General features: G+C 47.0%; 51 protein-coding genes, 1 tRNA gene, 1 rRNA gene and 1 riboswitch (1 of these 54 running past the window's edge). Of the genes, 22 read left to right on the top strand and 31 right to left on the bottom strand.

Annotation, left to right across the window (positions count from 1 at the left end; genetic code table 11):
- The 4 genes from coaBC to lpxM form a co-directional block, all read left to right on the top strand.
- A protein-coding gene (gene coaBC, locus L1D31_RS15110) for a bifunctional phosphopantothenoylcysteine decarboxylase/phosphopantothenate--cysteine ligase CoaBC (RefSeq protein WP_239837910.1) crosses the window boundary here: on the top strand, positions 1-1,107 show its 3' portion. Its footprint begins 99 nt before the window's first position; 1,107 of the gene's 1,206 nt are visible here — the last part of the coding sequence; the start codon falls outside the window, past its left edge; the stop codon is at positions 1,105-1,107.
- A gap of 111 nt (positions 1,108-1,218) precedes the next feature.
- Positions 1,219-1,809, top strand: a complete 591-nt coding sequence (slmA, locus tag L1D31_RS15105) for a nucleoid occlusion factor SlmA (protein ID WP_239837909.1) — start codon at positions 1,219-1,221, stop codon at positions 1,807-1,809.
- Positions 1,810-1,814: 5 nt separating this feature from the next.
- The gene (locus L1D31_RS15100) at positions 1,815-2,765 is read left to right on the top strand and encodes a Kdo(2)-lipid IV(A) acyltransferase (protein ID WP_239837908.1); all 951 of its coding nucleotides are present in this window, start codon (positions 1,815-1,817) and stop codon (positions 2,763-2,765) included.
- Between the two features lie 17 nt (positions 2,766-2,782).
- Complete coding sequence (gene lpxM, locus L1D31_RS15095; RefSeq protein WP_239837907.1) at positions 2,783-3,763, top strand: lauroyl-Kdo(2)-lipid IV(A) myristoyltransferase; 981 nt, start codon at positions 2,783-2,785, stop codon at positions 3,761-3,763.
- 49 nt (positions 3,764-3,812) lie between these two features.
- On the opposite strand, the gene recG is transcribed toward lpxM, so the two are convergent.
- From recG to gmk, 5 genes are all read right to left on the bottom strand, one after another.
- The gene (gene recG / locus L1D31_RS15090) at positions 3,813-5,891 is read right to left on the bottom strand and encodes an ATP-dependent DNA helicase RecG (RefSeq protein WP_239837906.1); all 2,079 of its coding nucleotides are present in this window, start codon (positions 5,889-5,891) and stop codon (positions 3,813-3,815) included.
- Positions 5,892-6,084: 193 nt separating this feature from the next.
- Entirely contained in the window at positions 6,085-6,768 is a 684-nt protein-coding gene (gene trmH, locus L1D31_RS15085) for a tRNA (guanosine(18)-2'-O)-methyltransferase TrmH (protein WP_239837905.1), read from the bottom strand.
- A 66-nt stretch (positions 6,769-6,834) separates the two neighbouring features.
- Entirely contained in the window at positions 6,835-8,958 is a 2,124-nt protein-coding gene (spoT, locus tag L1D31_RS15080) for a bifunctional GTP diphosphokinase/guanosine-3',5'-bis pyrophosphate 3'-pyrophosphohydrolase (protein WP_239837904.1), read from the bottom strand.
- Between the two features lie 40 nt (positions 8,959-8,998).
- Positions 8,999-9,271 carry a DNA-directed RNA polymerase subunit omega gene (gene rpoZ, locus L1D31_RS15075; protein WP_006957184.1) on the bottom strand — a complete coding sequence of 91 codons (273 nt, stop codon included), beginning with the start codon at positions 9,269-9,271 and terminating at the stop codon, positions 8,999-9,001.
- A gap of 127 nt (positions 9,272-9,398) precedes the next feature.
- The gene (gene gmk, locus L1D31_RS15070; RefSeq protein WP_239837903.1) at positions 9,399-10,022 is read right to left on the bottom strand and encodes a guanylate kinase; all 624 of its coding nucleotides are present in this window, start codon (positions 10,020-10,022) and stop codon (positions 9,399-9,401) included.
- A 413-nt stretch (positions 10,023-10,435) separates the two neighbouring features.
- Positions 10,436-10,535, top strand: a riboswitch (purine riboswitch).
- A 56-nt stretch (positions 10,536-10,591) separates the two neighbouring features.
- Here gmk and L1D31_RS15065 point away from each other — a divergent pair.
- Complete coding sequence (locus tag L1D31_RS15065) at positions 10,592-11,962, top strand: NCS2 family permease (RefSeq protein ID WP_239837902.1); 1,371 nt, start codon at positions 10,592-10,594, stop codon at positions 11,960-11,962.
- A 63-nt stretch (positions 11,963-12,025) separates the two neighbouring features.
- On the opposite strand, the gene L1D31_RS15060 is transcribed toward L1D31_RS15065, so the two are convergent.
- Entirely contained in the window at positions 12,026-12,892 is an 867-nt protein-coding gene (locus tag L1D31_RS15060; protein WP_239837901.1) for a YicC/YloC family endoribonuclease, read from the bottom strand.
- Positions 12,893-13,062: 170 nt separating this feature from the next.
- Here L1D31_RS15060 and rph point away from each other — a divergent pair, with 170 nt between their 5' ends.
- Together rph and pyrE are read left to right on the top strand one after the other, a co-directional pair.
- Positions 13,063-13,779, top strand: a complete 717-nt coding sequence (gene rph / locus L1D31_RS15055) for a ribonuclease PH (protein WP_239837900.1) — start codon at positions 13,063-13,065, stop codon at positions 13,777-13,779.
- 118 nt (positions 13,780-13,897) lie between these two features.
- Positions 13,898-14,539 (top strand): orotate phosphoribosyltransferase, encoded by a 642-nt coding sequence (gene pyrE, locus L1D31_RS15050; RefSeq protein WP_239837899.1) that lies wholly within the window; start codon positions 13,898-13,900, stop codon positions 14,537-14,539.
- A gap of 130 nt (positions 14,540-14,669) precedes the next feature.
- Here pyrE and cysQ read toward each other — a convergent pair whose 3' ends face one another.
- From cysQ to L1D31_RS15030, 4 genes are all read right to left on the bottom strand, one after another.
- On the bottom strand, positions 14,670-15,497 hold the full coding sequence (cysQ, locus tag L1D31_RS15045) for a 3'(2'),5'-bisphosphate nucleotidase CysQ (RefSeq protein WP_239837898.1): 828 nt from the start codon (positions 15,495-15,497) through the stop codon (positions 14,670-14,672).
- A 26-nt stretch (positions 15,498-15,523) separates the two neighbouring features.
- Entirely contained in the window at positions 15,524-16,072 is a 549-nt protein-coding gene (gene nudE / locus L1D31_RS15040; protein WP_239837897.1) for an ADP compounds hydrolase NudE, read from the bottom strand.
- A gap of 132 nt (positions 16,073-16,204) precedes the next feature.
- Positions 16,205-16,792, bottom strand: coding sequence for a Fe-S biogenesis protein NfuA (nfuA, locus tag L1D31_RS15035; RefSeq protein ID WP_239837896.1), 588 nt, complete (start codon positions 16,790-16,792; stop codon positions 16,205-16,207).
- A 93-nt stretch (positions 16,793-16,885) separates the two neighbouring features.
- Entirely contained in the window at positions 16,886-17,590 is a 705-nt protein-coding gene (locus L1D31_RS15030; RefSeq protein WP_239837895.1) for a ComF family protein, read from the bottom strand.
- Positions 17,591-17,649: 59 nt separating this feature from the next.
- Between L1D31_RS15030 and bioH the strand changes: the two genes are divergently transcribed.
- Positions 17,650-18,447, top strand: coding sequence for a pimeloyl-ACP methyl ester esterase BioH (gene bioH, locus L1D31_RS15025; protein WP_239837894.1), 798 nt, complete (start codon positions 17,650-17,652; stop codon positions 18,445-18,447).
- A 109-nt stretch (positions 18,448-18,556) separates the two neighbouring features.
- Positions 18,557-19,027, top strand: a complete 471-nt coding sequence (locus L1D31_RS15020) for an ATP-dependent Lon protease (protein WP_239837893.1) — start codon at positions 18,557-18,559, stop codon at positions 19,025-19,027.
- A 69-nt stretch (positions 19,028-19,096) separates the two neighbouring features.
- On the opposite strand, the gene L1D31_RS15015 is transcribed toward L1D31_RS15020, so the two are convergent.
- Positions 19,097-21,424, bottom strand: coding sequence for a Tex family protein (locus L1D31_RS15015; RefSeq protein WP_239837892.1), 2,328 nt, complete (start codon positions 21,422-21,424; stop codon positions 19,097-19,099).
- A 243-nt stretch (positions 21,425-21,667) separates the two neighbouring features.
- On the opposite strand from L1D31_RS15015, the gene L1D31_RS15010 reads away from it, so the two are divergent.
- Complete coding sequence (locus tag L1D31_RS15010) at positions 21,668-23,548, top strand: RimK/LysX family protein (protein WP_239837891.1); 1,881 nt, start codon at positions 21,668-21,670, stop codon at positions 23,546-23,548.
- Positions 23,549-23,584: 36 nt separating this feature from the next.
- Here L1D31_RS15010 and greB read toward each other — a convergent pair whose 3' ends face one another.
- Entirely contained in the window at positions 23,585-24,061 is a 477-nt protein-coding gene (gene greB / locus L1D31_RS15005) for a transcription elongation factor GreB (protein WP_239837890.1), read from the bottom strand.
- Positions 24,062-24,245: 184 nt separating this feature from the next.
- Between greB and ompR the strand changes: the two genes are divergently transcribed.
- Together ompR and envZ are read left to right on the top strand one after the other, a co-directional pair.
- A complete protein-coding gene (gene ompR, locus L1D31_RS15000; protein WP_239837889.1) occupies positions 24,246-24,965 on the top strand; it encodes a two-component system response regulator OmpR in 720 nt (239 codons plus the stop codon).
- Between the two features lie 70 nt (positions 24,966-25,035).
- Positions 25,036-26,346, top strand: a complete 1,311-nt coding sequence (envZ, locus tag L1D31_RS14995; protein ID WP_239837888.1) for a two-component system sensor histidine kinase EnvZ — start codon at positions 25,036-25,038, stop codon at positions 26,344-26,346.
- A gap of 50 nt (positions 26,347-26,396) precedes the next feature.
- On the opposite strand, the gene L1D31_RS14990 is transcribed toward envZ, so the two are convergent.
- The 12 genes from L1D31_RS14990 to gspC are packed head-to-tail and all read right to left on the bottom strand — an operon-like array spanning position 26,397 to position 37,621.
- Entirely contained in the window at positions 26,397-27,158 is a 762-nt protein-coding gene (locus L1D31_RS14990) for a type II secretion system protein N (RefSeq protein WP_239837887.1), read from the bottom strand.
- 6 nt (positions 27,159-27,164) lie between these two features.
- Positions 27,165-27,656 carry a type II secretion system protein M gene (locus tag L1D31_RS14985; RefSeq protein ID WP_239837886.1) on the bottom strand — a complete coding sequence of 164 codons (492 nt, stop codon included), beginning with the start codon at positions 27,654-27,656 and terminating at the stop codon, positions 27,165-27,167.
- Between the two features lie 10 nt (positions 27,657-27,666).
- Complete coding sequence (gene gspL / locus L1D31_RS14980) at positions 27,667-28,881, bottom strand: type II secretion system protein GspL (RefSeq protein WP_239837885.1); 1,215 nt, start codon at positions 28,879-28,881, stop codon at positions 27,667-27,669.
- Entirely contained in the window at positions 28,844-29,869 is a 1,026-nt protein-coding gene (gspK, locus tag L1D31_RS14975) for a type II secretion system minor pseudopilin GspK (RefSeq protein WP_239837884.1), read from the bottom strand. Before gspK ends, gspL begins: the two co-directional genes overlap by 38 nt.
- Entirely contained in the window at positions 29,859-30,512 is a 654-nt protein-coding gene (gspJ, locus tag L1D31_RS14970; protein WP_239837883.1) for a type II secretion system minor pseudopilin GspJ, read from the bottom strand. Before gspJ ends, gspK begins: the two co-directional genes overlap by 11 nt.
- Positions 30,499-30,852, bottom strand: a complete 354-nt coding sequence (gspI, locus tag L1D31_RS14965; RefSeq protein ID WP_239837882.1) for a type II secretion system minor pseudopilin GspI — start codon at positions 30,850-30,852, stop codon at positions 30,499-30,501. Before gspI ends, gspJ begins: the two co-directional genes overlap by 14 nt.
- Positions 30,842-31,444 (bottom strand): type II secretion system minor pseudopilin GspH, encoded by a 603-nt coding sequence (gene gspH, locus L1D31_RS14960; RefSeq protein ID WP_239837881.1) that lies wholly within the window; start codon positions 31,442-31,444, stop codon positions 30,842-30,844. The genes gspI and gspH overlap by 11 nt, the downstream gene beginning before the upstream one ends.
- 33 nt (positions 31,445-31,477) lie before the next feature.
- Positions 31,478-31,921 (bottom strand): type II secretion system major pseudopilin GspG, encoded by a 444-nt coding sequence (gspG, locus tag L1D31_RS14955; protein WP_239837880.1) that lies wholly within the window; start codon positions 31,919-31,921, stop codon positions 31,478-31,480.
- A 53-nt stretch (positions 31,922-31,974) separates the two neighbouring features.
- Complete coding sequence (gspF, locus tag L1D31_RS14950) at positions 31,975-33,198, bottom strand: type II secretion system inner membrane protein GspF (protein ID WP_239837879.1); 1,224 nt, start codon at positions 33,196-33,198, stop codon at positions 31,975-31,977.
- Complete coding sequence (gspE, locus tag L1D31_RS14945; protein WP_239837878.1) at positions 33,198-34,682, bottom strand: type II secretion system ATPase GspE; 1,485 nt, start codon at positions 34,680-34,682, stop codon at positions 33,198-33,200. The genes gspF and gspE overlap by 1 nt, the downstream gene beginning before the upstream one ends.
- Positions 34,682-36,712 (bottom strand): type II secretion system secretin GspD, encoded by a 2,031-nt coding sequence (gspD, locus tag L1D31_RS14940; RefSeq protein WP_239837877.1) that lies wholly within the window; start codon positions 36,710-36,712, stop codon positions 34,682-34,684. The genes gspE and gspD overlap by 1 nt, the downstream gene beginning before the upstream one ends.
- A 39-nt stretch (positions 36,713-36,751) precedes the next feature.
- A complete protein-coding gene (gene gspC / locus L1D31_RS14935) occupies positions 36,752-37,621 on the bottom strand; it encodes a type II secretion system protein GspC (RefSeq protein WP_239837876.1) in 870 nt (289 codons plus the stop codon).
- 254 nt (positions 37,622-37,875) lie between these two features.
- Here gspC and hslR point away from each other — a divergent pair, with 254 nt between their 5' ends.
- The 4 genes from hslR (at position 37,876) to L1D31_RS14915 (ending at position 43,233) form a co-directional block, all read left to right on the top strand.
- Complete coding sequence (gene hslR, locus L1D31_RS14930) at positions 37,876-38,262, top strand: ribosome-associated heat shock protein Hsp15 (protein WP_239837875.1); 387 nt, start codon at positions 37,876-37,878, stop codon at positions 38,260-38,262.
- Between the two features lie 54 nt (positions 38,263-38,316).
- Positions 38,317-39,192 carry an Hsp33 family molecular chaperone HslO gene (gene hslO, locus L1D31_RS14925; protein ID WP_239837874.1) on the top strand — a complete coding sequence of 292 codons (876 nt, stop codon included), beginning with the start codon at positions 38,317-38,319 and terminating at the stop codon, positions 39,190-39,192.
- A gap of 339 nt (positions 39,193-39,531) precedes the next feature.
- Positions 39,532-41,163, top strand: coding sequence for a phosphoenolpyruvate carboxykinase (ATP) (pckA, locus tag L1D31_RS14920; protein ID WP_239837873.1), 1,632 nt, complete (start codon positions 39,532-39,534; stop codon positions 41,161-41,163).
- Between the two features lie 111 nt (positions 41,164-41,274).
- Positions 41,275-43,233 carry an AsmA family protein gene (locus tag L1D31_RS14915; RefSeq protein WP_239837872.1) on the top strand — a complete coding sequence of 653 codons (1,959 nt, stop codon included), beginning with the start codon at positions 41,275-41,277 and terminating at the stop codon, positions 43,231-43,233.
- On the opposite strand, the gene L1D31_RS14910 is transcribed toward L1D31_RS14915, so the two are convergent.
- Genes L1D31_RS14910 through L1D31_RS14900 form a run of 3 tightly spaced genes read right to left on the bottom strand, consistent with a single transcriptional unit; the run spans position 43,185 to position 45,504 of the window.
- Positions 43,185-44,126: a bifunctional GNAT family N-acetyltransferase/hotdog fold thioesterase gene (locus tag L1D31_RS14910; RefSeq protein ID WP_239837871.1), complete on the bottom strand. Its 942-nt coding sequence runs from the start codon at positions 44,124-44,126 to the stop codon at positions 43,185-43,187. The genes L1D31_RS14915 and L1D31_RS14910 overlap by 49 nt on opposite strands.
- A gap of 57 nt (positions 44,127-44,183) precedes the next feature.
- Positions 44,184-44,618, bottom strand: a complete 435-nt coding sequence (dtd, locus tag L1D31_RS14905) for a D-aminoacyl-tRNA deacylase (RefSeq protein WP_006957227.1) — start codon at positions 44,616-44,618, stop codon at positions 44,184-44,186.
- Complete coding sequence (locus L1D31_RS14900) at positions 44,590-45,504, bottom strand: virulence factor BrkB family protein (RefSeq protein ID WP_239837870.1); 915 nt, start codon at positions 45,502-45,504, stop codon at positions 44,590-44,592. The genes dtd and L1D31_RS14900 overlap by 29 nt, the downstream gene beginning before the upstream one ends.
- A gap of 62 nt (positions 45,505-45,566) precedes the next feature.
- Here L1D31_RS14900 and L1D31_RS14895 point away from each other — a divergent pair, with 62 nt between their 5' ends.
- A complete protein-coding gene (locus L1D31_RS14895; protein ID WP_239837869.1) occupies positions 45,567-46,208 on the top strand; it encodes a DUF2959 domain-containing protein in 642 nt (213 codons plus the stop codon).
- 31 nt (positions 46,209-46,239) lie between these two features.
- Here the strand turns inward: L1D31_RS14895 and L1D31_RS14890 are convergent, their stop codons facing one another.
- Both L1D31_RS14890 and typA read right to left on the bottom strand, forming a co-directional pair.
- On the bottom strand, positions 46,240-46,782 hold the full coding sequence (locus L1D31_RS14890) for an AAA family ATPase (protein WP_239837868.1): 543 nt from the start codon (positions 46,780-46,782) through the stop codon (positions 46,240-46,242).
- Between the two features lie 80 nt (positions 46,783-46,862).
- Entirely contained in the window at positions 46,863-48,692 is a 1,830-nt protein-coding gene (typA, locus tag L1D31_RS14885; RefSeq protein ID WP_239837867.1) for a translational GTPase TypA, read from the bottom strand.
- A 489-nt stretch (positions 48,693-49,181) separates the two neighbouring features.
- Between typA and glnA the strand changes: the two genes are divergently transcribed.
- From glnA to add, 5 genes are all read left to right on the top strand, one after another.
- On the top strand, positions 49,182-50,591 hold the full coding sequence (gene glnA, locus L1D31_RS14880; RefSeq protein ID WP_006957232.1) for a glutamate--ammonia ligase: 1,410 nt from the start codon (positions 49,182-49,184) through the stop codon (positions 50,589-50,591).
- Positions 50,592-50,880: 289 nt separating this feature from the next.
- The gene (gene glnL, locus L1D31_RS14875) at positions 50,881-51,927 is read left to right on the top strand and encodes a nitrogen regulation protein NR(II) (protein ID WP_019276616.1); all 1,047 of its coding nucleotides are present in this window, start codon (positions 50,881-50,883) and stop codon (positions 51,925-51,927) included.
- A gap of 39 nt (positions 51,928-51,966) precedes the next feature.
- Entirely contained in the window at positions 51,967-53,370 is a 1,404-nt protein-coding gene (gene glnG, locus L1D31_RS14870; RefSeq protein ID WP_239837866.1) for a nitrogen regulation protein NR(I), read from the top strand.
- A 155-nt stretch (positions 53,371-53,525) separates the two neighbouring features.
- Positions 53,526-56,066 carry an EAL domain-containing protein gene (locus L1D31_RS14865; RefSeq protein WP_239837865.1) on the top strand — a complete coding sequence of 847 codons (2,541 nt, stop codon included), beginning with the start codon at positions 53,526-53,528 and terminating at the stop codon, positions 56,064-56,066.
- 98 nt (positions 56,067-56,164) lie between these two features.
- A complete protein-coding gene (add, locus tag L1D31_RS14860; RefSeq protein WP_239837864.1) occupies positions 56,165-57,169 on the top strand; it encodes an adenosine deaminase in 1,005 nt (334 codons plus the stop codon).
- A 200-nt stretch (positions 57,170-57,369) separates the two neighbouring features.
- Here add and L1D31_RS14855 read toward each other — a convergent pair.
- Together L1D31_RS14855 and rrf are read right to left on the bottom strand one after the other, a co-directional pair.
- A tRNA-Ser gene (locus L1D31_RS14855) sits at positions 57,370-57,460 on the bottom strand.
- A gap of 70 nt (positions 57,461-57,530) precedes the next feature.
- Positions 57,531-57,646 (bottom strand): 5S ribosomal RNA (gene rrf, locus L1D31_RS14850).
- Positions 57,647-57,671: the final 25 nt, after the last annotated feature.

The following is a 57,671-nucleotide window of genomic DNA, read 5'->3' as shown; positions in this document are numbered from 1 at the left end:
GCTGAAGTTCAGGTTGTTATGACCAAAGCAGCAAAAGAGTTCATTACCCCCTTAACGATGCAGGCAGTCTCTGGTCGCCCAGTATCCGACAGCTTATTAGATCCAGCGGCAGAAGCCTCTATGGGCCATATTGAGCTGGCAAAATGGGCGGATTTGGTCTTACTCGCTCCCGCAACGGCAGATCTGATCGCACGAATGGCTGCGGGCATGGGCAATGATTTGCTGACCACACTGGTCCTTGCAACCGATGCTCCAATTGCAGTCTCTCCGGCCATGAACCAGCAGATGTATCGCAATCCAGCCACACAAGAAAATATCGCGACGTTAAAAAGGCGTGGCATGCATATTTGGGGGCCCGCTGCTGGTGAGCAAGCTTGTGGTGATATTGGCCCTGGCCGCATGTTAGAGCCGATGCAGTTAGTTGACTTATGTGAACGTTTTTGGGGCGACAAACCTCTTAGCGGTAAATCGATATTGATTTCTGCCGGTCCAACCCGCGAAGCTATTGATCCGGTACGCTACATTACCAATCATAGCTCAGGGAAAATGGGCTTTTCATTAGCAGAAGCGGCAGCTCAGCTCGGTGCGACGGTCACGTTAGTCGCTGGCCCAGTGACTCTTCCAACGCCAGTCGGGTCACAACGCATTGATGTTTCCAGCGCAGAAGACATGTACAACGCTGTCATGGATAAAGCTTGTGAACATGATGTTTTCATTAGCTGTGCCGCTGTAGCGGATTATCGCCCACAAACAGTGGCTGAGCAGAAAATTAAGAAGACGGATGACAGCGATCAAATGACCATCGCTATGGTTAAAAACCCAGATATTGTCGCGTCCGTTGCCAGTATGACTCAGCAGCGTCCCTTTACCGTCGGTTTCGCTGCAGAAACGCAAGATGTGGAACATTACGCGCGAACTAAGCTGACCAAGAAAAATCTCGATATGATTTGTGCCAACGATGTCTCAGTAGAAGGACAAGGCTTCAACAGCAACGACAATGCGATTAACCTATACTGGAAAGATGGTGAGCAATCACTTACCCTTGCATCAAAACAACAAATTGCGAAGCAGATACTTACAATTATCGCCGCAAAGTTAGACAATTAAGTCGCTATTCTAACAATCAGAAATTCGTCTATTCCGTCCACCTTAGCTTAGTAAGGTGGACGAATGCCTGTGTTTATGGGCATCAACAGTGGTAACAAAAGGAACTCGTTCATGGCCGGAACAAGAAAAAGTAATCGCCGGGAAGAAATCTTACAAGCACTTGCTCAAATGTTGGAATCCAACGATGGTGGCTCTCGTATCACCACCGCCAAACTTGCCAAGCATGTTGGAGTCTCGGAGGCGGCGTTATATCGTCATTTCCCCAGTAAAGCTCGCATGTTTGAAGGCCTGATCGAGTTCATTGAAGAGTCCTTAATGTCACGTATTAACCGTATTCTGGATGAAGAAAAAGACACGCTGACACGTATACGATTAGTTCTCCAGTTGATTCTAGCGTTTGCTGAGCGTAACCCTGGCCTAACCCGTATTCTTTCAGGACACGCATTGATGTTCGAGAATGAACGCCTACGTGATCGCATCAATCAATTGTTTGAACGCATTGAAACGTCCATCCGTCAGATCTTGCGTGAGCGCAAGCTGAGAGAAGGCAAATCCTTCCCTGTCGACGAGACCATTCTGGCAACGCAGTTACTCGGTCAGGTGGAAGGTAGCTTGAACCGTTTTGTGCGTTCAGACTTTAAATATCAACCAACAGCCAATTTTGAACAATACTGGTCACTCTTAAGTGCACAGATCAAGTAATCACTATGAGCAAAAAAAATAGCGTCGAAAAGCCTCAATTTACACTAGCCCTGCTCCACCCCAAATATTGGGGGGTTTGGTTTGGGTTTGGTTTGTTGGCTCTGACAGTCAACCTTCTACCTTATGCGGTACTGCTTAAAATAGGCCGAGGCATCGGAGCGATCGGTATGAAGCTGGGTAAATCCCGGGTAAAGATCGCTAAGCGTAATCTTGAACTGGCCTTTCCGGAGATGGAAGAGACAGAAGTCGAGCGCATGGTCGTAGAAAACTTCAAAAATACTGGTATGGCTTTGATTGAGACAGGCATCACTTGGTTTTGGCCGACGTGGCGTTTCAAACGTATTTTGATTGCGAAAGATATCGAAGAGCTAAAGAGACTCAATGACGAAGGTAAAGGTGTACTACTTTGCTGCGTGCATGCCCTCAATTTGGAAATTACCGCGCGAGCTTTTGGTGTACTTGGCCTACCGGGTTATGGCGCTTACCGCCCCCACACAAACCCGGCTTACGAGTTCATCCAATATAGAGGACGCACACGTAACGGCAACCAACTCATTTATCGTCGTGATCTTAAACAGATGGTACGCGTGTTGCGCCAAGGCCATCGCCTGTTCTACCTACCAGATCAGGACTACGGCCATAACAAATCTGTGTTCGTGCCTTTCTTTGCCGTCGAAGAAGCCTGTACAACGACAGGAACCAGCATCCTTGCTTACACTAGTAAGAGTGCCATCGTTCCAGGTTCTGGATTCCGTAACCGAAACGGCAAGTACGAAATCATGGCCGATAAGTCTATCGACCAAGATTTTCCACAAAAAGATGAAACGGCGGCCGCAGCCTACATGAATAAATTCGTCGAAGAGATTATCATGCGCGCTCCGGAACAGTGGATGTGGCTACACAAGCGTTTTAAGTCGATGCCAGACCACTCTCTCACTAACTCAAGATATCAATAACATAGGTGCTGCTTTCAATGAGCAACAACGATAAAAATAGCATCGATAAACACTTGCATAACCCTACCTTCGAGTGGGCATTTTTACATCCTAAACACTGGGGGACATGGCTGGGCATTTTATTTGCCGCCCTGTTTGCTTTTATTCCGTACCGCTGGCGCGATAACTTGGCACGCAAACTGTCCGTCTTTGCGGTGCGAAAAAACGGACGAGTGGTACGCCGAGCGCGTGTCAATCTTGAGTATTGCTTTCCTGAAAAATCAGACCAAGAACGCCAAGATATTCTGGAAGAGACCTTTGTTAAGGCTGCACAGTATCTGTTAGGTTATTCGGAGTTTTTGGTTCGTTCAACCAAACATAACCAAGAGCGTGGCGTCATGATTGGCGAAGAAAACATCCTACCGCTGCTTGATGCCGGAGAGAAAGTCATCATCTTAGCGCCACATGCTTGGGCGGTCGATTACCCTGCGGTCATGTTGGCTGCAAAGGGCTACAAAGTCACCACCATCATGAAGCCGCAACGTAACCCTATCGGGGACTGGTTGATGCAAGTGCAACGCATGCAATATGGCGGTCGTATTTTTGCTCGTGAAGCTGGGGTGAAGCCTTTCGTGCGTTCAATTAAAGATGGTTACCTTGGTTACTGGCTACCAGATGAAGATTTTGGCCCGGCCAACTCAGTATTTGTGCCTTTCTTTGGTACAGAAAAAGCAACGCTAAAAGGCTTTGGTAAAATGGCCCGCCTATCGAAAGCCAAAGTGATCCCAGTGTTACCTGCATACAACGACAAATCAGGCAAGTATGAAGTACATATTCTGCCTGCGCTCGAAAACTTTCCAACTGGCGATGAAGAAGCCGATGCCCGCGCAATGAACCAAGCCATTGAAGACTTAGTCAGACCGCATCCAGAACAATACATGTGGAACCTATCGCTACTCAAAACTCAGCGCGATGGAAGTGAGATTTACGATAACTCTCACAAAGGTACTAATAGCTAGCGAGCGATAAGGGTCGGTATTGTCACTCCAACCCTACAAGCCTTTCTTTCTATGCCTTCGAATACATGTCTCTATCCCCCAGCCAACGTTCAATTATCGCCGCGGCGCTGTCTGGGAAGTGATCATGAATATGACGCGCAACTCGCTGAACTTCTGGAATCAAATGCTGATCTCGAATCAGATCAGCAATTTTAAAATCAGCCATGCCCGTTTGCTTAGCGCCTAGTAGCTCACCTGGACCACGAATTTCCAGATCGCGCTGAGCAATAACAAACCCATCATTACTTTCACGCAGCACACCTAAACGCTTTTGTGCGGTTTTAGACAATGGGGAATGGTAAAGCAGCACACAGTGACTAGCAACACTCCCTCGTCCAACTCGTCCTCGTAACTGGTGCAGCTGAGCCAACCCTAAGCGCTCAGGATTCTCGATGATCATTAAGCTTGAATTGGGGACATCAACACCGACTTCGATCACGGTAGTAGCCACCAGCAAGTGAAGTTTGTTGTCTTTAAAATCCTGCATTACGGCCTGTTTTTCTGCAGGCTTCATCCGGCCATGCACTAAACCGATTTTGACATCAGGCAGCTTTCTTTGCAGTTCTTCTGCGGTGTCAGCTGCAGCTTGAGCTTCTAATACTTCTGATTCATCAATCAATGTACACACCCAATAAGCCTGCTTTCCTTCATTGAGGCAGGCATTGCGTACACGTTCAACAATATCATCTCGTTTGGTATCTGGAATAGCGACCGTCTGGATAGGCGTTCGCCCTGGGGGCAACTCATCAATAATGGAAGTCTCAAGATCCGCATAGGCGGTCATCGCCAATGTACGCGGGATCGGGGTAGCCGTCATAATCAGTTGATGAGGAAATGCGCCCTGTTTCGCGCCTTTTTCTCTTAGTTCGAGGCGCTGGTGTACACCGAATCTGTGTTGCTCATCAATAATGACTAACGCAAGATGATGAAAAGCAACGTGCTCCTGAAACAAAGCGTGAGTACCAACCACCATTTGCGCTTCGCCACTGGCTATCTTGGCTAACTCAGCATCTTTGGCTTTACCTTTCAGTTTACCTGCTAGCCAGCCTACATGTATCCCCATAGGTTCCAGCCACTGTGCAAAGTTGATCGCATGTTGCTCTGCCAGCAGTTCAGTCGGGGCCATTAAAGCCACCTGATAGCCATGTTCTAGTGCTCGAAGCGCTACTAAAGCGGCAACCAAAGTCTTTCCTGAGCCGACATCTCCCTGAACAAGACGCATCATCGGGTGAGGTTTCGCAAGATCTTGTTCAATTTCCGCAACAACTCGAGATTGCGCTTTGGTTGGGGAGAAAGGCAACTGACTGAGCAGCTTTTGTTTCAGTTCATTGCGTTCAGCCAGTGGTAGAGCAATGTCTTGCTGACCTTTGCTCCGCACTGAGAGCATCGAAAGGTTCTGAGCCAGCAGCTCTTCCATAATCAGGCGTATTTGCGCTGGGTGCTTACCTTCATCAAAGGCGTGTAAATCGATATCGGGTGTTGGCCTGTGAATCGTGTGCAGCGCCTGAGCAAGCGAGATTTGCTGATCATACAGGCCGGCAGGCAAGAGCTCTTGCACTGCCGACTTATCAAGTAATTCTAACGCTTGATCAGTCAAGTTACGTAAAGTGATTTGACGTAGGCCATCTGTGGTCGGATAGACCGGTGTCAGGCTCTGTTCTACCTCAGCAGGCTGATTCGGCGCATAGAATTTGTAGTCTGGGTGGACAATTTCTAAACCATAGCTGCCCCGTTTAACTTCACCATAGGCATGGACAGTTTTGCCCTCAGCAAAGTTGTTTTTCACCCCTGCGGTAAAATTGAAAAAGCGCAAGGTGATGGTGCCATTACCATCACTGATTTTGACCGTCAGCATCTTACGTTTACCAAACAAAGTATCGACGCTCATGACCTTTCCCTGCACTGCCGCCCATAAACCAGCATGTAACTTCACAATAGGGTAGATACGTGTTCGATCCTCGTAACGCAGTGGGAGATGAAATAAGAGATCTTGTACTGAATGTAGCCCGACTTTTGCTAGCTTTTCTGCCACTTTGGCACCAACACCAGTCAGAGAAGTCAAAGGAATAGCAGATAGCAATTGGGACATAACAGAGCTCGGTAAGTTATTCAGTAAGTTACATAGGTGTCTGAACCTAATAGTTAACCATTGAGCTGTGTTTTTGTACAGGGAAATTTAGTCTGGTAACAAGAGTATAGCGCCTTCAAGCTGTCGGCATTGGTGATGAGCAGAAAATCAAAAGGGTTGACGCATTCGCCTCAACCTCTAACGTTCATTGACATTACTTCTTCTGCATTTCCTGCCACCAAGCTTCATCAGCAATGATCTGACCTTCTTCATCAAGCGGTGGATAAGGTAGCCCCTTGCGTTTTGCAACTTTCGCAAGCACAGGGTGACCTCGCTCAAACAGAATACGATGAATCGTTTCTTCAGGTAGCTTGCTAACCTGATTGTTATACATGCCAGCCGCTTCGCGCTGACGCTGAGCTTCGTACATGATGACAGCACTGGCAACCGAGACATTAAGCGACTGGACCATGCCCATCATAGGAATGATGATATCTTGATCGGCCAGTTGCTTTGCTTCTTCAGAAGCACCAATTTTTTCGCTCCCTAGAATGATCGCCGTCGGCTGAGTGTAGTCAATCTCACGAAAGTCAACCGCGTTGTCAGACAGGTTCGTCACTAGAACCTGCATACCTTGCTCTTTAAGCGTTTTGACGGCTTTGCTAATCGTATCGTGAGTGTCGACTTCAACCCAGTTTCGTGCTCCCGCAGAAGTATGGCTAAGCGTGCGCATATCATTGGGCCACACAGCATGAATCTTATGAATTCCCGTCGCATCAGCGGTACGGATAACTGCGGAAACATTATTAGGTTTGTGCACTTCTTCAAGACAGAAAGTCAGATCAGCCTGCCGAGACTTGAGGACTTGTTGAATTCGGTTGTAACGTTCTAAGTTCATAATGATAGTAAAATAAAAGCCCCTGAAACCGTAATTTCAAGGGCGTTTTGCTCGATGAATATACCGTTAGTTTTTACGGCGACGTACTTTTAGTGCGTTCGGCATTGCCTTGATCTTACGCATGATACCCGCAAGATGAACACGATCTTTGGTCGTCAGTAATACCGTCACCGTATACAATCGACCATCTTTCTCTTCCGTCGAAAGACCATGGATATTCGAACCTGTTTTGGAGATCACATTGGTCAGCTCGGCCAACACCCCCTGACGGTTTTGGACATCGACATATAGCTCAGTGATAAACTCTTGGTCATAATCTTCTGACCATTCCACTGCCATATACTTATCTGGCTCTTTCTGGTAGCCGCGCACATTTGGACACGTTTCACGGTGAACAACCAGCCCTCGCCCAGGAGAAACATGAGCAATGATGTGATCGTCAGGAATTGGATGGCAACAGTTAGCAAATGTCAGTAGCAGGCCTTCCGCACCACGAATTGGCAGCTTCTTCTTCGGTTTATTACTGTCAGCCTGCTCAACTTGAGTCAGCTCCTCAACATCACCAAGTAGACGACGGGCAATAACAATACTCATCAATTCGCCAAGGCCAATATCGGCTAGCAAGTCCTCAACACTATCGACTTTCAGTTCTGACAGGACGTGGTTGATGTTCTCTTCATCAATATCCGAAAGAGACAGGTCACCCAAGGCATGATTGAGCAGACGTCGGCCAAGTGTCACCGACTCTTCACGGCGCATGGTTTTCAGCACTTGGCGGATCTTCGTGCGAGCACGTGAAGTCACCACGTAGTTGAGCCAAGCCGCATTCGGACGCGCTCCTGGCGCACTAATGATTTCGATCGTCTGACCATTTTTCAGCGATTTGCTGAGTGGATAAGGGTTACGGTCAACACGAGCACCTACACAAGTATTACCCACATCAGTGTGGACGGCATAAGCAAAATCAACCGCAGTTGCGCCAACAGGCAGCTCGACAATGCGTCCTTTCGGTGTGAAGACGTAGATTTCATCCGGGAACAGATCCGATTTCACATTTTCGATGAACTCAAACGAGTTACCCGCACTTTGCTGAAGCTCAAGCAGGCTTTGCATCCAACGCTGAGCCTTCACCTGCGCCGTAGTACCAGTACGATCACCATTCCCTTTGTAAGACCAGTGTGCCGCCACCCCTTTATCTGCCATCTGGTCCATGTCTTCGGTGCGGATCTGCACCTCGACAGGTACCCCATGCGGGCCAACCATCGAAGTATGAATGGACTGATAACCATTAGCCTTGGGTACCGCGATGTAGTCTTTTACACGCCCCGGACGCGGCTTGTACAAGCTATGAACCTGTCCGAGTACCCGATAACAAGTATCGGCATCTTCAACCACAATACGAAAAGCGTAAATATCCATGATGGTGTGGAAGCGTTGCTCTTTGGTCTTCATCTTGTTGTAGATGGAGAACAGGTTTTTTTCTCGACCAAATACGCGTGCTTTCAGCCCAACCTCTTCAAGACGTCCTTCAATCTCACTATGGATATTTTGGATCATCTCTTTACGATTACCACGCGCCGATTTGACCACGGCTTTAAGAACACGGTAGCGGTTCGGGTAAAGGGCTTCAAAACCTAACTCTTCGAGTTCCGTTTTGATGTTATGGATACCGAGACGATGCGCAAGCGGAGAATAAATCTCCAGGGTTTCACGAGCGATACGGCGTTTTTTGTCCGCGCGTAATGCACCGAGCGTGCGCATGTTGTGCGTACGGTCAGCAAGCTTGATCAGAATAACGCGAATGTCCTGCACCATGGCAAGAACCATTTTGCGGAAGTTTTCAGCCTGAGCTTCTTTGCGATCACGAAATTTAAGCTTATCCAGCTTAGATACACCATCAACCAACTCAGCCACTGTGGTGCCAAATTGAGTTTCTAACTCTTCTTTAGTGACTTCTGTGTCTTCAATAACATCATGAAGTAGAGCGGCTTGCAGTGTTTCGACATCAAGGCGCATTTCGGCCAAGATTCGAGCAACAGCAACAGGATGGATGATATAAGGTTCACCGCTGGAGCGGGTTTGCCCTTCATGAGCGTCTTTCGCTACCACATAAGATTGACGCAGAGCCTCAACTTGAGGCTCTGATAGGTATTCTTGGGCAACGTCTTTTAGGCTATCGAATAGATACAAACTTTAGGCCCGGAAGATAGTTGATGAGAAGGAAGTCAGATTAACGACTGTGAGCAATGCTGCTTACGGCTGCTAGCTCTGCTGCTTCTTGTTCCTGCTGCTCCTGACGCTCACGAGCATCAAGGATTTCTTTCGTGATCAGGCCTTCTTCGATTTCGCGAAGGGCGATAACCGTTGCCTTATCGTTCTCTTCTGGCACTAGTGAATCTTTACCGCCAGTTTGCATTTGACGAGCGCGGCGAGCCGCAATGAGAACTAGGTCGAAACGGTTGCCAACTTTTTCAACAGCGTCTTGAACAGTTACGCGTGCCATGAGGACTCCAAATTAGTTAACTAAAATTTTGTATGACGAGAAATTATACAGTCTCTGTGTTCCCAGTGTCTAGATCAGAGTAGGCAGAGACAGTATTTCTTGATAAACAGCTTGTTAACAAGCCGGTTTATTCTGCTAAAAGCGCGTCAAGCATGCCTTTATATTTAGCAGCTTGCTTATCTTGCTTCAATCTTTCTGCACGTATGATGGCTTTAAAGTCCATCAGTGCGCTATCGAAATCGTCATTGACGATCACATAGTCGTATTCGCTGTAGTGTGAAATCTCTGATTTTGCCTCAGCCATGCGTTTAGCGATCACAGCATCGCTGTCTTGGCCGCGAGCATTGAGGCGACGCTCAAGTTCACCATTCGATGGCGGCAAAATAAAGATACTTTGTGCCTGTGGCATTTGTTCACGGATCTGGCGTGCACCCTGCCAGTCAATATCAAGGAAAACATCGATACCTTTATCGAGGTTTTCTTCGATCCATGGACGCGATGTACCGTAGTAATTACCAAACACCTCGGCGTATTCCAAGAATGCGCCTTGCTCGATCAACTCTTCAAAGGACTCTTTCTGGACAAAATGGTAATGGACACCATCTTGTTCACCCGGACGCATGCCACGTGTAGTGTGTGAAACAGACACCTTCATTGCGTAAGTCGGGTTGGTCTCCAGCATGGCGGAAATCAAGCTCGATTTACCAGCGCCACTTGGTGCAGATACAATATAAAGAGTGCCTTTGCCCATAGGTACAATTCCACGTTTGGTTTGATCTTGCCAGCTTAACAAGCCGACATGTTAAAGATAGCACCGACCTTGCAGGATCACCGAAGTGGTGAAAATTAGGTCAGAAAAATGGAGGCGAAGAGTAGCATGATCCTAAGGATCTTCACAAGTATTTGAGTGCGTGGTTGTGCCATTTTCGTGGTGCCAATTGATGTTGATGCGGGACTGAAAAAACCAGTGGAAGCGCTCAAACAAGAGTTCACTACATAAACCACGCCGCTAAAGGAAGCCAGCCGCAAGAATCTTCATCGGGAAGTTATACTCAAGGGGTTACTCTCAAGTACCTGCGTGAGCTTAGCGAGCTCTTCTCGCCAAAAGCAAACGTTTGCTAAACTTTTATAAAAGCATTGAGATTTCACTCAAGATCCTTACAATCCGCGCAAACGATTAAATGCTGTATATGTCTGATGAAATGGATTAGACGTTTCTACCATTGAGCCTATCTCTGTGACTACAGTCGCTATACTACTTTTCTTCTGCTACAGCATTGAACCCGTTGCCTGTTTATCCCCACTTTTAAAGGTTTCATTGTGAGTGTCGAATCAACCCTGAAAAGCCAGAATCAATCCGGTGTGCTGGAATCAGTATTTAAAATTACTCAACGTAAAACGACCCTAGGTACTGAGTTGTACGCGGGTTTCATTACTTTTTTGGCGATGAGCTATATTCTGGCGGTGAACCCCGCCATTCTAGGTAGTATTCCTGGTATGGATAAAGGCGCAGTCTTTACCGCGACAGCCATTGCAGCCGCAGCAGCCACGTTAATTATGGGCATTTGGGGCAATTACCCTGTGATGTTGGCACCGGGAATGAGCATGAATGGCTTTTTCAAAGGTATGTTGCTGAGTAGCTCGGTGGCATTGGTATGGCACGAAGCCCTGTTTGGCATTTTTCTCTCCGGTGTACTGTACCTGATTTTGTCGATGACCAATATCCGCAAAGCGATGATTGAGTCGATACCAGAGGATCTGAAACTGGCGATCACCGTTTCGCTTGGTTTATTCATTGCCTTTCTCGGCCTAAAAAACGCTGGCATTATTGTTTCTAACCCCATCATTCTCGTCAGTATGGGCAAGGTGACAGATCCACAAGTCATCATTGCGTACATCAGTATTTTTGTCGCTCTGGGATGCATGGTCCGTGATATCAAATTAGCGACCTTTATTTCGTTCATTACAGCCATAGTGTTAACAGTCTTTGCAGACATGATAATGGGTACCAATAACGCGCCAATTCCAGAACAATTTGTCTCTGCCCCGCCAAGCTTAGCGAGTAGTTTTGGTGCCGCCTTTGACTTTTCTGGACTGACCGCAGACAAAATGTTCGATCTGCTGTTTATTGTGATTATTTTCCTCATCGTCGATTTCTTTGATGGTCTGAGCACGATTGTTGGTGTTGGGCGTGATGCAGGGATCATTGATAAGGATGGTAAAGTACCGAATGCACGCTCTGCTTTGGTCGCAGATGCGGGTGGGACAGTGATTGGTTCCGTTTTAGGCACCACCTCCATCACGGCATTTTCAGAGTCAGGCATCGCCTCTTCTCAGGGAGCAAAAACCGGATTAGCCGCTGTGATGGTCGCAGGGCTATTCCTGCTTTCATTATTCCTATACCCGCTGTTTTCTATTTTCTCAGCCGCGATGGTAGCACCAGCAATGGTTGTGGTTGGCATCTACATGATTGGACGGTTAGGACAAATCAGTTGGGAGCAAAAAGAGTCTCGCATTGCGGCATTCTTTACCATCATGTTCACTGTACTGAGTTTCTCACCAGCCAACGGCATGGCGATGGGCTTCATCAGCTACGCATTTACTATGGTCGTCGCCGGCAAAGGTAAGCAAGTTCATCCGGTGATTTACGCCCTATCCGCGCTCTTCTTGATGTATTTGATCCTGCTTTAATCAGATTTAGATTAAAAAAAAAGCCCCCACTCCAAGAGTGGGGGCTGCATAGCATAGGTCAACCTATTCAATATTCTGGATCTGTTCACGCATTTGCTCGATGAGCACTTTCAGCTCAACACCAGACGCAGTGATGTCCGTACTAATAGACTTAGAGGCTAAGGTATTGGACTCACGGTTGAACTCTTGCATCATAAAATCGAGACGACGTCCGACTGCGCCCCCTTTCTTCATGATGTTAGTGGTTTCTTTTACGTGTGAATCTAGGCGGTCAAGCTCTTCGGCTACGTCTGATTTTTGCGCCAGCAGGATAAGCTCTTGCTCTACTCGTGATGGGTCGAGTTCTACCTTTGCATCTTCAAACTTGGAGAACAGGCGCTCACGTTGCCATTCTAGAATTTCCGGCATACGCGCGCGTACTTTCACGACTTCTTCAGAAATAGTCGTTAAGCGCTGCTCAATAAGCGCCTTCATGTTGTCGCCTTCACGACCACGGGCTTCGATAAAGTCGCTCAATGCGGCATCGAAAGCCGCAAGCAGGTCTTTATTGACGGCGTCCATATCTTGCTCTGGTGTTTCCATCACTCCAGGCCAGTTCATGATCTGGAAAGGATTTAAACGGCTCTCATCGCCAGATAAAGCCATCACTTGGTTAGCGGCACTGATCACTTGCTTCGCCAGATCTTCGTTGATGGTCAACTCACCTTTTGCTGCGGGGTTGGCTTCAAATCGAAGTGCACACTCGACTTTACCGCGTGCAAGGCGCTTACGAAAACGCTCGCGCAATACAGGTTCCAAGCCGCGGAACTGCTCGGGCAGACGGAAGTAGGTCTCAAGGTAACGCTGGTTTACCGAGCGAATCTCCCATACTGCTGTACCCCAATCACCTTTCGCCTCTTTACGCGCATAGGCTGTCATACTGTAGATCATCGAATTTTCCTGTTTATTATCTGTGAAAATAACGCGAGCCAATAGTAGCACATGCACTGGTGCTTAGCTGAAGGAATCCACATAGCTTTGTCTACTAAACTTCGCTATAATCCTGCTCCAACCAAATTCGTCTCCCCCTATCAGCAGATAGATAACTAAGGTAGATGCCCATGCGTCCAAACGATCGCAAGGCGGATCAAGTTCGCCCAATCAAAATTACTCGTAACTACACTGCGTATGCAGAAGGCTCTGTGTTGGTTGAATTCGGCAATACTAAAGTGCTGTGTAATGCGACCGTTGAAGAAAACGTCCCTCGCTGGCTAAAAGGTCAAGGTAAAGGCTGGGTAACCGCTGAATACGGCATGCTACCTCGTTCAACGCATTCACGTATGCGCCGTGAAGCCGCAAGCGGTAAACAAGGCGGCCGTACGATGGAAATCCAACGCCTGATTGCTCGCAGTCTTCGTGCTGTCGTAGACCTAGAAGCGATGGGTGAAATCATGGTGACGGTTGACTGTGACGTGATTCAGGCTGATGGCGGTACACGTACTGCGTCTATCTCTGGCGCGAGTGTCGCAATGGCGGATGCTTTCCAACACCTAGTTGAGAAAGGCAAATTAAAAGCTAATCCGATGAAGGGCCATGTGGCTGCTGTATCTGTGGGCATCTTAGGTGAAGACATTCTGTGTGACCTTGAATACACCGAAGACTCCGCAGCCGATACTGATATGAATGTGGTGATGACGGAAGATGGTCGTATGATCGAAGTTCAAGGCACAGCAGAAGGCGAACCCTTTACTCATGCTGAGCTGATGACGCTGCTGGAGTCGGCGACCAAAGGCATTAGCGAAATTGTAGCGGCGCAGAAAGCGGCGTTAGAAAATTGATTGTTATTAAATAGCTTCCATTTGGAAGCTATTTTTTTATCTCCATTTCCTTGGGAGATAGTTCATTAGTGTTTATAAACCGTCTAGACAACTAGACCTTTTATTTAGAGAGAAAGTGATGAAAGCATACCAGCGTGAATTTATTGAGTTTGCATTAGAGAAAGAAGTCCTAAAATTTGGCGAATTTACTTTAAAATCTGGCCGTAAGAGCCCGTACTTCTTTAACGCTGGTCTTTTCAATACTGGTCGTGACCTAGCGCGTCTCGGTCGTTTTTACGCAGCGGCACTGGCGGATTCTGCAATTGAGTTCGATGTGCTATTTGGCCCAGCGTACAAAGGCATCCCAATTGCGACGACAACAGCCGTAGCCTTGGCCGATCATCATGATATCGACACGCCATACTGCTTCAACCGTAAAGAAGCGAAAGACCATGGCGAAGGCGGTAACTTAGTCGGTAGCGCACTTGAGGGGCGCATCATGCTGGTAGATGATGTGATCACTGCTGGCACAGCTATCCGTGAGTCAATGGAAATCATTAAAGCCAATGGTGCTGACCTAGCGGGTGTTTTAGTGGCAATCGACCGCCAAGAGAAGGGCAAGGGTGAGCTGTCTGCGATTCAAGAAGTCGAGCGTGACTTTGGTTGTGCTGTGATTTCGATTGTTAGCCTAGGTGACTTGGTGACTTACCTTGAAGAAAAAGGTAATGCGACGGAACACCTTGAAGCTGTTAAAGCTTATCGCGCTGAATATGGTATCTAAAATATCGCTAGAGAGCTGGTTGTGCCGCAGTGACCCGAGTCGCTAACTGCCACCAAACTGGCTCTTTTTCTGCACGTACAAAGAAGGGCTGATGTATTCACACCAGCCCTTCTTTCATAAAGCACGGACGCTAATCTTTAACTTGAAGAATTTCATCCCAAGGTAACACTTCATCACCAAGCACGATGAAATTAGGGTTTTCCAACGTTTCGCGCTCATTGTAAGACAATGGTTCAAGCTGCGTACTCAAAATACGGCCACCCGCTTCTTCAACGATACATTGCGTTGCCGCAGTGTCCCACTCACCAGTCGGGCCAAGGCGAAGGTAACAGTCCACCGCACCTTCTGCCACTAAGCAAGCTTTCAGTGCCGCTGAACCCAGTGGTACTAAATCATAGTTCCAACCACTGCTCATGCGACTGGTAATACGGTTGATATCTTGACGGCGGCTAATGGCAATCGCAATCGGATGCGCTCGGCCATCATGGTTGTGGGATGTGATCCGAACGCTTTCATCCATGTCAGGTATTTTCCACGCGCCTTTGTTCTTGTATGCGTAGTAAGTCACACCAGACACTGGACCGTACACCACTCCCATAATAGGTTGGTTACTCTCGACCAAGGCGATAATCGTCGCAAAGTCACCGCTACGAGCGATAAATTCTTGTGTCCCATCTAACGGGTCAACCAACCAATAACGGTCCCATTGAGAGCGTTTATCAAGGCTTATCTCCGCGTCTTCTTCGGACAGGATGGGAATATCAGGGGTAAGCTCAGAAAGCTTTTCCATGATCAGCTTATGTGCGGCTATATCAGCACTGGTTACTGGTGTTTCGTCACTTTTGGTATAGGCTTGATATTCTTTTTTCTCGTAGATATCGAGAATTAACTGACCTGCCGAGCGGGCAATGGCAATCACGGCAGGCAAATGGTGAGAAAGGTCGTCTGTCATTGGCATAGTCAATCCTTCACGCTCTACATTGATTATGGTTTTAAGATACGTAGAGCCAGCATCAGCGCGGTAATACTGCGCGCCTCACAAAAATCGAGGTGAGTCAGAAGCTCTTCAGCTTGAGCAAGTGGCCAGCGAATCACTTCTAGAGGTTCTGGTTCATCCCCTTCTAATTGTTCTGAGTATAGTTCTTCTGCGATAAACAGAGTCATTTTGCTTGAGAAATAAGAAGGGGCAAGCACAACCTCTTTCAAGGGTGTCAGCTTATGAGTACCTAAACCAATTTCTTCCTTCAACTCACGATCTGCCGCTTCAACTGGCGACTCTCCAGCATCAATCAAACCTTTAGGAAAACCCAGCTCATAACGCTCTGTGCCCGCCGCATATTCACGAACCAGTAATATGTCTCCTTCCGCTGTCACAGGTACCATCATTACTGCATTGCGCCCACTCGGCTTCATGCGTTCATAGGTACGTTCGACGCCATTGCTAAAGCGTAAGTCGAGTGCCTCAACAGCAAATAACTTGGATCGAGCTACTGTTTGTTTTGCCAGAATTTCTGGTGGATTCCGTTTAGCCACTTGCTGACTCCTTAGCCATGGGGGAAGCCATTAATATATGAGAAAATTACTATGTTTGAAAACAAAAAAAGGGCTGACTCTCTCGTCAACCCCTTGTATTGCATATGGTTAAATCAAAGGCTTAAGTCATGATCAGTAATAAGAGTGCTCACCACGGTCGTGCTCTGTTGCATCACGAACCGCAGACAATTCACCTTCAAACTGTTGTAGCAGCTCTTTTTCAATCCCTTCTTTTAGCGTCACATCGACCATTGAGCAACCATTACAACCACCACCAAAGGCAACAATCGCAACGCCGTCATCGGTAATTTCTACCAGATTGACATGGCCACCGTGACCCGCCAACTGAGGATTTACCTGTGTTTGAATCGCATATTCAACACGCTCGACTAAAGGCGCATCGTCAGACACTTTACGCATTTTTGCATTAGGCGCTTTCAGCGTCAGTTGAGAGCCCATTTTATCCGTCACGAAGTCGATTTCAGCATCTTCTAGAAATGGCAAACTTAGCTCATCAACATAAGCCGAAAATCCCTCGTACTGAAACTCCGTATCTGTAGCTTCAATAGCTTCAGGAGGACAGTAAGAAACGCCACACTCTGCATTTTGCGTTCCTGGGTTCACAACGAATACGCGGATGTTTGTCTCTTCTGGCTGCTGGCTCAAAAGGTTCGCAAAGTGTTTTTGAGCATTTTCTGTAATAGTAATAGGATTTGACACGACGAATACCTGAGTAAATTTGTAGGCTATTTAAGCACCATTTTACTCCTGATTTCCTCAAGATCTAGCCTTTTAGATCAAATCACCGTCACTTTAACGGTTCGACGGTTCAGGAGTGCGGCAAATACAATAAATATCAACGGTTTTTACCCCAGTACCAAGCAATAATTTACATAATTGATGTACGGTGCTCCCTGTGGTTAACACATCATCGACAATAGCAATATGCTCTACCTCGATTGCCTTAGTTAGGCAAAAAGCCTGACGCACATTGTTCCTACGTTGCTTCTTATCCATCCCTTGCTGTCTTGGTGTTGAACGCACTTTTTTAAACACCGCATCACAAGGAATAGCTAACTCTCGGCTGATCTGCCACGCCAAATGCTGGCTTTGGTTGTAACCTCGATAGCAATAACGGCGCCAATGCACAGGCACAAAAGTGATCAAGTCTGGTCGGGTGTCGATTCGTGGAGCCAAGAGCCCAGACAAAGTTTTAGCCTGCCAATACTGCCCTTCATATTTAAGGCGATGAACATAACTCGACAAAGGGGGCTGATAGTCTCCAACACAATACAAGCGCGTCCATAATGGCGGTGAAACTAAACACTCTCCGCACATCTCAGTCACTTCTGGCGTCACTAAGCCGCAACGACGACAACGTGTTGTTGGCGCAAACCTCAGCTGACAAGTGACACAAAATTGAGGATGAGAGGCATCAGGCTCTATCACCATATGGCACAGTTCACAATGACTCGGAAACAGGTAGGTTGTGTGTTTCTTAATCCAATCAGTTAACATAGGGGCCAAGTATCAACGAATTTAGCAATCAGCTTATCGCTTTAGCTCGGGTGTAAAGGATGAAAAACGTGGCACACAATGAGATCAAACCAGAAACGCCTTACTGGCACTCCACCGGTCAGGGTGAGGATTTGGTCTTGGTTCATGGCTGGGGTATGAATGGTGCGGTCTGGCATCAAGCCGTTGAGCAATTAAGCCAGCATTTTCGTGTGCACGTCGTTGACCTACCGGGCTTTGGCCATAGCCATCAATTACACTTCGACACGATGGAAGAGCTCGCGCAGCAAGTGTTGCAAAACGCACCGGACAAGGCGATTTGGCTAGGCTGGTCTTTGGGCGGCTTGGTGGCAACGCATATCGCGATTCATCACCCAGAACGGATCGCCAAACTGATCACCGTGGCCAGTTCACCAAAGTTTTCCGCTGAAAGACGCTGGCGCGGCATACAGCCTCAAGTCCTGAGTGCATTCACCGAGCAATTGGTCGAAGACTTTCGCGTGACGGTTGAACGCTTTATGGCCTTGCAAGCTATGGGGAGCCCCTCTGCACGTCAGGATGTCAAAAGTCTCAAGCAAGCGGTATTATCTCGCCCTGAACCGAACCCTCAATCTTTGCTGTCAGGTCTGCAATTACTGGCCGATATCGATTACCGCCAAGCACTCACGGAGATTTCTACACCGACTCTGCGCCTCTACGGACGCCTTGATGGCTTAGTTCCAGCTAAAGTCGCCGCTGAAGTCGATAACCTCATGCCCGGCAGTGAAAGCTATATGTTTGACGCCTCTTCTCACGCCCCTTTCATGACCGAATTTAGCGATTTTTGTCAGCAAGTTATTCGCTTTTCAGTCAGCAAATAGAAATTATTTTGCCTAATACGCTAAAATTTTGACTATCAAGGCCGATAAATAATCGAGCCAAGAAAACGCTGTTTTATTGCATTTTCTGGCTGGGCGTGAGGAGGTTTAAATGCTCGTATCACCTACCAATGTAAGTGTACCGCTGATCGCCCCATCGGTTAATGTGCAAACGGAGCAGGCAGCTCGAGACAATAAAGTTCGCGAACCCGTCACTCCAACAGTGGCATTAACCAAAAGTAACGCTGAACGTAAAGTTAAAGCCGATGATAAAAGGCGAAGGCAATCCTCTTGGGATCCGGCAGAGCATCCAAGCTATGAAACCGGTGAACAAGAAGAAGTCAAAGCTACTTATCAGGAAGATCCTAAAGATACACTCGAACGGATTTTCCAGCTGATTGCTCTGGATAGCTACAGCGAAGATCAGGGCAAAGGCTACGCAATGCGCTTTCGGTTACCTAGGCACATAATCGATGCGGCGATAACTGAAGGCAAAATGGCCAAACGCAGAACTGTGATTAAGTTTCACTATGGTGATGCGGTTGCACCCAATACACCTTCAGATGTCATTGCGGTGTTGTAGTTCCTAAGCCAAATGATTAGGAAATGCCAAAAAAATCCCCGCGATTGCGGGGATTTGTCTTTCTAGGGGTTATTTTTTCGCTTTGGCAAAGGCAGCAGCAAATGCCCCGCCCATCGCCCCATTAGCAGGTTCATCACGACGTCGTTGAGCACCTTTGCTACCGTGGCTTTGACGCTGATGAGCGCGAGTATCTGAAGAGCGTTGCGAACGATTATCCTGACCTGGCTCATCGGTAAGGCGCATCGACAAACCGATACGTTTACGCTGGATATCCACTTCCATCACTTTCACTTTCACGATATCACCGGCTTTCACTACTTCGCGAGGATCCGATACAAAGCGATCCGTCAATGCTGAAATATGCACTAAGCCATCCTGATGCACACCAATGTCAACGAAAGCGCCAAAGTTGGCCACGTTAGAAACCACTCCTTCCAATACCATCCCTGGCTCAAGATCTGACACTTGATTCACCCCATCGGCAAATGTCGCGGTTTTGAATTCTGGACGAGGATCCCGCCCCGGTTTATCTAGCTCTTTAATAATGTCACTGACCGTCGGAACACCGAAGTTATCATCAGTATAATCGACCGCATGAAGCCCGCGTAAGAACTGAGTATCACCAATCAAAGCACGAACGTCTTTGCTGTTTTTCTCCGCTATCGCTTTTACCACTGGGTAAGCTTCTGGGTGAACGGATGACGCATCTAGCGGGTTTTTACCATCCATGATACGTAGGAATCCGGCACACTGTTCGAATGCCTTAGGCCCAAGGCGCGCCACCTTCTTCAATGTGGCTCGTGCTTCAAAGCGGCCATGTTCATCGCGGTAATCAACGATATTTTGAGCAAGGGTACTCGATAAGCCAGCAACACGAGTCAGCAAAGCAGGGGATGCCGTGTTCACATCCACACCCACGGCGTTTACACAATCTTCAACCACGGCATCCAAACGCTTAGCCAACATTGACTGGCTGACATCATGTTGATATTGGCCAACACCAATCGATTTAGGGTCAATTTTCACTAGCTCCGCGAGTGGGTCTTGCAGACGACGAGCAATCGACACTGCGCCGCGCAATGACACGTCAAGATGTGGAAACTCTTTCGCGGCCAATTCAGAAGCGGAATAAACCGATGCCCCCGCTTCACTCACCATGATCTTCTGCACTTTTAGGTTGTTACGCTTTATCAGATCGGCAACGAAGCTGTCGGTTTCACGCGAGGCGGTACCATTACCAATAGCAATAAGGTCAACATTGAACTGTTGCACCAGTTTCGCCACCACTTGTGCCGACTTATCGTACTGATTCTGTGGTGGGTGAGGATAAATTGTCTCGGTTGCCAGTACCTTACCTGTTGAGTCTACAACCGCGATCTTTGAGCCTGTTCTCAGACCAGGATCGAGCCCCAATGTGGCACGAGGGCCAGCCGGTGCTGCCATCAACAAATCTTTCAAGTTCGTGGCAAACACCTCAATCGCTTCAATTTCAGCCCGCTCTTTCATCGCGCCCATCAACTCGGTTTCCATGTGCATCGAAACTTTGATGCGCCATGCCCAACTGATCACCTGTTTGCGCCAACCATCGGCAGGCGCCTGACTCAACGAGATACCGTAATGGTCCGCGATCAGGGTTTCGCAATACGATTGACGTGCCCCCTCTTCTTGATCAGGGTCAGCATTCATCGCCAATGTCAGAAAGCCTTCATTTCGCCCACGCAACATTGCAAGTGCGCGGTGTGATGGCACCTTGCTCAGTGCTTCATTATGCTCAAAATAGTCTTTGAACTTTTCACCCTCTCGCTCCTTACCTTCCACAACACGAGACACAATCTCTGCATTACGGTTCAGATGAAGACGAATTTTCTCTAGCAAGTTAGCGTCTTCAGCAATCCGCTCCATGACAATGGCACGCGCACCATCAAGGGCCGCTTTTACATCAGCAACCCCTTTTTCAGCATCAATGTAATGCGTTGCTTCCTGTTCAGGATCCGTTTGCGGTTCGTTCCACAGTTTGTCCGCCAGCGGCTCCAAGCCAGCTTCAATCGCAATCTGGCCTTTGGTGCGACGCTTAGGTTTGTATGGCAGATACAAGTCTTCAAGGCGAGTTTTGCTATCCGCTTGATTGATTTCCGTTTCAAGCTCAGCCGTCAGTTTGCCTTGTTCCTGAATGGATTTCAGAATCGTCTTACGACGATCATCTAGTTCACGCAGATACGCTAAACGGCTGTCGAGATTACGTAATTGGGTATCGTCCAGACCACCTGTCACTTCTTTACGGTAACGGGCAATGAATGGCACCGTATTACCATCATCGATCAGATTAACAGCAGCGGTAACTTGCTCAGTTCGAACATTCAGTTCTTGAGCAATCATTTGACAGATAGCTTGGCTCATCCGTGGATTCTCTTAATTCTATAATGTGAAGGAGTATTTCAGCCCTAGACATTGGGGCAATTCATCGATTTTGCAATGTTTTTAATCTTACCCTGAAAAAATCACCGTTCCTTGATAGACACGGTGCACATTTGTGTCAAAACTGCAGTCGCATTGTGCATTTATTCATTATATTTAAGTCAGTTATATTTACGTGAAATCGTTTACTTATATCGATACCTTGATTTGTTTGGAAACCATTGCATGAAAAAGCTCTCTTTATTTTTGACGTTAACCAGCGTTCTGTTGACCACTCCACACGCTTGGTCAGAGTCCCTTTCAGCCACCACACAGCAACCAGCTTATCAGGTGGATAACGATCTGATTCTAGGCCGCATAGAAAACGTCTACTACAACGATATTCCAGAGCTAAAAGATGTTCCTTTTATGGGTAAGATCGATACTGGTGCCGATACCACCTCGATTCACGCCGAAAACATTCATCTATCCAGCACACACCCTGACTTTAAACACCTGACCGACAACGATCTGCTGTGGGCGGTAGTTAACGACCGACGTAAGAAGAAACTCAAACGTACAACGGAAACCTATTTGTCTTATCAGGTCACCATTGCCTTCACCATTCGTCACCCATACACAGGTGAAAATATTAATATTAAAGATGATCTAGAACGCATCAGCATTATTCGCAGTCGAACCAGCAAAAAGCCAATTCTCCGTCCGGCGGTCAAAATGCCTTTGACCATCGGCGGACGAACAGTCGAAGCCATGATCAATCTCACCAAACGCAGTCAATTTTCCGCACCTATTCTGATTGGTAAAACCTTCCTAGAAGACAATGCCTGGGTCATGGCTGGGTATGACTATCTGCAAGAACAACCTCACGCTCAGGTAATCGGCAAGAAAGAAACGGTGCAAGTCGATGGCCTACCTTATAAGGTCAGCGTAGCAACCACCAGCCGCTACTCCAATGCTCATGCACTGGATGTCAACATCGATAAGAAGAACAACTTAGTTTCATTCAAACTGGAGGGAGAGAACGGTGAGAGAAAGTCCATGACATTGCCTTTGATTCGCACTTTGAAAACAAGCGAAGCTGAACGCCCTCTGGTGTACTTACCCGTCAAACTTAATCAAAACCAAACTCAACACTGGCTGGTTTATCTGCGTGATCGCGGCCATTTAGACAGCCAGATTAGCCTCGGGCGCGATGTGGCCAGCGAACACTTTGTGATCAACACCGAGAAAGAAAACCTTCTCCAAGACGCTGACACCAGCTTTAAAAGCGCTCTTAAATCAGACCCTTTGGTGATCTCACCAAAGGAAACCATCACCATAGATCAAGATTACCAGCTCCCTGCTCATCCGAGCTTTGTCGTCAAAACACCGCTTCTGAGAGTTACAGAGTTCAAGCTAAGTAATAAAAATGGCAAAGAGCAGGTCAGTTTCACTCTTGAAAACAGCCAAGGTGAAATGAAAACGGTGACTAAGCGTGTCCTGCGTAAACTCAAAGTTGGTAAATCCGTTCGTCCGGTTGTCGAAGGCGTATTCGAGTTAGGAGACAAAAAACGCGAACTGGAGTTCGCTATCGACAAACTAGGGAAAGGCGATGCTCAACCCTTCTTCGTCATGGGGCATAGCATGGCTAAAAATGGTGTGCTGTTAAATACCAGAACTGAAAACCTGCTCACACCACACCCGTTGTTCAAAGCAGGGTACATCGAAGTTGCCCAAGTGGAAGAGTTGTCGTTTCCCGTCAAACTCGATACTGGCGCTGATATCAGCTCAATAAACGCGCAAAACATCAAACAGTTTCAGAAAAACGGCAAAGATATGGTGACGTTCACCTACGAAAATGATGTCGGGATGAAACAGGAGTTCACACGGGAAGTGGTCGATGTGATGAGAATTAAAGCCAAGAAAGGCGAAAAAGACAACGTTCGCCCTGTGGTCGAGATGCGAGTCAGACTAGGAGAGATAGACCAAACGATTCGCGTCAATTTGCAAGATAGAGGCCGTTTCCATTACAGCATGATTTTAGGAGAGAACTTTCTCAAATACGGAGCGATCATCAGCAGTGACCAAGCCTATATCGTGACGGATGAACCTGACTACGAAAAATAGTAACTCAGTGCCGCGCTCACCGGCGCGGCACTGGTGTCATTCTGAGTAGTGGATACTGTTCACAAACCACTCTTTCTCGCCTTCTGGCGTCCTGACACTGAATTCATCATCGACTTCTTTTTTTAATAACGCTCGAGCCATCGGGGAATCAATCGAAATGTAATCCTTGGCATCACCGTAAATCTCATCCGGACCGACAATACGAAATTTCTTTACATCTCCCGCTTCATTTTCTACTTCAACCCACGCCCCAAAAAACACTTTACCTTCCTGCTGCGGCGCATAATCCACCACTTTCACCTGCTCTAAGCGTTTGCGTAGATAGCGCACACGACGGTCAATTTCACGTAGACGCTTCTTGTTATAGTGATAATCCGCATTCTCAGATCGATCACCTAAGCTCGCCGCCCATGTCACTTTTTTAGTCACCTCTGGGCGTTCTTCTTTCCATAAAAAATCGAGTTCTTTTTTAAGTCGATCAAAGCCTTCGCGTGTGATTAGGTTTGTTTTCATATTTCTGACGCTAGTGAATTGAATATGGCGTATACATTAGCTAAAAAGGAGTGAAAAAGGTAATAATCGTTAACAATTCTTTGCGCCACTTTCCTCAGAACAATGTTACATTCTGACTTGTGAAAAAGGGCTGAACAGCGGCTCTGTCAAAGCGCTAAGCTTATTTAATAGGTGGAATCATTACATGCAAGAAAATCACAAGATCTTAGTCGTTGATGACGATGCACGCCTGCGTGCATTGCTAGAGCGTTACTTGTCTGAACAAGGATTCCAAGTACGCAGTGTTGCTAACAGTGAACAGATGGACCGCCTGTTAACCCGTGAAAACTTCCACTTGATGGTGCTTGATTTAATGCTGCCAGGTGAAGATGGCCTATCCATTTGCCGTCGACTGAGAAATGCAAATAGCTCATTACCCATCCTAATGCTCACCGCAAAAGGGGATGAAATTGATCGTATCGTCGGCTTAGAAGTCGGTGCTGATGACTATTTGCCAAAGCCGTTCAACCCTCGTGAGCTACTTGCTCGCATCAAAGCTGTCTTACGTCGCCAAACCACAGAGCTGCCTGGGGCACCGAGTGCGGAGGAGTCGATTGTCGAATTTGGTGAATTCAGCCTTAATCTAGGCACGCGTGAGATGTTCCGTGGAGATGAAGCCATGCCTCTCACTTCCGGTGAGTTTGCTGTGTTGAAAGCGCTGGTCACTAACGCCCGTGAGCCGATGTCACGCGATAAGTTGATGAATATGGCTCGTGGTCGTGAATATTCTGCCATGGAGCGTTCGATTGACGTTCAAATCTCCCGTCTGCGCCGTATGCTTGAAGTGGACCCTAGCAAACCCCGCTATATCCAGACCGTGTGGGGGCTAGGCTACGTATTTGTGCCAGATGGCAAAGAAGCTTAATAGCTAATTCAATAAGAGTGCGAGACAATGTCTCGCACTCTTTGCTTTCACCGTTCACAAGGTCGAATATATGCGTATTCGCAGCTCGTTTACCCAGTCTATTTTCATTTTTCTCACCCTACTAATTGCCAGTCAGGTTTACTCTTATTACGCCGTGTTTAACTATGCACTGATGCCAAGCCTGCAGCAGTTCAACAAGATCCTCGGTCATGAAATCAACCTGATGCTCGACGACTCGGCCGCATTTAAAGATGGCCTACCTATGGATGCCCCTCTACGTCGACGTGTGCTGGAACAATTAGGTGTAACCATTCATGCTGATGACAGCCCAATAGCAGATGAGTACTACCATGCGGTGAGTATCGACTTGATGAGCGAGGAAATGAGTAAAGAGCTCGGCTCAGCCACCGATGTGCGCATGATGCTCGGTTCCGACAGCTACATTCTATGGATGAAAATTGACTCTCTACCCGGCTCGCTGCTGCGCATTCCACTGTCTGAATTACAGGAAGAAGATTTCGCTCCCTTATTTCATAACAGCTTGGTGATGGCATTATTGATCGTTGCAGGAGGCTGGTTATTCATTCGTTTACAAAACCGGCCTTTGATCGCCTTGGAAAAGGCGGCTAAAGGCGTTGGCCGTGGCGAAATCCCTCCCCCCTTACCAGAAAAAGGCACATCAGAAATCCGCTCCGTCACCCGAGCCTTTAACCAAATGTCGAAAGGGATTCAAGCATTGGAAGAAGACCGTGCACTACTGATGGCGGGTATCAGTCATGATTTAAGGACACCCCTGACACGCATCCGCCTCGCGACTGAGATGATGTCACCAGAGGATAGTTATTTAGCGGAAGGCATAATCAGCGACACAGAAGAGTGTAATGAAATCATCAGCCAGTTTATGGACTACCTCAAACCGGTCAATAAAGAATCGTTTATCGACGTTGATCTGAATGAAATCGCCAATGATATCGCCACTTCTGAGGGCGGCTATGAAATCCAAATAGAAACCGAGCTTCAGCATCCAATAAAATTGACCAGCGGCAGCCCGATCGCCATCAAGCGTGCAGTGAGTAATCTGGTTGTTAATGCCATCCGTTATGGAAATGGCTGGGTCAAAGTCAGCACTGGTGTCACCGCTGATAACAAGCTGGTATGGGTTTGTGTCGAAGATAACGGCCCAGGTATTAAACAAAGCCAGATAGCGAAGCTGTTTGAACCTTTCACCCGTGGCGATGCCGCGCGAGGTAGTGAAGGCACAGGGCTTGGGCTAGCGATTGTCAAACGTATTGCCAGTCAGCACAACGGCAGCGTGATCATTAATAATCGCAGTGGTGGCGGTTTACGCGCCCAAATCAGTTTCCCCACTCAAGGAAAGTAAGCCAAGTAAAAAGAGCGACATGACGCCGCTCTTTTATTATGTCTCTGTGTTTACAGGCGCCCCTGATAGGTAAATTGGTAGCGCCCTTCTCCATCTGGCGATGGTAACCATTTTAGCTGCTCAGCCAGTGAACTGGGAAATTGCCCTTCCGGCTTAAACCAAGCTGATGCCTGATAGTTACGGTTTGCCTCAAGCACTACTGCTGCAGCGCTGCTGACTTGCTCACTGTTCTGGTCACCCTTCAATGTGATCAAACTGTCCTGACAGCTAAAGTCCACAACCACAGGTCCAACATACAGCTCATCAAGTGGAGTCACCACTTTGTCGGTATTCCACACCAGCGAGCCTTCTCCCATTTGGCAGTAAGGCAACGCATAAACCATAGATTTAATACTCAGTTCGACCTGTCCCGTCAGCTCAACGGGAATCGGCATCGGAGGCGTGAACTCAAGAATTTTTTCAACCGGCAAAGACGCAATCAAGTTTTCCGCATAAGGCCCAGAAGTGCTGTATCCCACGATACCACGGCCTGTGATCTGCATATCACTACCACGACCAAAACGAACTTGCGCTTCCGCTTTACCCGTTAACAGTTTCAACGGTGCCAGTTGCCAATGCAGTGCACCTAGCTTCTGTTCTTGCCAAATTACACTGGCGGCTCTTCCTTCCCAGACCGTCCCCGAGACACCATTGATCGCCAACTGTTGTGGTAATGGTGCATAGTTCAACACCACCTGAGCAGGAATATGGACTATCGCACTGGTGATAAACACCATAATCAAAGCCAGACTGAGTAAAATAACTTTTCTCACTTAATCTTACCCTTTCACAAACTGTAAGCGCTTGATTTCAACCATACCTTCTTGCTCAGCTTTATCAATGTCAATAAAGGACGCAGAAACAGCATGCTTTTCTTTGAGGAAAGTCATCCATTCCACCAAACGATTAAACGGCATCGGTTGAATCCATACCTGAAGCTCTTCCCCTCTTGGTTGCACTCGCACCAACTCAGCACCAAAACGAGCTGCCGTAGAAGAAATCGACTGGTTAAGCGGCAAATCCGAGGAAGCGACACCCCCCTTAGCACGCAGCTGGCTAATATTATCGGCTTTGTCTTTCACCCAACTCAGCAGCTGTCTTTCGCTTTGAATTCGGTTCGTCGCCATTTCTGCTCGTTGGCTGACAGGTTGCAGAACGCCCCAGTAAATCACGCCAAGGAGAAGTAAAATAGCACACGCAATGAGCAAACGTTGTTCACGCTGGCTCGTCCCCATCCACCACGTTTGCAGTGAAGTCATTAACTGTTTCATCACGGCTCCCCTATAAACGCTTAAGCACAAAGGTGCCATTAACGAGAGCGCCCGATTTGCTCAGTTGCCCTTGCTCAACCGTAAACTGACTCGACATCAGCTCACGCGCTTTTTCAAATGTCTGAAAGTCGTTGCTTTGCGCTTGAAGCCTTACTTCGCCACGAGTACTGTCATATTTGAAGCTGGTCAGCTTAAGGCCTGGGACCTGCTTCATCACTTGTGGCATCTTCACCATCCACTCAAGTACCGAATCACCACTACCACCACCGGACAGCCTGCTTTCCTCTCGCTCCATTTCACGCTTGAGATAGGTGACAGTCGGAATTTTATTCTTATTCGTCATTTGGCGGAAAATACGCTCACTTTCCTGACGATAAGCATTGGCTTGTGTTTCTGCACTCTGAATCTGCAGCCAGTTATCCACGCTTAAGACCGCAATCAATACACCTGCAGCAATCGCGGCTTTGCGCCACACTTTCAAGTGACGACCCCAGGAAGATTTAGGCTTGAACTCACCAGACAGCAGATTAGTTTTGCTCTTTACCGCTTGCTCAGCAAGCAACTGCATCACTAATTGCGGCTCTTCATTACGCCATTCTTGTCCATCGGAATAAGGCAGTTCTGGTAATGGTGAAAATGCTTGCAGTGGTAGGTAATCTTCCCCCTGCTTTACCCAATCAGATTGAACGAGAAGAGGCAGCCAAGTAGGTTCAACACTCACTCCACTAAACTGACCTTTCTTGACCAACCATTGACCATCAAGCTCCACCGCACTCAAACCGTAGTTGTCATCAAGTGGCAATGCCAACGCATCTGGCATGACTTTACGCACCACAAGACCCAACTGCTGCATATCTGCCAAGATGGATTCCAACCAGTGATAGTCAATCCCACAGACATAGGCCTGACCAGCTTCTTTAGCTAATACAGTAAAGTGCAGCTCATCAACATCCTGAGCCACATCATCTTCCAACATAAATGGCAGCATAGAGTCAAATTGACGATTGGCACCTGCAGGAACGTCTAGTTGAGTCAGAACCAAATTAGCGGCTGACACCAACACAACGACCTGACGCCCTTCAGCGTAATTGGCAAGCTCAGCTAAATCCTGATGATCTTGTAGTTCGCCGCTCGCTATCACTTCCTTTTGGCTTTCTGACCAAACCAGCCATTGAATCGCTGCTGTTTTACTTTTGCTCAGCCGAACGACTAGAAACTCGTTCACCGATCCCTCCAAAGCGACGGCGTATTACCGTTGCAGTTTCTCGATTATTACTAAACAACAGGCTGCGAATTCGCACCCTGGATTTATCCACTAGCACCTCAGCGTCCAGCTCGAAATAGACGCTATCGACGCTCAAGTAACCTTTGACTTGCTTTTTAACATCCTCACTCAAACCACTCAGGTCGGATTCAGCGAAAAAGTCATCCGTTGATGCCCAGCCATCGGGGCCACGGTTTTCCAAAATCTGTTTGGCCTGAGATGTACTCAGGTTCGGATAGAACATCGCCGCCAACAAAGCGGCATGTTCCGGCATAATGGTGTTCACATTGAGGCGAAAGTCCGTGGTCGGCAACACACAGATCATCGGGCTGACTTTTTCCATCACTTCACCACTCACCTGATTCACCGCCCGCAGCTCGCTGCTGTCAGCCAGCAAGGTATTGGCACTCAAATAAGCGGGAGACAGCCCCTCGTAATGGCTGTCTTCGACACCAGACGATGAATTAACGGAATCATTACTGTCTACAAATTCCCACAGCGATTGTGCAACGGTTTCTGCTTCATAATTATCCACTTGCAGCTCTTCTAGCAAGTTCTGAAACTTCTCCACGAGAAAAGGTAACTGCGCAGACCCTGCGGTTTGCTCCAACTCAGACAACGCATTGATATTAAAACATGCCTGAGCATCGTATAACTTACCGCTTACCGTGCCATAGTCCAGCGGCATACTGTCCAGCTCTTGAGCCCAAGGCTGCGACAAATTAATACTGTCATCGTTGTCTTTATAGCTTTGCTCAATACCATATTTTGCTAGTGCTTCAACCCCCAAGCTATACCAGTACGCTTGTTGATAATTGATTTGGCTGCCAGCGCGCTTAAACTGGCTGAACAAACGGTCGGCCATACTGGCAGCAATACTGACCATAACGGCAAGGAGCAGTAAAATTACAATCAGAGCAACACCGCGCTGAGGACGCCTAGCTGTCATCGCTTTTCTCCTCAGCACCACCTATGCCACCACCCGCTGTCATATAAATGCGTTCAATTTTGCCGTAATCTTCCAGCTCAAGTTCAACGGCCACAGCCTGAGGCAGCATGGCTTTCTGATCCCACTCTTTCTTCCAATCTGAGCCGTCAAAGAACTTCACATTAAACTTTTCCACTTTGTCGATCAGTGGCATCGTTATTCCCGCTTGCCCTGCGGGCGTATCCGCATAGCGCCACCAGACACGCTCGAGCACATCATCCTTGATTCGGTAACCTACCTTGCTGATTTCGCCACGGGGAAATTGCTGCTGAGGATTGTGCCAACCTAAGCGAGTAAACATGATCCCTTTCGCATCGGAATCAAGTAGATACTCTTTCCAGTGCAGCAATAGGCCATTCGATTCTTCACCATTGGTGCGAGTTTGACGCAATGCCATTTGGCGAAAATCACCGTCCATAAATACCAGAGCCCGTTGCAGTGTTTTCAATCGTTCACTTCGCTCAAGCGACAATGCATTGCTGCGCTGAACTTGATTGAGTACCTGATAAGCGCCGACGCTCAAGCTGGCAAAGATAGCAATGGCGACCAAAACTTCAATCAAAGTAAAACCGCTTTGGAAAGCTGACTGCTTATTTCGGCACATAACTTCTCACCGTGACTACTGGCGAACTTTTCTCGCTGGTGGCAACCTTGACATCAAACGCCTGCAATATATCTCCTGCAGTCTCCACCGGCTCTACTGACCAAAACCATTCTCGCCCTGCCAATTCTTCTTTGCCTTTTTTCTTACTCGGTTTACTGCCTGCTAGCATGACTTTCGCCATCTGGTTATCAGCAACCAGCGCAGCGAATGTTTTTTCTTCCAAGTAATTCAGCGTGTTAATGTGCTGGCTAACAGAACGAATGGTTGCAATCGCTGCCGTTGCGAATATCGCAAGCGCCACCAACACTTCCAGCAGTGTCATGCCCCGCTTAGCTTTCATCTTCGCTTTCTCCCGGAGCCAATAGCACCACTTCGCCATTTTCTTTTGCCACGACTTTCCAAGCATCCTGCTCTTGATCACCTTGCTGGGGATAAATGGCAATAGAAAATGGTGTCACTTCACCACTAGAGACAATAGACACCTGTGGTGGGCGCAGCTTTTTTTCTTCTTTATGTTCAGCAAACATCTCTTCATCAAACAGACTGCCCGGCTTAAACAAGCGATCATCATCTGCCCAAGCCCCTCCACCTAATGTGAGAGTTATCGCCACTGATTCGTTCAGCTTTGTCTCATAAGGAATTTGGTCGATATTGAGTTTCTGCCAACCTTTACTTTCCAAAGACATTAGGTAGTAGGCCGACTTTTTTTCATCAACACGTAAACCGAAATCACGACCACTGAGCATCGCTTCTTCATTCAGCAACAAAACGCGCTGAAAAAGGGATTTCGCCTGCTTTTCAGCCACATCTTTTGAACTGGTCGGTAAGGTGGAAATCACTGCAACCGAAGCGAGTGAAACCAATACCAGAACCAGTAAGATTTCTAGCAGGGTAAAGCCGGTTCGAGAAAGAGTCGGATAACTTTGACGCATGGGAAAAAGAGGGCGGCTTATGCCGCCTCTGCCTTATTGAAAGTCCTGAATATTCCAGTTACCGATGTCAGCATTGACACCTTCACCGCCTTCTTGGCCATCGGCACCAAGAGTGAAAATATCGATATTGCCGTTGTCACCTGGGCTCAGGTATTGGTAATCATTGCCCCAAGGGTCAGTAGGCAGACGTTTAATGTAGCCACCATCGCGGTAGTTGCGTGGTTCTGGGCTGGACGGCTTATTAACTAACGCTTCCAAACCTTGGTCAGTGCTTGGGTAAACGCTGTTGTCTAGCTTGTACATATCCAGTGCATTTTCTAGGGCAACAATGTCAGTGATGGCTTTCTGTTGGTCCGCTTTTTCTTTATTACCTAAAAGGTTAGGAACAACAAAGCTCGCTAAAATACCTAAGATGACGACAACAACCATCACCTCTAAAAGCGTAAAGCCAGACTGCTTGTTCATTTTTCTTTTCATTATATTCTCCAAATAAAAATTCATAGCGAGAGATTAAACTGCTCTCAGTATGACTATCCACTCATTAAGTTGTTCATTTCTAAAATTGGCATCAGGGTCGCCATTACGATAAACAGTACTAAGCCAGCCATCAGTGCTATTAATGCTGGAGTGAAAATACCTAAGGCGATATTGACCGTTGATTCAAAGTTAGCATCTTGGTTATCAGCCGCGCGAGTCAGCATGCTTTCCAATTCACCACTTTGCTCACCACTGGCGATCATATGCAGCATCATCGGCGGGAAGAGTTTGGTTTGCTCAAGTGACTTACGCAGGCTTGCCCCTTCACGAACATTATCTGTCGCACTCAGCACCTGCTGTTTAACATAATGATTAGACATCACATCCACTGCCACTTTCATGCCATCTAAAATCGGAATCGCACTGGAAGTACAAATCGACAACGTGCGCGCAAAACGCGATGTATTGAGGCCGCGGGAGATTTTGCCAATCATAGGCATATGAACGATTTTTCGATCCCAGCTCAGACGCAAATTCGGTTTGCTAAGGGCAAACTTAAACAGATATACAACGGCAGTCAAAGCCACCAGAATCTGAATCCCCCAATTCTGAATGAATTCACTAGACGCGAGTAGAAATTGCGTCGATTGAGGCAATTCCTGCCCCATCTGCACAAACTGACCTACAATTTTCGGTACTACTGCCGCGAGCAAAAAGGCGACAATACCAATCGCAAACACCACCAACACAACAGGGTAAATCATTGCCTGCTGCAACTTGGAACGCATTTTCTGGCGGTTTTCAGCGTAATCAGCTAGGCGCTCTAACACCGCATCTAAGTGGCCCGATTTCTCACCAGCAGACACCATAGAACGGAACAAATCATCAAAGATGTGCGGAAAATCCGCCAGACTGTCCGACAAGGTGTAACCTTCGGTAACTTTAGAACGTACCGCCAATAACATAGTGCGAATACGCGGTTTTTCCGACTGCTCCGATACGGCTTTAAGGCACTCTTCCAAAGGCATGCCAGATTGCACCAAGGTAGCAAGCTGACGAGTGATCAATGCCAAATCGGGCGTACTGATACCACGTTTAAACGTCAACCCTGCCTGTTCCGTTTGCTTTTTCGCTTTCTGGCGTGTTTCGTTCACCTCAACGGGCATCAGTCCTTGTTCTTTGAGCCTAGCTCGGACCTGACGAGCGTTATCACCTTCAATTACCCCTTTCTGGGTTTTGCCTTTCTTATTGAGGGCTTTATATTCAAACGCTGCCATTAGCCTTCCTTAGTCACCCGAATCACTTCTTCGAGAGACGTAATACCTAGACGCACTTTGCTCAAACCATCTTCACGAATGCTTGGTGTGTACTCACGGATGGCTTTTTCTATCGCTTGCTCTCCCGCTTCGCTGTGAATTTTTTCCTGCACCTGCTCATCCACGACTAGGAGTTCATGAATACCGGTACGCCCACGGTAGCCTTTGTGGTTACAGTGTTCACAGCCGTTGGCTTTGTATAGTGTCAGCTCATCATCGCTCGACAGTTCAAACAACTTTTTGGTTTCATTATCCGCCTCGTAAGGCACTTTACAGTCTGGGCACAGTGTTCGAACTAAGCGCTGGGCGAGCACGCCAAGCAATGAAGAAGAAATCAGGAATGGTTCAATCCCCATATCACGCAAGCGAGTAATCGCACCCACTGCCGTATTAGTGTGCAAGGTCGACATTACTAGGTGACCGGTCAAAGAAGCTTGAACAGCAATCTGCGCTGTTTCTAGGTCACGGATCTCACCGACCATCACAACATCTGGATCCTGACGTAATATAGCGCGCAGGCCACGAGCAAAGGTCATGTCTACTTTGGGGTTGACCTGTGTCTGGCCGATACCATCAATATCGAATTCAATCGGGTCTTCAACGGTCAGGATATTGCGTTCATTACTGTTGAGCTCCTGAAGGCCAGCATACAAGGTGGTCGATTTACCTGAGCCCGTAGGTCCAGTGACCAAGATGATGCCGTGAGGACGCTCAATCATGCTGCGGAAGTTTTCATGGTTAGCCGGCGTCATGCCTAGACTGTGTAAGTCCAGTCGAGTGGCGTTCTTGTCAAGCAAACGCATAACCACACGCTCACCATGAGAAGACGGCATGGTTGACACACGCACATCAACAGCTCGCCCGCCAATACGCAGAGAAATACGGCCATCTTGCGGCACACGTTTTTCCGCAATATCCAACTTGGCCATGACCTTAACACGAGAAACTAATAACGGTGCAAGCTTGCGACTTGGTGATAGTACATCGCGCAACACACCATCCACTCGGAAGCGAATGGAAAGCGCTTTTTCGAAGGTCTCGATGTGAATATCCGACGCCCCTTCTTTGATCGCTTCACCGAGCATGGCATTGATCAGTTTGATGATTGGCGCATCATCATCCGACTCGAGCAAGTCTTCATCTTGCGGCAGATCTTCCGCTAACGAGAAAAAGTCATCATTATCTGCGCCAAGATCTTCCATTAGCTGACGGGCTTCTGAGGAGTCACGCTGATAGGCTTCCGTCAGTTTGGAGTCAAACTCATCTTTCGACACTTCACGCAACTCAAACTGTTCACCCACCACGCGCTTCACTTCAATCAAGGCTTCAAATGCCAATGGCGCAACATAGTAGAGAGTGAGTCCCTGTTCTGTTGGCTCAAGAACCAATTTGAAGCGATTGGCAAAGCTGAATGGTAAGCGACGAAATGTGGCTATTGCATCCATCACTGAGTTTCCATTTGGTCAAGGAAGGCTTGAATCTCTGCTGGGTGACTGATCTCTTCACCAAACTTAGGCAGTACCGGTGTTCGAGCATCTTCCATCAGCCTAAGCCCTTGATCCGCTTTGTAAAGCTGCTCAGCACGAATAAAGTTGTACTTACGCTGAGTAATACCGTCAGCCGTCATACCATCACGAATGATGGTTGGCTTGATGAAGACCATCAGATTAGATTTTTGCATTTGTGAACTGGTTGACTTAAACAAGCGGCCAAGATACGGGATATCACCAAGCAGCGGTACTTTAGACTCACTTTCTTGCGCACGCTCGTCAATCAAACCACCCAGTACAATCATTTGGCCATCTTCTACCATAACCGAGGTATTAAGCTGACGTTTAGCAAAACTGACATCCACAGCTGCATTACTGGTTGCAGGCAGCACGTTAGACACTTCTTGCTCAATGGTGAGCTGGACTGAGTTACCTTCATTGATTTGTGGTACAACTTTCAGCTTGATACCGACTTCTTTACGATCCACCGTCTGGAATGGGTTATCGTTGTTCGAACCAGCGGCTGAACCCGTGATGACAGGCACTTCTTCACCGACAATGAAAGACGCCTCACCGTTGTCCATTACAGTAATGCTCGGAGAAGACAGAATGTTAGAGTTGGTGTCGCTTGATACTGCGCTGATCAGTGCTGTCCAGTCCCCCATTACTACACTAAGTGCCGCACCATTAACGCCAGAGAGCGCTGAAGCCAATGTGGAGTAGTCTCCTGATTCCGTAACATCATAAGGTACTCGTTCACCTGCGCTATTGGTGTAATACTCTGTACTCTTTTGATCTTCAGCCTCTTCAAGGCCCACCATTACGTTACCGATCTTGGTTCCGGCATTACCGTACTGGATCACTGCACCAGTTTCGAGCGAGCCCCACTGGACACCCAAGTTAATACCGTCACCTTCTGTCATTTCGACAATCAGGGCTTCAATCAGCACCTGCGCGCGGCGAATATCCAATTGAGAAATCACATCCTGAAGCGCATTCATAATATCTGGCGGCGCGGTCAGAACAAGCGCATTGGTGCCAGGGTGAGCTGAAATCATCACTTCACCGCGCTGGGCACTGGAGGATTGCTTAGTGCCTGAGGACTTTTCGGCTTGAAGGTTATCCGACACCCCTTTGAGTACATCAACGAGGTCTTCTGCTTTAGCGTACTTGAGGTACACCACACGGTTGTTGCCTTTGGTCGCCATCTCGACATCCAGCTGCTTAATCAACTTACGCAACCGCTGGCGAACTTGAGGATCACCGGAGATAAGGATGGAGTTAGTACGGTCATCGGCCACCAGCTTTGGCTGAAGAAAGGCTGGTGTGCTTTTCGCATCATTAGTCTTGTTCAACGCTTCAACAATTCGCACCATTTCGGCCGCTGAAGCATTGTCTAACTCAACCACTTCGATTTCTTTGTCACCGGCTTGGTCAACACGTTTGATGATGTCGGCTAATCGGTTAACGACCGCTGCACGGCCGGTAATCAAGATGATATTGGCAGGATCGTAGTGAACCACATTACCCGCTCCTGCATTATCATTCAATTGACGCAGCAAAGGGGACAATTCACGCACCGAAACATTACGAACCGCTACGACACGAGTGACCACTTCGTCACCTTGAACGGAACCATCACCGACAACAGGGATCGCTGATGTTTTGGCGTCTTTCGACTTGATGACTTTGATAACACCGTTATCCATTTCAACAACAGCGTAGCCATAGACTTCGAGCACATTTAAGAAAAAGCTGTAGTACTGCTCTTCTGACAACATATCGTAACTACGAACATCAATCTTGCCACGTACTGACGGGTCAACGATGATGGTTTTTTCCAGATTCCGACCAACAATGTTGATGAACTCTTGAATATCTGTGCCTTTAAAGCTCGCACTGTATTCATTCGCGAATACAACGGCAGGTGACGTCAACAAGCTTCCTGCTAAAAGCCAAGCGCTTTTTTTAAGCCAATGGTTCACTCTCTACTCCTCGGAATGATTCACGCATCTGCATCATTCTTATAATTCAATATAAATTTCATAAGGCTGGCCATCTCTCTCTACCGTTAAATTAAGTTCGGTAAGTTGAGACATATTTTTGAAGATCTCCCCCATCGCTGCAGGGTTACTGAGATCTTGGCCATTGATTTGTGTTGCTATATCCCCTGACTGTAAGCCAACCGATTCGAATAGTTCTTTCTCTTTACCTGGGGTTAAGCGATAACCAATAACTTCACCGTCTCTTTTTATTTGAGACATGCGAACATATTGGAAAATTTGTTTGGCATCTTTGCGAATAACAGAACGAATTTCTTCCAGCTTATCGGCGGAAACGTCTGATTTTATTGATTTGGTCTTTGGTTGTGGCTGCGGATCTTTGGTGTATTTTAGCCCTTCTAACATGACTGTTTCATTGCGACCTGAGTTATCGACGATAATTCGGTCATACAAGACTTGTACAACCGTCGCTCGAGTTCCTTCCAGTGCTTCACCAATACCATAAGTGGCCTGTTGACCTCGACTGGCAACTACTGCAAGGTTTTTATCCGGTTCGGTACTCGTCACAACACCAACCAAAATTACATTCAAGCGACTTTTTGGGGCTTCTGTCACCACTGGCTTTTTCACAACAGGGGCTTGTTGTGCTTGGTAACGGCCAAACAGGTGACTATTTTGCAGATCAGCAATGTTCAAACCTGAACCTTTACTCACGCTGCCCGAAACCAATGTCGGCTGCCATGGCGTCACAGATTGCGATTCCATCGGTTTCCAGATCATCGCACCAGCAACCCAAGCACTCAGCCCTAACAATAACACTGTTGCCATTGAGCTCAGGCGGTCCTGATTTTTTATGAAACTGTCCTGTCGAATTACACCACGTATGTTCACTCACAATCCTTTTGATCACCAGCTGACGAAGCCATGCAAGGTACTGTTTACCAAGCAAAGTACTCTATAATTAGAGTTTTTATTTGAACCAAGCATTCTACCAAAATATGAAATAGGCTAAATAGCTAACGGCCTGATTAACATGTAAAGCGGCGGAATTTTACCACATACCTTGAAAAATGCGCGCTTCATCACCATTGTTACACCAATAATTTGGCACAAGATTCACCACCAGTTAGAGGCGAGTATCCACAATGGGTTCCCAAACTGAAGCAGTTAGACTTGATAAATGGCTATGGGCAGCACGTTTTTACAAAACTCGCTCCATTGCTCGAAATATGGTCGACGGCGGCAAAGTTCACTATAATGGCCAGCGCAGCAAGCCGAGTAAAGCTGTAGAGCTTGGCGCAATGATTACGCTTCGTCAGGGGCATGAGGAAAAAACCGTCATCATTGAAAAGATTTCCGATCAGCGTCGTGGCGCACCGGAAGCTCAAACTCTTTATACAGAGACGGTAGACAGCTTTGCTAAACGTGAAGAAAATGCCGCCCGTCGCAAACTTCACGCCCATAACCCAAGCCCAGATCGTCGCCCTGACAAAAAGCAGCGTCGCGACATCATCAAATTCAAACATCAATAAGTATCAGCCCAAACTGGCCTGATATCAGTACCATACGTACGAGGAAATGCTTACATGGCAAACAATGTTTTAAATCGCTACCTTTTTGAAGACCTGTCTGTACGTGGCGAGTTGGTACAATTGGACGACGCTTACCAACGTATTATCTCCAGCAAGGAATACCCGGCCCCACTTCAGAAGCTACTGGGTGAGCTATTAGTATCTACAACCCTGCTGACTGCAACCTTAAAGTTCGAAGGCTCTATTACTATGCAGCTACAAGGCGATGGCCCAGTTTCTCTGGCTGTCATTAATGGTGATAATGACCAGAAAGTTCGCGGTGTCGCGCGCTGGGAAGGTGATATTGCTGACGACGCTAGCATTCATGACATGATGGGCAAAGGTCACTTAGTCATCACTATCGATCCTAAGAAAGGTGAACGTTACCAAGGTATTGTTGGCCTAGATGGTGACAACTTATCTGAAATTCTTGAAAGCTACTTCGCCAACTCAGAGCAGTTAAAGACTCGTATTTGGTTGCGCCTCGGTGAACACCAAGGTCAACAGCATGCTGCTGGCATGCTGATCCAAGTTATGCCAGATGGTACTGGAACGCCTGAAGATTTTGAACATCTAGAGCAACTGACAGATACCGTTAAAGACGAAGAGCTATTCACACTTGAAGCCAACGATCTGCTTTACCGTCTATACAACCAAGAGAAAGTTCGTCTGTTTGAACCACAGCCAGTGACATTCCACTGCGGCTGTTCACGCGAGCGCAGCGGTGCCGCGATCGTCACTATCGAGCGCTCAGAAATCAATGACATTTTGGCAGAGGTTGGCTCAATTTCTTTACATTGTGATTACTGCGGCACGAATTACACGTTTGATAAAGCTCAAGTTGCAGAGCTGTTCGATCAGACTGATTCGGGCAACAAAACGTTGCATTAATTTTTATAATTTAAGAAGCACGTAATTTACCAGTCAAAAGGCCAGCATATCGCTGGCCTTTTTGTGATCAAAGCCCCGTTAACATTAGACTTTAACGTAATAAAACAACCACTTAATTTTAGTCAATTAATAATCCTTCTTGCTCTAGCGCAATCCTTTGCGTGCACGATACACTATCTCGGCCAATATGTGATGAGTCGCTTAAAACCCCATAGAAATCATGGATAAATTTTGAGCTATATCCCTGTTTTCACAGAGACCCGTTGCTAGCATGGTGAGCAGATAACCATCAAAACATTATTACAAAATCCCTACAAAATATTCCTACAAGGAGCACCTATGACCGTTATGGAACATGCAAAGGCTGCAACAATTGATCTTACCAAACACGGGCTTCACAACGTAAAAGAGGTTGTCCGCAATCCAAGTTACGAAATGCTGTTCGAAGAAGAAACGCGCGCAGATCTGGAAGGCTACGAGAAAGGGGTAGTCACAGAACTCGGTGCAGTCGCCGTGGACACGGGTATCTTTACTGGACGCTCACCAAAAGATAAGTACATCGTTAAAGACGCAACAACAGAAGAGCACATGTGGTGGACTTCAGATAAAGTCAAAAACGACAATAAACCCATCACTCAAGAAATCTGGAATGATCTCAAAGAACAAGTAACTAACCAACTCTCAGGTAAACGTGTCTTTGTGATTGACGGTTACTGCGGTGCCAACCCAGATACACGCCTCAGCATCCGAGTTATTACTGAAGTCGCTTGGCAAGCACACTTCGTTAAGAACATGTTCATTCGCCCAAGTGAGGAAGAGTTAGCAACATTCGAGCCTGACTTCGTCGTCATGAATGGCGCGAAGTGCACCAACCAGAAATGGCAAGAACACGGTCTGAACTCTGAAAACTTCACAGTTTTCAACCTGACTGAGCGCATGCAATTGATCGGTGGCACTTGGTACGGCGGTGAGATGAAGAAAGGTATGTTCGCTATGATGAACTACTTCCTCCCGCTCAAAGGCATTGCTTCTATGCACTGCAGCGCCAACAAGTGTAAAGAGAATGGTGATGTTGCAGTCTTCTTTGGCCTATCAGGCACAGGTAAAACCACACTCTCTACTGATCCTAAGCGCGAGCTGATCGGTGATGATGAGCACGGCTGGGATGACGATGGTATCTTCAACTTCGAAGGAGGGTGTTACGCCAAGACCATCAAGCTATCGAAAGAAGCCGAACCGGACATCTACAATGCAATTCGTCGTGATGCCTTGCTTGAAAACGTAACAGTACGCAGTGATGGCTCCATTGACTTCGATGACGGCTCAAAAACAGAAAACACGCGTGTGTCTTACCCCATCGAACATATTGAAAATATTGTTAAGCCAGTATCGAAAGCCGGTCATGCAAATAAGGTGATTTTCTTATCTGCAGATGCGTTCGGCGTGCTACCTCCGGTATCAAAATTGACGCCAGAACAAACCAAGTATCACTTCCTATCGGGCTTTACTGCAAAACTAGCTGGTACAGAGCGTGGCATTACCGAACCCACTCCAACTTTCTCAGCGTGTTTCGGCGCGGCATTCTTGACCTTGCATCCAACCAAATACGCTGAGGTACTGGTGAAACGTATGGAAGCGGCAGGAGCAGAAGCTTACCTCGTCAATACCGGCTGGAACGGCAGTGGTAAACGTATCTCTATTCAAGATACCCGTGGCATCATTGATGCGATCTTAGATGGCTCGATTGAGAAAGCGGAAACGAAGCATATTCCTATCTTCAACTTGGAAGTTCCAACTGCGTTACATGACGTTGACCCAACAATCCTAGATCCTCGCGATACCTACACTGACCCGCTGCAGTGGGAAAGCAAAGCGAAGGATTTGGCACAGCGCTTTATCAACAACTTCGATAAGTACACCGATAACGCTGAAGGTAAGTCACTGGTTGCCGCTGGACCTCAGCTAGATTAGTGATATCGCCACCAATTGCTTAGCTAAGCCCCTCTTAGGAGGGGCTTTTTGTTGCCTGAAAAGAAAAAATGTTCCAAGCTAGCAACATTACTTAGAGGAAAGGTCGAGATTTTGAAGAAAGCATTGCTGCTAACTGCCATTGCAATTGTCAGCCTGATCAGCTTACCGCTACTGGCCCTGTTCGTTCTGCTCAACACCAGCTATGCGAGCCAAGTAGTCAACGGGATGCTACAAAATCTAACCCCCTATACCATCACTACTCAACGCGCATCCTACACACCTCCGTATCAACTGACATTTGAAGATGTTGAAATCGGTGCTGAATCAAACGCACTGCACATTCCTAAACTGACACTTTGGCTAAGCCCATCGCTGTGGAAAAACAATAAAGCCAGCTTGGATTCAGTTTTGATTGAGGGGGCCACTGTCGACCTGACTGATTTCAATTCGCCCTTGCTACAATCGGTTAACTTAGAACAGCTGGCTCTACAACACGTCGATATCACCGCTCCCGGCTGGTCTGCCCGCGATGTCAACCTTCAAGTCACACAACCTCAATGGAGCAGTGCACAGCAATACTTACCCTATGGGGATGTTCAGCTTTCCGCCCAACAGCTTTATATTAAAGGAGAAGCTCTAGATAACCTGCTGATCGACGCTCAATATCAAGCCCAAAACAGCACCATCTATGGCGCCTCTTTCCAATGGCACGGCGCTGACATCTCAGGTCAAGCTGAACAATTTTCTCAAGGCTGGTCATTGATCAATGTCACCGTCAATAAGCTTGAAATGCCGTCAAGCACCTCAGCAGAAAAATTGCTCTCGCGCTTGAAATCTCTCAATCTACCGGTGTACCACATAAATAGCCTCGATCTTCTCAGCAGCAACATCCACTATGCAGGCTGGCAATTTAATCAGCTCGATGCATCCCTCGAAAATCTCTATCTCGACCGTCCGCTTTGGTTACAGGAGAATGGCTACATCTCCTTTGATGCTGAAAGTGCCGATTTCGAACAAATTCGCCTCATTTCGCCGACAGCAAGGTTAGGCTTGAGTGCCAACCAAATCGCTGTAGATGAGTTTGATGCCGATTTCAAACAAGGAAGAATCCAGTTCAACGGCAAGATCACACCAAACAAAGTAGCCTTGAGTCAACTCAAGGTTTCCGGAGTAAAATGGCTAGAACAAACAAACCAGCTTCTCCGCACACTCTCCGATGTGTCGAAGCCACTTCACTCATTGAGTATCGCTGATCTCGACATCGAAAATGCACAACTGATACAAGTAGAACGCTCACCCTATTGGCAAGTGTCCGGTTTGAATATCGAAGGAGAGAATCTCACCTTGATTTATAAAAATCAGGTAGGATTGCACAACGGTCATCTAGAAGTCAGTGTTAACAACGCCAGCATTGAGCAACTGATGACGACACAAGCCTTACTAACCGCCACTGCACAACAGGGTGACATTACTTTACAACGCGCGTTCGTGCCGTTGGATCAGGGCTATATTGAAGCAAGCGGACAATGGCAAAGGCAATCAGCCAGTGCGCCTTGGCAGCTTTCATTACATACCGATGGGTTTCAGGTCAATCAACCACTTCTGCAAGCACAGCTGCCATTTAAACTGGCGGGCCTAGCAGAAGTCGAATTGGAACTGAGTGGGCTCTCAGGTGACTACGCCATGCTGGCGCACAGCTTAACAGGTTCAATCAATGCTTATCTGCATGATGGTGCCTTGGAAGCGAAAACCGTGGATGGAGCAATCAATCACCTCCAGCTTTGGCCCCTTGATAAAGTGACAGTTGACGTTGATCGTGGTCGAATTAAAGTCTCTTCAGAGGGGGAAAGCGCAGAGCTTGCCGGACAAATTGATCTGACTAAACCTCAATTTGGCACACTCATTTTTACCAGTAAGCATCACTGCCAAAGATTGTGGTCCGATATATTCACTCGTACCAATATAATTGAGGATGTGTGTGGCGAGCAGGTCGAATCTACCTTACCCGCCAGCGAAGAAAATCATTCTTCTGAAGATGAAGACGCAGGCAAATCCAACATCGATTTATAATTCGGTAGCAGCATATAAGTGCCGATAAACTCTACTGCTTCCGTATCACCACTGTGAATAGTGACATGAATGACAATACGTGCCTTTCGGCCTGAGGCAAGGCGGTCTAAGTCGCCACTGATTCCATCCAAAGACGTTGAAGCAACCGGGTTTTGAGTCACTGGGTGACGATAACGGATCTGGCTATCAGCCAGCACAATATCACCACTCAAACCTCGCTCTTTCATCAGCAGCCATGTCATCCCCCACCCCGTCAATGTCGCAAGAGTAAACGCTGAGCCCGCAAACATCGTATTATGTGGGTTTAAGTTCGGATTGAGTTGAGAACAACACTCAAATTGATAGCCGGTATACTGATTGATCTTGATGCCCATCTTGTCGCTGATAGGGATTTGATGCTCCCAGCGCTCTTGCAGCTCTGTACACCACTCAGGCTTACGTAGTACGTTAGCCATCGGGTCGAGCTTTTTGACCATCTGCTGGTGACGCACTGGGCCACGCTCATCCGTTAATTCACCGCGGCGCTCAAAACCGTTCTTTTCGTAGAAAGAAATGGCATCCTCACGCGCATTACACACCAGACGCTTAGCCCCTTCCTGTCGAGCAAGCGACTCCAGAGCCACCAGCACCAGCGAGCCCATGCCTTTGCTACGACGATTGCCTTTCACCGCCATGTAACGAATTTGCGCTTCGCTGTCTGGAGTAATGTAAAGGCGGCCGATAGCCATAGGTCGACCACGACCATCGACAATCATGCGATGGTGGCTCATAGGATCGTATTCATCACGCTCAGAGCCTAACGGCATGCGCCAAGGTTCGCGCAGCATTTGCCAGCGAAAGTGGTAATACTTATTGAGTTGGTTATCTGTTTTTGGCGTGATCAGCTTAAACATAAAATTCCTTTTCCATGGAAACACACTTGGCGCTTCCCCTCTAGCCTATCTTTATAATTATACCTGTAACCAGAAGGTTACTGGGCCGTCATTAACCAGTGATACTTTCATATCAGCAGCGAAGCGCCCTCGCTCTGTCGGCAGCACTTGCGAGCACTGGTCAGCGAAGTAATCGTATAAACGCTCAGCATCCGCTGGATGCGCTCCACGGGAGAAGCCAGCACGGGTACCTTTATTGGTATCGGCAGGCAAGGTAAATTGGGAAACCACCAGCACTTTACCTTCGACCTGTTTCACGTTGAGGTTCATCTTGCCTTCATCGTCACCAAATACTCGGTAAGTGGTCACACGTTCCATCAATCGCTTAGCTTTAGCTTCATCATCGTCCTTTTCTACACCAAGTAGAACAAGTAGACCTTGGTCGATTTCACCAACCACTTCACCATCAACGCGCACTGCGGCTTCACTTACTCTTTGGATCAGCGCTATCACTGCTTTTTCCTTCTTGCTGCTGTTTAATCGTTTCCGTCGAGTGTACCATTTCTTGGTCATCACTCCACTGCTCTCGCTCACCTAATGCCGCCGTAACCTCAGCACCAATCAAAACAATCAACCAACAGAGGTAAACCCAGACAAACAGAATTGGAATCGCGGCCAGCGCGCCATAAATTAACTGGTAGGAAGGAAATTGAGTAATGTAAGCGGCAAAACCTTTTTTACTTGCCTCAAACAACAATGCCGCAACAATAGCCCCCACTACCGCATGAGACACATAGACCTTCTTGTTTGGCACTAAGAGATACAAGCCCATAAAAGCAAAAAAGGACAATAAGAAAGGCAGCCAACGCAGTAGCAAATCGTAAGCGCCAGAAATGGCTTCGCTGTCAAGAATTTTAAGGGACGTCACATAAGACGTTGTAGCGATACTCGCACCGACCAAAATGGGACCAAGTGTCAGTACCATCCAATACATAGAAAAGGAGAACACCGCTCGGCGCTTACGTTGTACTCGCCAGATATAATTAAGATTTTTATCGATGTTAGAAATCAACATTAACGCTGCAATAAACAAGAACAAACCACCTACAGCGGTCATCTTTCCAGTGTTGGCAACAAACTCAAACAAAGCCAATTTAACTGCGTCCCCTGCTGCGGGAACAAAATGAGTAATAACAAAATCTTGAATCACGTCACCGGCATTGGCAAAGACAGAAAAAGAAGACAGTACTGACAGCAACACCGTCAACATAGGTACGATCGACAATAAGGTAATGTAAGCCAAATACCCCGCATTAACGTTTACTCTGTCATGTCCCATGCGAATGAACAGATAGCGCCCGAAATTTAGGCTCTGCTTACTCAGTTGTTCGATATTCAACTTGTATCTCCTTATCAACTACGCCATCCTAACATCATCATTTTAAAGGAAAGGACACGTTCATGCCGTACTTACTGGTGCTGATGCTCTCCATTTTTGCCCTTTCGGGCTGCCAATCTGCCTATTACTCAGCTATGGAACAAGTAGGCTATCACAAACGCGATATCATGGTAGATCGTGTTGAAGATGCCAAGCAGTCACAACAAGAAGCCCAGCAAGAATTCACCAGCGCACTAGAAGCACTGTCGACACTGACCAACTTCAACGGTGGTGAACTAGAAGCCGTCTACAATAAAATCAACGCTAAATACCAAGACAGCGAGCAAGCCGCGCAAGAAGTGAGTGATCGCATTGCCGCAATTGAAGACGTATCAGACGCACTCTTTACAGAATGGCAAAGCGAACTGGATCTCTATACCAGCGACAAACTTCGTCGCACCAGTGAGCAGAAACTGAAAGAAACACAGCGTTCATACAAGGCGATGTTAAGTGCAATGAAGCGTGCAGAAGATAAAATGACGCCAGTGCTCAATACATTGCGTGACAATACGCTTTACTTGAAGCACAACCTTAATGCGAGTGCGATTGGGTCTTTGCAAGGCGAATTCGCAAGTTTAGAACAAGATATCCAGTACGCGATCAACGACATGAATGCAGCGATCGCAGAATCAGATAAGTTCCTGAAAAAGCTCAATCAAAAGTAGCCCTTTCACACCTCCTCCATGTGAGGAGGTGTTAGTTTGTCACCTCAGTCACTAAACCAGTGACCTGACGAATAAAGGCTACCCGTTCTTTTACGGTTCCCCATGGCACTTCTATCACTTGATAACCCAGCTCAGAATAGGTTTTAACTAGCATGTCGTGAATGTCGATGGCCTCTTCAAAGCTATGAGGACGCACATCATCTTGAACGTAAATCGAGGCTTCAGGTCGACAACTCAACACCTGACTATGGTACCCAGCACTTTGAGCTAGAAACTCTTGCTCCACTTTACAGCCATCCACTTTAAGATAGGCAACAATATCAGCAATAGCCCGATCCATAAAAGCGACTTGCGATTGCTGAGCGGTGAGTTTTTGCTCCACCATCAGCTCTAAGCATAAACGGGCAAACTCAGGCAGATCAGTCCAAGGCAATACCCCTTCTGGTTGTTGGCTCTGCTGCTCAATCAACGTACGTGATCCTTCAGAAAAAGTGGCATAACCATATTCAGCTAACGCTTCAATTAAGGTCGTTTTACCCGCCCCCGGACCACCAGTAACGATAATGGGTTTCATTTTTACTGCTCTGTAATAACAAAAAGCCCTGAGTTGATATCAACTCAGGGCTTTAAAGCTTAAATAACGATTAAGTAAAATTACTTAGCGTTACGCGCTTCACGCTTACGATCACTTTCCGTTAGGAACTTCTTACGGATACGGATACTTTCAGGCGTTACTTCTACTAGCTCGTCATCATCGATGAACTCAAGTGCTTGCTCAAGCGTCATGATGATTGGCGGAGTAAGAACCTGCGCATCATCAGTACCTGATGCACGAACGTTGGTTAGCTGCTTACCTTTCAGTACGTTAACCGTTAGGTCGTTGTCACGACTGTGGATACCAACAACCATACCTTCGTAAACTTCAACACCATGACCGATGAACATACGGCCACGCTCTTGTAGGTTGAATAGCGCGTTGGTTAGCGCTTTACCCATACCGTTAGAGATTAATACACCGTTGATACGCTGACCGATCTCGCCGCCTTTGTGTGGACCGTAGTGATCGAATGTGTGGTAAAGAAGACCAGAACCCGATGTTAGCGTCATGAATTCAGTTTGGAAACCAATCAGACCACGAGAAGGCATGATGAAGTCCATACGTACACGACCTTTGCCATCTGGAGACATGTCAGTCAGCTCACCTTTACGTAGGCCGATGTTCTCCATGATGCCGCCTTGGTGCTCTTCCATCACATCGATAGTTACCGTTTCGTACGGTTCCATTAGCTGACCATCTTCTTCTTTGATGATAACTTCAGGACGAGATACCGCTAGCTCGAAGCCTTCACGACGCATATTTTCGATCAGGATAGATAGGTGAAGTTCACCACGGCCTGATACGCGGAATTTGTCTGGATCATCGAGTTGCTCAACGCGCAGTGCTACGTTGTGTACTAGCTCTTTTTCTAGACGCTCAAGGATGTTACGTGACGTTACGAACTTACCTTCTTTACCAGCAAACGGAGACGTGTTTACTTGGAACGTCATGGTTACCGTTGGCTCATCAACAGAAAGTGCTGGTAACGCTTCAACTTGGTTTTGTCCACAGATAGTATCGGAGATTTTCAACTCACCAAGACCTGTGATTGCAACGATGTCACCTGCGTTAGCTTGATCGACTTCGTGACGTTCAAGACCTAGGTAGCCCATTACTGTGCCCACTTTACCGTTGCGAGTCTTACCGTCCGCACCGATAACAGTAACCTGTTGGTTAGGCTTAACGCTACCACGAGTGACACGAGCAACACCGATAACACCAACGTAAGAGCTGTAATCTAGCTGAGAAACTTGCATCTGTAGTGGACCGTCTAGGTCAACTTGCGGTGCTGTCACTTCTTCAACGATGGTTTCGAATAGCGGTTCCATATCTTCGCCAGTTTCGCCTTCTTCTAGAGAAGCCCAACCGTTAAGCGCTGATGCGTAAACCACTTTGAAGTCTAGCTGTTCGTCAGTGGCACCTAGGTTGTCGAATAGGTCGAATACTTGATCCATAACCCAATCAGGACGAGCGCCAGGACGGTCAATCTTGTTGATAACAACAATTGGCTTAAGACCGTGAGCAAATGCTTTTTGTGTTACGAAGCGCGTTTGAGGCATAGGGCCATCAACAGCGTCAACGATCAGTAGCACTGAGTCTACCATTGACATGATACGCTCAACTTCACCACCGAAGTCCGCGTGTCCCGGAGTATCTACGATGTTGATGCGGTAGTCATTCCAGTTAATTGCTGTGTTTTTAGCAAGAATGGTAATGCCGCGCTCTTTTTCGATGTCGTTCGAGTCCATGACTCGCTCTTCAGCTTCACCGCGAGACTCTAAAGTGCCTGATTGCTGTAGCAGTTTATCAACCAGTGTTGTTTTACCGTGGTCAACGTGCGCGATGATCGCGATATTTCTCAATTTATCAATCTGTGGAGTAGCCATGGATTTGATTCACTCGATAGTAGAAGCTCGCTTCAAACATGGTCGATGAATGAAGCGAGCTTACTTGATTAAAAAAACGGCCATAATGTACCAGATTTTAGCGAAAAACCCAGAAATATGTGATCTGATACGTTGGTTTTCTGAAGAATATGCTTTGATCGAACACAATATCGCTCTGAATATGCAAAATTGTGCATTGACATAGGTAGCGAATGGCGGCTGAATGGAATACGCTTTTGTTTCATATTGGTGCACTTCAAGATATTTGCACCAACAAAGTGCAACTAAAGATCATTTTGGTGCAAGCTGGTGCACCAAACTGATACCAAAACCACTAATTTATTGAAATTAATGGAATAATTTTTTTGGCATGGTTTTGGCTTTATTGATATCAGCATCGATTAATACGATTGAAATGAAATTAATCAATGCTGGATTTGTTCATCAATCGAGCTAACACCGCTTTAATAACACTGGAGGTTATCCAAGATGTCAGTTGAAAACGTTCTATCGCTGATCCAAGAAAACGAAGTTAAGTTTGTTGACCTACGCTTTACCGATACAAAAGGTAAAGAGCAGCACATATCAATTCCTGCTCACCAGATCGATGCAGACTTCTTCGAAGAAGGTAAGATGTTCGATGGTTCTTCAGTTGCTGGCTGGAAAGGCATCAACGAGTCAGACATGGTTATGATGCCAGACGCATCATCCGCTGTACTTGACCCATTCACAGAAGATGCAACACTGAACATCCGTTGTGACATCCTTGAGCCTGCAACTATGCAAGGCTACGATCGCGACCCTCGCTCTATCGCCAAGCGTGCTGAAGATTACATGCGCTCAACAGGTGTTGCAGATACCGTGCTTATCGGTCCTGAGCCAGAATTCTTCCTATTCGACGACGTGAAGTTCGCGACTGATATGTCAGGCTCTTTCTTTAAGATCGACGACGTAGAAGCTGCATGGAACACAGGTTCTGATTACGAAGAAGGCAATAAAGGCCACCGTCCAGGCGTGAAAGGTGGTTACTTCCCAGTGGCTCCTGTCGATTCATCTCAAGACATCCGTTCTGCTATGTGTCTAATCATGGAAGAAATGGGTCTAGTTGTAGAAGCTCACCACCACGAAGTAGCGACTGCAGGTCAGAACGAAATCGCGACTCGTTTCAATACACTGACTTCAAAAGCAGACGAAATCCAAATCTACAAATACGTGGTTCATAACGTTGCTCACGCATTTGGTAAGACAGCGACCTTCATGCCTAAACCACTAGTTGGTGACAACGGCTCTGGTATGCACGTTCACCAATCTCTAGCTAAAGATGGCGTTAACCTGTTCGCAGGTGACAAGTACGGCGGCCTGTCTGAAACAGCCCTTTACTACATCGGTGGTATCATCAAGCACGCTCGCGCAATCAACGCATTCGCTAACGCAGCCACTAACTCATACAAGCGTCTAGTTCCTGGCTTCGAAGCGCCTGTAATGCTGGCTTACTCTGCTCGTAACCGTAGTGCTTCTATTCGTATCCCTGTGGTACCAAGCCCGAAAGCACGTCGTATCGAAGTTCGCTTCGGTGATCCATCAGCTAACCCATACCTATGTTTCGCAGCAATGCTAATGGCTGGTCTTGACGGTATTAAGAACAAGATTCACCCAGGTGAAGCAATGGATAAAGATTTATACGACCTACCAGCGGAAGAAGCAGCTGAAATCCCAACGGTTGCTTACTCACTGAAAGATGCACTAGATTCACTAGATGCAGACCGTGAGTTCCTAACAGCTGGCGGCGTGTTCTCTGACGACTTCATCGATTCTTACATCGGCCTTAAGTCTCAGGACGTTGAGCAAGTAAACATGACGACTCACCCACTTGAGTTCGAACTTTACTACTCAGTGTAATCGCTCGATCGATTAACCCTTCCTTCGAGGCTCACCTTTTTGGTGAGCCTTTTTTATGTCTTACATATCAATAAAATTCACTTCAAATCTTTTCTATTCAATATCTTATGCACGGCAAGCTTATTGCATTGTTACAGTTCATAACGGTGCAATTAACGACAAGGATACTGAAAAGCCTGTGATATATGGACTTTTCACTTCTTCTGCATGAGTTATTGCGCCATACTTGGAATGTAACCGCACCAAATTGGTGCATTGCACATTTTAAGGTCAAGGATGAGGGACGACAGTGAGCAGCGAACTCGATAACATAATACTCAATCATCAGGTCACCTCTGTGCTGATCATGAACGAATCGCTTCAGGTTCGTTACGCCAATCCAGCCGCAGAGCAGCTGTTTTCACAGAGCGCTAAACGCATCGTTGACCAGCCATTGTCCAAGCTCATTCAACACGCTTCTATGGACTTAGCCTTGTTGTCTCAACCGCTACAAAGCGGTCAGAGCATCACCGATAGCGACGTGACTTTTGTGGTCGATGGCAAACCCTTAATGCTTGAAGTCACCGTCAGCCCAATCTCTTGGCAGAAGGAACTCATGCTGCTGGTCGAAATGCGCAAAATTGGTCAGCAACGTCGTTTGTCGCAAGAGCTCAATCAACACGCTCAACAGCAAGCCGCCAAGCTACTGGTACGCGGGCTCGCTCATGAGATAAAGAACCCGCTGGGTGGGCTACGCGGCGCGGCTCAGTTACTTGAACGCATGCTGCCCGACCAATCTCTGACGGAATACACCCAGATCATCATCGAACAGGCAGACCGATTACGCTCCTTAGTCGATCGCCTGCTTGGCCCACAAAAGCCTGGCAAAAAACAACAGGAAAACCTTCATCTGATTCTGGAGAAGGTACGCCAGTTAGTTGAGCTAGAAGTTGCTCAATCCGTGACGATTGAGCGCGATTACGACCCGAGCTTGCCAGAGTTTTTAATGGATTCGGATCAGATTGAGCAAGCGCTTTTGAATATTGTCAGTAATGCAGGTCAAATTCTGCAAAAGCAGAACAATGGCAATATCATCATTCGCACCAGAACGGTGCATCAAACCAATATTCACGGTCAGCGCTGCAAATTAGCGGCGCGGGTGGAGATCATCGACAACGGACCGGGCATCCCCGCAGAATTACAAGACACCCTTTTCTATCCGATGGTCAGCGGAAGAGAAGGCGGTACAGGGCTGGGCTTATCCATTGCTCAGAACCTGATAGACCAGCATCAGGGCAAAATTGATGTCGAAAGCTGGCCAGGCAGAACCACATTCACCATATATCTGCCAATTTGAGTTTTACGTTAGTGGCATTGCTGAAAGGATAAGTTTGTTATGAGTAAAGGATACGTTTGGGTAGTAGATGATGACAGCTCTATCCGCTGGGTCATGGAGAAAACCCTTTCATCAGCAAATATTAAGTGCGATACATTTTCTGATGCAGAAAGCGTTCTAATGGCGCTGGAACGCGAAACACCGGACGTACTGGTCTCCGACATTCGTATGCCGGGCATCGACGGTATAGAGCTCCTCAAACAAGTTAACGAACGCTCACCAGACTTACCTGTGATCATAATGACGGCACACTCTGATCTGGATGCCGCGGTCAATGCCTATCAAAAAGGCGCATTTGAATACCTGCCAAAGCCCTTTGATGTCGATGAAACGCTCACACTAGTAGAACGTGCTATTGCTCACAGTCAGGAGCAAAAGCGCGACCAAGCGAGTTCAGATTCCAATGATTACAATACACCAGAGATCATTGGTGAAGCCCCTGCGATGCAGGAAGTCTTTCGTGCGATAGGTCGGTTATCTCGTTCATCCATTTCAGTCCTGATTAACGGTGAATCAGGAACGGGTAAAGAATTGGTCGCTCATGCACTACACCGACACAGCCCGAGGGCCAGCAAACCATTTATTGCTCTTAACATGGCGGCAATACCCAAGGACCTGATTGAGTCTGAATTGTTTGGTCATGAAAAAGGGGCATTTACGGGAGCCAATAGCATCCGACAAGGGCGCTTTGAACAAGCGAACGGGGGCACATTGTTCCTTGATGAAATTGGTGACATGCCACTCGACATTCAAACTCGATTACTACGGGTACTTGCTGATGGCCAGTTTTATCGCGTTGGTGGTCACTCTCCGATCAAAGTGGATGTCCGAATTGTCGCAGCGACTCACCAAAACCTAGAGAGATTAGTGCATCAAGGCGATTTTCGTGAAGATCTATTTCATCGCCTAAACGTTATACGTATTCAAATTCCAGCATTGCGTGAGCGCAAACAAGACATTGAAAAACTCACTCTGCATTTTCTTGCCTTGGCCGCAGAGGAGCTGGGGGTGGATGTCAAAACGCTTCACCCTTCTGCAATTGAAGCACTCAATAGGCTTAACTGGCCGGGCAATGTCAGGCAATTGGAGAACATCTGTCGCTGGCTCACTGTGATGGCAAGCGGGAGTGAAATCCTCCCAGCCGATCTCCCAGCTGAATTATTGGAAGAGAAATCCAACGCTCACTTCGATACAGATGTGAGCTGGCAGCAGCAGCTTTCTAGCTGGGCAAGACAGTCTCTCTCTCAAGGGGATACCGAATTGCTGACCTACGCACTTCCTGAATTTGAACGTATACTTTTGGAAGCAGCCTTAGAGCATACCAACGGCCACAAGCAAGATGCAGCCAAAGTTCTCGGTTGGGGAAGAAACACGTTAACCCGAAAACTAAAAGAGCTTTATTAATACCTAGCTCAATTAATGTATTCCATAAAGCCTGTCGCATTGTACAATTGGTAAGCATTTTAGGGCTTTATGGGTCAGCACCAGTGCACTATGGCTGTTTGCTTGCAGACTCAAACCTGCTATACGGATTTTAGTTTCAAGTATTTAAGGACAGCATGTCGTCAACTACGCAAATCACATTAAGAACCGCAGTCGTTCTCCCTTTTGTAATGATTTTTCTCTTTACAATTGGCGTTATCGTCACTGTGCAAAAGCGCAGTTATGAAGAAATGGTCTTGGACATCAGTGACAAGCAACTGACTGCGCTCACCGATAACGTCACTCTAGAGCTAGATAACTTTTTGAGTCGACCATTTCAGGCCAGTTTATCCCTCAGCCATAACATAGGCTTCAACCAATTGTACGAGAAAGGGAACACCTCTGTGATTGAGAAATTTCTTCTCACTAGCTTCCATGACTTGTATCGTTCAATCCCTCAACTTGATGTGATTGGCTTCGGTGGCGAAGGCGCCGAATACATTGGTTTTCGCAAAGAAGCCAACCAAAATTACACCTTGATGATTCAAGATGATCGCACAGAACAAAAATTGGTTATATACCGAGGACAAGTTGTCAGTGACGATATTCGTTCAGTCTTTGAAGGCTATGATCCTCGTATTCGCCCTTGGTATGCGCCAGTTGCAAAAAGTCGCGTCCCTATGTGGTCGTCAATTTATGCTAATGCCGATGAACGTCAAGAGATTACCCTGTCAGCCTTAACTCCGGTATTTCAGCAACAACGTTTTCAAGGGGTCGTAGTTGCCGATATCAAAATTGGCACTTTCAACACGTTCCTAAAGAAACAACAAGAAAAAACCAGCGCAGCAATTTATCTATTTGATCAAGAACGCAGGCTCGTTGCTCACTCAACTGGGGGAAATGTGGTCTCTTGGGGAACGCCATTAAGTGATAAAGGCCAACGTCTACTCGCAACAGAAAGCTCAAATCCCATCGTCAAAAAAAGTGCAGAACATGCATTTAATCACCAATTCCATTCCTCGCCAAAAACCAATCGTTTCAGCTTGGATGTTAATGGAAAACGCTATTTCAATCACATTACACCCTATACCGATGAATTCGGCCTCAAGTGGTACATCGGCGTCGCTATATCTGAATCCGATCTACTTGGTCAATTGCCCGAAAGTCAAAGAGACAGTTGGATCATTGGTGTCATTGCCAGCTTTATCGGCATCGTGATTGGTCTAGTCGCTTTTAATCGCATAGTGACACCAATTACTTCTACAGCCGCTGCGGCCAAGCATTTGGCTAAAGGTGACTGGGATAGCACCATGCCAAAACCTGGGTATATCTATGAAACCAACATGTTAGTGTTCGCCTTTAACGAAATGGCCAACAACCTCAAAGTGTCTTTTCGTGCCCTTCGCTCTCAATTGTTATTTGATTCGCTGACTAAACTCTATAGCCGAGAAGGCTTTATCGATACCTGTGATGGATTGCCAAAAATGAATGGCTGCTTGCTGCTTATTGGGATCAACAAATTTCGTGATATTAACGATAGCTTAGGTCATTACAAGGGAGATCAACTACTCGTTATTATCGCAGAAAGACTTAAAACCCTGTTTGATGAAGATTGCTACATGGCCAGAATTGGTGGGGATGAGTTTGCAATCTACTTCACTGACCATCTCAATAGTGAGCAAATCACATTTGCTACACATAGAATTCAACAAATGTTTGCCGCACCTTTCGTCATGGAACAGGAAAGTGTGGTGGTCAGTATATCGATCGGTGTTGTAACCGAGAGCGAACACAACAATATGACGCTATGGCTGCGCAACGGTAGTATAGCCTTAAGTACCGCCAAGCAAGACCTCAATCAGGTCAGTCACTACAAGCCTGAAATGGCCGATATTTCGCGCAAACGCACGCTGATGCAAGCCAAAATTAAGGATGCTCTAGAACATAATGAGTTTGTGCCATTTTATCAGCCAATCGTCAATCTCAACACGGGCGAGGTAATTGGCGCGGAAGCACTGGCTCGCTGGCTATCTCCTACCTCTGGCTTGATATCCCCGCTGGACTTCATTCCTATCGCAGAAGAGAGTGGCTTAATTGGCTCAATCGGTGAGCAAATACTTACTCAGGCCTGTGAAGATACCGTGAAAGGGATAGAAGAAGGCAAATGGGATAAGAATTTTCACCTCCATGTCAATTTATCAGTGAAACAGCTCTCTAACCCCGGTTTAGGGGAATCACTGCGTTCAATACTTACGTCATCAGGTTTGAATGCCGACAACTTGACGTTGGAAATCACAGAGTCGCGTATTGTGGATAATGATCCGGTGATTATTCATAACATGCAATCAATACGTGACCTTGGTATTCACATTGCTATCGACGACTTTGGTACTGGATACAGCTCATTGGCATATCTACACAAGCTGCCCTTTGATTGCCTCAAAATCGATCGCACTTTCGTCCAGAAAATGGAAAAAGAGCACCTCGATACTTCCATTGTCGCTGCCATCATCAACATGACTCAAGGAATGAAAGTTGATCTTGTCGCTGAAGGCATCGAAACCGCAGAGCAGGCACAAATGCTCGTCTCTCTTAACTGCCCACAAGGTCAAGGATTCTTATTTAGCCACCCGGTACCGTTCGAAGAGTGGCCAACAGATCTAGTGAACATGAAATAAATATCAGCACTATTAGTCGGTTTTACGCGCAATGCTTACTGACACTTCTGGCATTGATTCTTATACTTAGTGCAATTCAGACAACTGGAATTACAATAATGATAACCAAGAACTTACCACTTACAGACTTGCACCGTCACCTTGACGGAAATATCCGCACCAAGACAATCTTAGAGCTTGGTCAACAGTTTGGCGTCGCACTTCCAGCGTATGATGTCGAATCACTCACTCCGCATGTACAGATAGTTGAAGCAGAACCATCTTTGGTAGCCTTCCTTTCAAAGCTCGATTGGGGAGTGGCAGTTCTTGGTGACCTAGATGCCTGTCGCCGCGTTGCTTACGAAAACGTTGAAGACGCACTGAATGCACAGATCGATTATGCGGAGCTACGCTTCTCTCCATATTACATGGCAATGAAACACAAACTGCCTGTTGCAGGCGTGGTCGAAGCGGTTGTTGATGGCGTGGAAGCTGGTATACGTGATTTTGGTATCAAAGCGAACCTGATTGGTATTATGAGCCGTACCTTTGGTACTGACGCTTGTCAGCAAGAATTAGATGCGATTCTGACTCAAAGAGATAAAATCGTTGCTGTTGACTTAGCTGGAGATGAATTGGGTCAGCCTGGCGATCGCTTTGTTAAACACTTCACTCAAGTTAAAGATGCGGGTCTGAATGTGACAGTTCATGCTGGTGAAGCTGCTGGTGCCGAAAGCATGTGGCAAGCAATTCAAGAGCTGGGAGCCACTCGTATTGGTCATGGAGTCAAAGCTATTCACGACCCTAAGCTAATGGATTACCTAGCAGAAAACCGCATTGGTATTGAGTCATGCCTAACCTCTAACTTCCAGACAAGTACGGTAGAGTCACTAGCCAACCACCCTATTAAACAATTCCTGGATCACGGCGTGCTAGCCTGTCTAAATACTGATGATCCAGCGGTAGAAGGCATTGAGCTACCATACGAATACGAAGTAGCAGCGCCTCAAGCCGGTCTATCACAAGATGAAATTCGTCAGACACAGATCAACGGATTAGAGCTGGCATTCATCTCAGATGCAGAGAAGAAAGAACTTAAGGATAAAGTCACCAACCGCGCTTAATCTTTTTACTCGCTTTTATTTAGCCGACATTAAATGTCGGCTTTTTTGTATCTTCAGAAGCAAGATATAGAGGGTGCAGTACTCAGTGTTTGCGCCTCCAGAGGCTACTCTTTGTTGAGAAACAGTATGTATCAGGATAATGTATTTTTAATTCTTGGAATGCAAAAAGCCCGTTGCGCTAGCAACGGGCTTTTTAATAGTGGCGGAGAGATAGGGATTTGAACCCTAGATACGCTATTAACGTATGCCGGTTTTCAAGACCGGTGCTTTCAACCACTCAGCCATCTCTCCACAAATTGTCATCGTCAGATTAGTACACTGATGATGTTGTTACCCGTTTAAACGAATAACGATATTTAAAGCCTGGCGATGTCCTACTCTCACATGGGGAAGCCCCACACTACCATCGGCGCTATTGCGTTTCACTTCTGAGTTCGGCATGGAGTCAGGTGGGTCCACAACGCTATGGTCGCCAAGCAAATTCTTTAATTCGGAAAGCTGT

This window comes from Vibrio sp. Isolate23, assembly GCF_022398095.1.
Classification (GTDB): domain Bacteria; phylum Pseudomonadota; class Gammaproteobacteria; order Enterobacterales; family Vibrionaceae; genus Vibrio; species Vibrio coralliilyticus_A.
Note: the sequence above shows the minus strand (reverse complement) of the source record. Positions and strands in the feature narration are given on the sequence as shown.

Coding starts and splice junctions, on each gene's coding strand:
- slmA (WP_239837909.1), top strand. CDS start 1,219: ATGGCCGGAACAAGAAAAAGTAATCGCCGGGAAGAAATCTTACAAGCA.
- L1D31_RS15100 (WP_239837908.1), top strand. CDS start 1,815: ATGAGCAAAAAAAATAGCGTCGAAAAGCCTCAATTTACACTAGCCCTG.
- lpxM (WP_239837907.1), top strand. CDS start 2,783: ATGAGCAACAACGATAAAAATAGCATCGATAAACACTTGCATAACCCT.
- recG (WP_239837906.1), bottom strand. CDS start 5,891: ATGTCCCAATTGCTATCTGCTATTCCTTTGACTTCTCTGACTGGTGTT.
- trmH (WP_239837905.1), bottom strand. CDS start 6,768: ATGAACTTAGAACGTTACAACCGAATTCAACAAGTCCTCAAGTCTCGG.
- rpoZ (WP_006957184.1), bottom strand. CDS start 9,271: ATGGCACGCGTAACTGTTCAAGACGCTGTTGAAAAAGTTGGCAACCGT.
- gmk (WP_239837903.1), bottom strand. CDS start 10,022: ATGGGCAAAGGCACTCTTTATATTGTATCTGCACCAAGTGGCGCTGGT.
- L1D31_RS15060 (WP_239837901.1), bottom strand. CDS start 12,892: ATGATCTACAGTATGACAGCCTATGCGCGTAAAGAGGCGAAAGGTGAT.
- rph (WP_239837900.1), top strand. CDS start 13,063: ATGCGTCCAAACGATCGCAAGGCGGATCAAGTTCGCCCAATCAAAATT.
- pyrE (WP_239837899.1), top strand. CDS start 13,898: ATGAAAGCATACCAGCGTGAATTTATTGAGTTTGCATTAGAGAAAGAA.
- cysQ (WP_239837898.1), bottom strand. CDS start 15,497: ATGCCAATGACAGACGACCTTTCTCACCATTTGCCTGCCGTGATTGCC.
- L1D31_RS15030 (WP_239837895.1), bottom strand. CDS start 17,590: ATGTTAACTGATTGGATTAAGAAACACACAACCTACCTGTTTCCGAGT.
- bioH (WP_239837894.1), top strand. CDS start 17,650: ATGAAAAACGTGGCACACAATGAGATCAAACCAGAAACGCCTTACTGG.
- L1D31_RS15020 (WP_239837893.1), top strand. CDS start 18,557: ATGCTCGTATCACCTACCAATGTAAGTGTACCGCTGATCGCCCCATCG.
- L1D31_RS15015 (WP_239837892.1), bottom strand. CDS start 21,424: ATGAGCCAAGCTATCTGTCAAATGATTGCTCAAGAACTGAATGTTCGA.
- L1D31_RS15010 (WP_239837891.1), top strand. CDS start 21,668: ATGAAAAAGCTCTCTTTATTTTTGACGTTAACCAGCGTTCTGTTGACC.
- greB (WP_239837890.1), bottom strand. CDS start 24,061: ATGAAAACAAACCTAATCACACGCGAAGGCTTTGATCGACTTAAAAAA.
- ompR (WP_239837889.1), top strand. CDS start 24,246: ATGCAAGAAAATCACAAGATCTTAGTCGTTGATGACGATGCACGCCTG.
- envZ (WP_239837888.1), top strand. CDS start 25,036: ATGCGTATTCGCAGCTCGTTTACCCAGTCTATTTTCATTTTTCTCACC.
- L1D31_RS14985 (WP_239837886.1), bottom strand. CDS start 27,656: ATGAAACAGTTAATGACTTCACTGCAAACGTGGTGGATGGGGACGAGC.
- gspK (WP_239837884.1), bottom strand. CDS start 29,869: ATGACAGCTAGGCGTCCTCAGCGCGGTGTTGCTCTGATTGTAATTTTA.
- gspJ (WP_239837883.1), bottom strand. CDS start 30,512: ATGTGCCGAAATAAGCAGTCAGCTTTCCAAAGCGGTTTTACTTTGATT.
- gspI (WP_239837882.1), bottom strand. CDS start 30,852: ATGAAAGCTAAGCGGGGCATGACACTGCTGGAAGTGTTGGTGGCGCTT.
- gspH (WP_239837881.1), bottom strand. CDS start 31,444: ATGCGTCAAAGTTATCCGACTCTTTCTCGAACCGGCTTTACCCTGCTA.
- gspG (WP_239837880.1), bottom strand. CDS start 31,921: ATGAAAAGAAAAATGAACAAGCAGTCTGGCTTTACGCTTTTAGAGGTG.
- gspF (WP_239837879.1), bottom strand. CDS start 33,198: ATGGCAGCGTTTGAATATAAAGCCCTCAATAAGAAAGGCAAAACCCAG.
- gspE (WP_239837878.1), bottom strand. CDS start 34,682: ATGGATGCAATAGCCACATTTCGTCGCTTACCATTCAGCTTTGCCAAT.
- hslR (WP_239837875.1), top strand. CDS start 37,876: ATGGGTTCCCAAACTGAAGCAGTTAGACTTGATAAATGGCTATGGGCA.
- hslO (WP_239837874.1), top strand. CDS start 38,317: ATGGCAAACAATGTTTTAAATCGCTACCTTTTTGAAGACCTGTCTGTA.
- pckA (WP_239837873.1), top strand. CDS start 39,532: ATGACCGTTATGGAACATGCAAAGGCTGCAACAATTGATCTTACCAAA.
- L1D31_RS14910 (WP_239837871.1), bottom strand. CDS start 44,126: ATGTTTAAGCTGATCACGCCAAAAACAGATAACCAACTCAATAAGTAT.
- L1D31_RS14895 (WP_239837869.1), top strand. CDS start 45,567: ATGCCGTACTTACTGGTGCTGATGCTCTCCATTTTTGCCCTTTCGGGC.
- L1D31_RS14890 (WP_239837868.1), bottom strand. CDS start 46,782: ATGAAACCCATTATCGTTACTGGTGGTCCGGGGGCGGGTAAAACGACC.
- typA (WP_239837867.1), bottom strand. CDS start 48,692: ATGGCTACTCCACAGATTGATAAATTGAGAAATATCGCGATCATCGCG.
- glnA (WP_006957232.1), top strand. CDS start 49,182: ATGTCAGTTGAAAACGTTCTATCGCTGATCCAAGAAAACGAAGTTAAG.
- glnG (WP_239837866.1), top strand. CDS start 51,967: ATGAGTAAAGGATACGTTTGGGTAGTAGATGATGACAGCTCTATCCGC.
- L1D31_RS14865 (WP_239837865.1), top strand. CDS start 53,526: ATGTCGTCAACTACGCAAATCACATTAAGAACCGCAGTCGTTCTCCCT.
- add (WP_239837864.1), top strand. CDS start 56,165: ATGATAACCAAGAACTTACCACTTACAGACTTGCACCGTCACCTTGAC.